General features: G+C 50.4%; 39 protein-coding genes, 1 pseudogene and 1 CRISPR repeat array (1 of these 41 running past the window's edge). Of the genes and pseudogenes, 39 read left to right on the forward strand and 1 reads right to left on the reverse strand.

Annotated features, from left to right (window positions below):
- The 11 genes and pseudogenes from EYB31_RS06595 to EYB31_RS06650 form a co-directional block, all read left to right on the forward strand.
- On the forward strand, positions 1-366 hold a 366-nt coding region (locus EYB31_RS06595; RefSeq protein ID WP_165452264.1), incomplete at its 5' end, for an integrase core domain-containing protein.
- Between the two features lie 936 nt (positions 367-1,302).
- Positions 1,303-1,635, forward strand: a complete 333-nt coding sequence (locus EYB31_RS06605; RefSeq protein ID WP_165452265.1) for a DUF6398 domain-containing protein — start codon at positions 1,303-1,305, stop codon at positions 1,633-1,635.
- Positions 1,636-1,685: 50 nt separating this feature from the next.
- Positions 1,686-3,872 carry a CRISPR-associated helicase Cas3' gene (gene cas3, locus EYB31_RS06610; RefSeq protein ID WP_131012509.1) on the forward strand — a complete coding sequence of 729 codons (2,187 nt, stop codon included), beginning with the start codon at positions 1,686-1,688 and terminating at the stop codon, positions 3,870-3,872.
- 5 nt (positions 3,873-3,877) lie between these two features.
- The gene (cas5c, locus tag EYB31_RS06615) at positions 3,878-4,567 is read left to right on the forward strand and encodes a type I-C CRISPR-associated protein Cas5c (RefSeq protein ID WP_131012510.1); all 690 of its coding nucleotides are present in this window, start codon (positions 3,878-3,880) and stop codon (positions 4,565-4,567) included.
- Entirely contained in the window at positions 4,564-6,411 is a 1,848-nt protein-coding gene (gene cas8c, locus EYB31_RS06620) for a type I-C CRISPR-associated protein Cas8c/Csd1 (protein ID WP_131012511.1), read from the forward strand. The genes cas5c and cas8c overlap by 4 nt, the downstream gene beginning before the upstream one ends.
- Positions 6,408-7,265 carry a type I-C CRISPR-associated protein Cas7/Csd2 gene (gene cas7c, locus EYB31_RS06625; protein WP_131012512.1) on the forward strand — a complete coding sequence of 286 codons (858 nt, stop codon included), beginning with the start codon at positions 6,408-6,410 and terminating at the stop codon, positions 7,263-7,265. Before cas8c ends, cas7c begins: the two co-directional genes overlap by 4 nt.
- Before the next feature lie 87 nt (positions 7,266-7,352).
- Positions 7,353-8,243, forward strand: a pseudogene (gene cas1c / locus EYB31_RS06630) (type I-C CRISPR-associated endonuclease Cas1c); the annotation flags it as partial.
- A gap of 12 nt (positions 8,244-8,255) precedes the next feature.
- Positions 8,256-8,546 (forward strand): CRISPR-associated endonuclease Cas2, encoded by a 291-nt coding sequence (cas2, locus tag EYB31_RS06635; RefSeq protein ID WP_131012514.1) that lies wholly within the window; start codon positions 8,256-8,258, stop codon positions 8,544-8,546.
- 181 nt (positions 8,547-8,727) lie between these two features.
- Positions 8,728-9,693: a CRISPR direct-repeat array (repeat unit 32 nt; unit sequence GTCGCATCCCTCGCGGGTGCGTGGATTGAAAT).
- A 91-nt stretch (positions 9,694-9,784) separates the two neighbouring features.
- On the forward strand, positions 9,785-10,048 hold the full coding sequence (locus EYB31_RS06640; protein ID WP_240762148.1) for a hypothetical protein: 264 nt from the start codon (positions 9,785-9,787) through the stop codon (positions 10,046-10,048).
- Entirely contained in the window at positions 10,029-10,340 is a 312-nt protein-coding gene (locus EYB31_RS06645) for a pepsin/retropepsin-like aspartic protease family protein (RefSeq protein WP_131012515.1), read from the forward strand. The genes EYB31_RS06640 and EYB31_RS06645 overlap by 20 nt, the downstream gene beginning before the upstream one ends.
- A 368-nt stretch (positions 10,341-10,708) precedes the next feature.
- A complete protein-coding gene (locus EYB31_RS06650; protein ID WP_131012516.1) occupies positions 10,709-12,691 on the forward strand; it encodes a sensor histidine kinase in 1,983 nt (660 codons plus the stop codon).
- A 174-nt stretch (positions 12,692-12,865) separates the two neighbouring features.
- Here the strand turns inward: EYB31_RS06650 and EYB31_RS06655 are convergent, their stop codons facing one another.
- Positions 12,866-13,564 carry a response regulator transcription factor gene (locus tag EYB31_RS06655; RefSeq protein WP_131012517.1) on the reverse strand — a complete coding sequence of 233 codons (699 nt, stop codon included), beginning with the start codon at positions 13,562-13,564 and terminating at the stop codon, positions 12,866-12,868.
- A 465-nt stretch (positions 13,565-14,029) separates the two neighbouring features.
- Between EYB31_RS06655 and EYB31_RS06660 the strand changes: the two genes are divergently transcribed.
- From EYB31_RS06660 to EYB31_RS06795, 28 genes are all read left to right on the forward strand, one after another.
- Positions 14,030-15,538 (forward strand): hypothetical protein, encoded by a 1,509-nt coding sequence (locus EYB31_RS06660; RefSeq protein ID WP_131012518.1) that lies wholly within the window; start codon positions 14,030-14,032, stop codon positions 15,536-15,538.
- Between the two features lie 172 nt (positions 15,539-15,710).
- Positions 15,711-17,834, forward strand: coding sequence for an AraC family transcriptional regulator (locus tag EYB31_RS06665; RefSeq protein WP_240762216.1), 2,124 nt, complete (start codon positions 15,711-15,713; stop codon positions 17,832-17,834).
- Between the two features lie 28 nt (positions 17,835-17,862).
- Positions 17,863-18,822 (forward strand): aldo/keto reductase, encoded by a 960-nt coding sequence (locus tag EYB31_RS06670; RefSeq protein WP_131012520.1) that lies wholly within the window; start codon positions 17,863-17,865, stop codon positions 18,820-18,822.
- 1 nt (position 18,823) lies between these two features.
- Positions 18,824-19,828, forward strand: coding sequence for a FecCD family ABC transporter permease (locus EYB31_RS06675; RefSeq protein WP_131012521.1), 1,005 nt, complete (start codon positions 18,824-18,826; stop codon positions 19,826-19,828).
- Positions 19,821-20,630, forward strand: coding sequence for an ABC transporter ATP-binding protein (locus tag EYB31_RS06680; RefSeq protein ID WP_165452267.1), 810 nt, complete (start codon positions 19,821-19,823; stop codon positions 20,628-20,630). The genes EYB31_RS06675 and EYB31_RS06680 overlap by 8 nt, the downstream gene beginning before the upstream one ends.
- Before the next feature lie 355 nt (positions 20,631-20,985).
- Complete coding sequence (locus EYB31_RS06685) at positions 20,986-23,622, forward strand: ATP-binding protein (RefSeq protein ID WP_131012523.1); 2,637 nt, start codon at positions 20,986-20,988, stop codon at positions 23,620-23,622.
- Between the two features lie 87 nt (positions 23,623-23,709).
- The gene (locus tag EYB31_RS06690; protein WP_131012524.1) at positions 23,710-25,284 is read left to right on the forward strand and encodes an extracellular solute-binding protein; all 1,575 of its coding nucleotides are present in this window, start codon (positions 23,710-23,712) and stop codon (positions 25,282-25,284) included.
- Between the two features lie 54 nt (positions 25,285-25,338).
- Entirely contained in the window at positions 25,339-27,705 is a 2,367-nt protein-coding gene (locus tag EYB31_RS06695; RefSeq protein WP_131012525.1) for a helix-turn-helix domain-containing protein, read from the forward strand.
- Between the two features lie 297 nt (positions 27,706-28,002).
- The gene (locus EYB31_RS06700) at positions 28,003-28,908 is read left to right on the forward strand and encodes an ABC transporter permease (RefSeq protein WP_131012526.1); all 906 of its coding nucleotides are present in this window, start codon (positions 28,003-28,005) and stop codon (positions 28,906-28,908) included.
- A gap of 21 nt (positions 28,909-28,929) precedes the next feature.
- Entirely contained in the window at positions 28,930-29,814 is an 885-nt protein-coding gene (locus EYB31_RS06705) for a carbohydrate ABC transporter permease (protein ID WP_131012527.1), read from the forward strand.
- A 34-nt stretch (positions 29,815-29,848) separates the two neighbouring features.
- A complete protein-coding gene (locus EYB31_RS06710; RefSeq protein ID WP_131012528.1) occupies positions 29,849-31,507 on the forward strand; it encodes an extracellular solute-binding protein in 1,659 nt (552 codons plus the stop codon).
- A gap of 8 nt (positions 31,508-31,515) precedes the next feature.
- Positions 31,516-32,625 carry a sialidase family protein gene (locus tag EYB31_RS06715; RefSeq protein WP_240762150.1) on the forward strand — a complete coding sequence of 370 codons (1,110 nt, stop codon included), beginning with the start codon at positions 31,516-31,518 and terminating at the stop codon, positions 32,623-32,625.
- 13 nt (positions 32,626-32,638) lie between these two features.
- Positions 32,639-35,752 (forward strand): glycosyl hydrolase, encoded by a 3,114-nt coding sequence (locus EYB31_RS06720; protein ID WP_131012529.1) that lies wholly within the window; start codon positions 32,639-32,641, stop codon positions 35,750-35,752.
- A 330-nt stretch (positions 35,753-36,082) separates the two neighbouring features.
- Positions 36,083-37,051, forward strand: a complete 969-nt coding sequence (locus EYB31_RS06725; RefSeq protein ID WP_131012530.1) for a D-2-hydroxyacid dehydrogenase — start codon at positions 36,083-36,085, stop codon at positions 37,049-37,051.
- 47 nt (positions 37,052-37,098) lie between these two features.
- Positions 37,099-39,186 carry a hypothetical protein gene (locus EYB31_RS06730; protein WP_131012531.1) on the forward strand — a complete coding sequence of 696 codons (2,088 nt, stop codon included), beginning with the start codon at positions 37,099-37,101 and terminating at the stop codon, positions 39,184-39,186.
- A 176-nt stretch (positions 39,187-39,362) separates the two neighbouring features.
- Positions 39,363-40,877, forward strand: coding sequence for a response regulator (locus EYB31_RS06735; protein WP_165452268.1), 1,515 nt, complete (start codon positions 39,363-39,365; stop codon positions 40,875-40,877).
- Between the two features lie 19 nt (positions 40,878-40,896).
- Entirely contained in the window at positions 40,897-42,654 is a 1,758-nt protein-coding gene (locus tag EYB31_RS06740) for a sensor histidine kinase (protein ID WP_131012533.1), read from the forward strand.
- A 114-nt stretch (positions 42,655-42,768) separates the two neighbouring features.
- Entirely contained in the window at positions 42,769-44,118 is a 1,350-nt protein-coding gene (locus EYB31_RS06745; RefSeq protein WP_131012534.1) for an ABC transporter substrate-binding protein, read from the forward strand.
- A gap of 83 nt (positions 44,119-44,201) precedes the next feature.
- Positions 44,202-45,110 (forward strand): carbohydrate ABC transporter permease, encoded by a 909-nt coding sequence (locus tag EYB31_RS06750; protein ID WP_206105439.1) that lies wholly within the window; start codon positions 44,202-44,204, stop codon positions 45,108-45,110.
- On the forward strand, positions 45,107-45,925 hold the full coding sequence (locus EYB31_RS06755) for a carbohydrate ABC transporter permease (protein ID WP_131012535.1): 819 nt from the start codon (positions 45,107-45,109) through the stop codon (positions 45,923-45,925). Before EYB31_RS06750 ends, EYB31_RS06755 begins: the two co-directional genes overlap by 4 nt.
- Positions 45,926-45,959: 34 nt before the next feature.
- Entirely contained in the window at positions 45,960-48,479 is a 2,520-nt protein-coding gene (locus EYB31_RS06760) for a beta-mannosidase (protein WP_131012536.1), read from the forward strand.
- A gap of 1 nt (position 48,480) precedes the next feature.
- On the forward strand, positions 48,481-49,362 hold the full coding sequence (locus tag EYB31_RS06765) for an SMP-30/gluconolactonase/LRE family protein (protein WP_206105440.1): 882 nt from the start codon (positions 48,481-48,483) through the stop codon (positions 49,360-49,362).
- Between the two features lie 9 nt (positions 49,363-49,371).
- Entirely contained in the window at positions 49,372-50,559 is a 1,188-nt protein-coding gene (locus tag EYB31_RS06770; RefSeq protein WP_131012537.1) for an enolase C-terminal domain-like protein, read from the forward strand.
- A 23-nt stretch (positions 50,560-50,582) separates the two neighbouring features.
- Positions 50,583-51,611 (forward strand): aldo/keto reductase, encoded by a 1,029-nt coding sequence (locus EYB31_RS06775; protein WP_131012538.1) that lies wholly within the window; start codon positions 50,583-50,585, stop codon positions 51,609-51,611.
- A 56-nt stretch (positions 51,612-51,667) separates the two neighbouring features.
- Positions 51,668-52,675: an aldo/keto reductase gene (locus EYB31_RS06780; protein ID WP_131012539.1), complete on the forward strand. Its 1,008-nt coding sequence runs from the start codon at positions 51,668-51,670 to the stop codon at positions 52,673-52,675.
- A 109-nt stretch (positions 52,676-52,784) separates the two neighbouring features.
- On the forward strand, positions 52,785-53,786 hold the full coding sequence (locus EYB31_RS06785; RefSeq protein ID WP_131012540.1) for a DUF4432 family protein: 1,002 nt from the start codon (positions 52,785-52,787) through the stop codon (positions 53,784-53,786).
- 282 nt (positions 53,787-54,068) lie between these two features.
- On the forward strand, positions 54,069-55,616 hold the full coding sequence (locus tag EYB31_RS06790; RefSeq protein WP_131012541.1) for a type 2 periplasmic-binding domain-containing protein: 1,548 nt from the start codon (positions 54,069-54,071) through the stop codon (positions 55,614-55,616).
- 169 nt (positions 55,617-55,785) lie between these two features.
- On the forward strand, positions 55,786-57,671 hold the 5' portion of the coding sequence (locus EYB31_RS06795) for a helix-turn-helix domain-containing protein (RefSeq protein ID WP_165452269.1). It continues 409 nt past the right edge of the window; 1,886 of the gene's 2,295 nt are visible here — the first part of the coding sequence; the start codon lies at positions 55,786-55,788; its stop codon lies off the right edge, out of view.

The raw sequence follows: 57,671 nt of genomic DNA on the forward strand, positions 1-57,671 counted from the left end.
CGTCCGCGGGTAAGCAACGACAACCCGTATGCGGAGTCTGTTTTCCGTACGTGCAAGTACCGCCCTAACTATCCAGCTAAGGGCTTCTCAGACCTGGCTGAAGCGCGAGAATGGGTGCTGAATTTTGTTCGCTGGTACAACGACACGCATCGTCATAGCGGCTTAAACTTCATTACACCAAGCCAACGCCACCAGGGACTAGCCGATGAAGTGTTCAATAGACGGAAGGAAGTCTACGCGGCTGCAAAAGCCAAGCATCCGAATCGATGGTCGGGCGAAATTCGCGACTGGAACCTGGAAGAAAAAGTATGGCTCAACCCGGAAAAGGTTGCGCTTATTCAGGCTGGGGAAAAATCTTTGTCTTGACATTTCATAGTTTATAGAGTTAACGACAACTAGCTTGACAAACGCCGAATACGGCGTGTTCGTTTATTGAAATTACTATGATTTGAAATTCGATAAAAGTACTTGGAAATCCTTCTGGAAAATCAAATCACTTTGGAATGTAGCTCGTATGTATACGTACGCTGCAACGTTCAGAGCTGACTCAATTGCAAAAACGCCGGTTGTCTGTAGGAAAGAGCAGTTGCCGGCGTATCTCGCGCTATTAGCTGTTTTAAATACGCTATTGTTATGGTGCCTAATCGATTGTTTCATCGTAATTAAAGGCCGCCCTCCGAAGTGACATCAGAGGGCGGCCTAGTGACTAACATAAACTAAAAAATTTCATTGTTTCTATCCACGCAGCCACGATGGGAAGCGACATTGTAACAATATACATTGTAGAATATTATCAAACTTTTTTAATGCTAGCAACATTTATAATTTTAATGTGGCTCTACACCAAAGTCAGCCCTTGTCGGCAATCCGGATGGCTTCCGGAGTGCACTCTGCAAACCAAATATGATAATAAGGGGCTAAGTCCATCACCACTGCTTTTCGGACGAAGGGCCAAAAACTCCGGCTGTTGCCTTGCGTAGACGAGCGTGGGCAGACCTCAATATGAATCGATTGCTCATTGATTTCCAATACTTCCAACATGAAAAATTCTGGTAAATTAATGAAAGTATGGTATAATAGTAGTGCATCTATCGTTCCCTCTATGGATTGGTCGCACCACCATTTTACGGAATGTGCAGGTGGTTTTCTATTTGTCTCAACTCAGCATAACAATCCGTTGTTTACAAACGCTATGTTTAATTTGGGAAATTTAATGTTCAATGATATTTTATATTTATGTTAAATAAATGATTGACTCGCAGAAATAGTTGGATTAATGTGGATTTAGGAATAATTATAATAATGTGGGTGATGTTGGAAGTGTGCGTGAAACTGGTTCATGTAAGGCTTTTTTCGTTACTTGTCCCCTTTTTTCGTTCTTACGATTACTTGCCAGAAGAAAAAGTTGTTCGTATCCTCAACGTAATGACAAATCATCCGGACAATCCGCTTGAATCAGGAAGAATCAAAGTTTGGGCGGCGGCTGTTGCTCATGTGGCGATGAACTACGATGATCAGTATCGGCGCCGAGCTTTGTACCAATCTGATTTTATCAGTGAACATTTTGGTATCTCACCGATAACTCTTAACAAAAAATCCAGTTATGTAAGCAAATTAATGAATGAGACCCAATGATATGTAAGCGCTAACAAAAAACTATCCATTCTTGTTCAAGGGGGGATTATGTGAAATACGCCCATTCCCAGCGCGATCCGCTGACAGGCCAGCTTCTTCCAAAGGAGAAGTGGCACACGCTGCCAAAGCATCTTCATGACACGGCTGAGAATGCAACTAAACATGCAGAGTATTTTCAAAACGGGAGTATAGGAGAAATTCTTGGCTACATCCATGATTACGGCAAAAACTCGCCGGAATTCCAGCAACGTTTGGAAGGCTCCAATAAACGTGTCGATCATAAAACTGCCGGCGCTTTGCTTGTAAATCAGCATTATCCATACCCTTATGGATTGGCTATGGCTTATGCCATATACGGACATCACGGAGGACTGCCTAATCATATTTCACGGGGGCCTCTTATTGGTCTAGAGGAAGTGCTGCGGAAAAACAAATTTTCCATTATCGATAAAGAGCAGCCTGTTCTTCCGCGACTTGTCGTGTCTACTGCTATACAGCAACTTGAAAAAGGCTCTAATCCAGGCATCACCTCGTCTCTGTGGATTCGTATGTTGTACTCATCTTTAATTGACGCGGATTATTTGGACGCGGAGCGATATTTTCAGCCCGACAAAGCAGCTCTGCGCAATCAATTTCCATCTATTGAACAATTGCAAACATTATTTCAGCCTACCATACAAGAGTTGTTAAGCAAGCCGCTGCATAATCATGTATTTGAGGCGCGGCGTAACGTACTGCTTAGCTGTTTGCGTGCAGCGGAAGGGCCCAGAGGTTTTTATACACTTACTGCTCCGACCGGAAGCGGTAAAACATTTGCTTCACTTGCATTTGCACTCGAACACGCGGTTCAACATCACATGCGGCGGGTGATTGTGGCGCTGCCCTTCACGTCCATAATTGAACAGACGGCCGACGTCTACAGAGGGGTTTTGGGGCAAAATTCAATTCTTGAGCATCACAGTAATGTTGTATTTCATCAGGATAAGGAAACGGAGTTCGACCCAAGACAGCTTGCCAGCGAGAACTGGGAAGCCAGCCTGATTGTTACTACCAATGTGCAATTGTTTGAAAGTCTTTTTTCCGCAAAACCGTCAAAAGCACGTAAGCTTCATCAGCTTGCAGGCAGTGTCATCATTTTGGATGAAGCCCAAGCGCTGCCCAGCGGACTGCTGCTTCCTTCGCTGGCCGCTCTTCAATGTCTTTGCGCCGATTATGGCGTAACCGTATTGTTTTGCACAGCAACACAACCTGCGCTTAAGCCGGAATGGTTTGATCGTATCCAGCCGCCGACAGAAATCATCGACGATCCGAAGTCGCTATACCGTAATTTGAAACGTGTCGATGTTTCGAATATCGGCAAAAAAAGTGCCGGAGATTTGGCTGCACTGCTTGCTTCGCACCAAAGGGCCTTATGTATTGTGAATTCGCGGAAACAAGCACAACGTTTGTACAAACTACTGCCCGAAAAAGAGGGCATCATTCATTTAAGCGCTTTGATGTGCGCGGAGCATCGTTCCAAGATGATAAAAATGATTAAAGATATGCCAAAGGATGCAAGATGTATCGTCATCGCGACGACTCTTGTTGAAGCGGGAGTTGATTTTGATTTTCCGATTGTTTACCGTGAAATGGCCGGTATAGAGTCGATCTGTCAGGCGGCGGGCAGGTGCAACCGCGAGGGCAATTTGGAGATCGGCTATATGTATCTTTTTGAATTTTCCGATACCTCTGCGCGTACAAGCTGGTTTTCCGACAAAGCTGATTTGGCCAAGCTCGTATTGAGAAAATTCCCTGATCCTTTGGAGCCAGATGCGATTCATTACTATTTTAAACAATTTTTCGGGTTTGAGCGCAAAAAACTTGATCAATATAACATTTTAGGCAATTTAAATGCGGGTGCGGATCAATACTCGTTTCAATTTGCTGAAGTGTCCCGTTTGTTCAAATTTATTAAAGAAGATACGGTTTCCGTTGTCATTCCTTATGATCGCGACGCCGTCCATCTGTTAGAAGAAGCGCAGCGGTCATTGTATCCGGGCAGCTTCAGCCGCAAGCTCCAACGTTACACCGTATCGTTATATCCCCAGGAGCTTGAGCAGCTTAAACATACAGGGAGACTAGGGAATATCGAGAACTCCCTATTTTATCTGACTTCATTGAAGGGAGGAATAAGCGGCGAGATCAGCGATCTTTATAGCGAACAACTTGGATTAATCATTCAAGCGGAGGAGGAGTAGACGTTATGGGGTACGGCATTACTTTGCAAGTAAGCGGCGATTATGCTTTGTTCACGAGACCCGAGATGAAAGGTGAAAGAGTTAGTTATGACGTAATGACGCCATCGGCTGCCCGAGGAATACTGGAAGCAATCTTGTGGAAACCCGCCATCAAGTGGATTGTCGATCGGATCACCGTGCTTAACCGGATTGACTTTGAATCTATCCGACGGAATGAAGTGGGTTCCAAAATACCTCCACGCAACGTTACCGCCGCTATGGGCGGGGCTCATGTCGATCTGCACCAATATCCTTCGGAAGATAGGCAGCAGCGGGCATCCCTTGTGTTACGAAATGTCGCTTATTTGATCGATGCACATTTTGAAATGAATCCGAGCAAAGTCGGGGAGACGGATACGCCCGAGAAGTTCTACAATATGTTTCTCAGACGCGCGAGGCAAGGACAGTGTTTCCATAATCCATATTTGGGCTGCCGCGAATTTGCGGCCCGGTTTCAATTGATCGACCATACTGAGCAGCGTCTAGCCAGCCATTATGCCGATATTGAGGAAATGGATTTAGGATGGATGCTGTGGGATATCGAATATGGGGAAGAGCGGGGGAAAGGGAAAACGATGTATTCGTTTCAGCCCAAGTTTTATCGTACTATGATGCGCAATGGAGTCATTGAAGTTTCACGTGAGGTGGGACTATGATTCTGCAATCGCTTGTTGCCTATTACGATCGGATGGCAGAAGAGTATCCTTTGGACGTGGCTCAACCGGGTTATGCGGTCACGCCGATCTCCAAATGTATTGTCATTGACGAAGAAGGCGAGGTTCTGATTGTCCTTAACCGGATGATAGCAAGGGAGGTTACAGGCAAGAATGGGAAAAAGGAAACCAAATTTTTTCCCGAACGAATGATCACCCCGCAGCAGCCCAAACGTTCGGGAAGCAGGCCGGAAGCGGCATTTTTATGTGAAAATGCTAATTTTCTGTTCGGTATATACGGCGATCAGGCTGGAGCTGATTATCGTTTTGAAGCCAGCGGCAAGCTGCACGAGCAAGTGCTGCATGATGTGGACGACAAAGGGGCGCGGGCTATATTAGCCTTTTTTAGAAAACGCAAGCCCGGTTCTCTCGACTACGGTAATGTAGATATGAGTAGTCTGAACGATGGAGGAAATATCGTATTTAAACTGGAAGAGGATACGGATCAATATATACATGAACGTGATGCCATTAAGGATGCTTGGGAGAAGTTTTTGAGCGGCAAATCCGAGGGGGCGTCTATCGGACAATGTCTGGTAACTGGGAAGATTGGACCCATCGCTCGCATCCATGGCAATCTGGAAGGGTTTGGACAGGACAAGCCAACCCTTGTCGGTTTTAATCAGAGCAGTTTTGTCTCCTATGGCAAAGAAAAAGGGGATAATGCGCCAGTTTCCGTAACGGCGGCATTTAAATACGTAACTGCGTTAAATATGCTGATTAGCGACAGGGATCATTGTGCGAATATTCATGGCGATAAGCTGCTGTTCTGGGCGGAAAAAAGAGCCCCTCTGGAGGAACAAGCCGTAGCTGCAATGATTCGTGGTCAAAGACCTGAAGCCGACAGCAAACTCGACGCTGTTACAGGACGGAAAATGGCTTCCGTCATGGAGCATTTGTACAAAGGTACACGGCCGGAAGAGCTTGAACTGGATATCAATGTACGTATCTTTGTACTTGGAATAACCGCCAATAAAACAAGGACGGTAATTCGCTTTTTTTATGTGAATACGTTTGGACAGATCATTGAGCGTTTCCAGCAGCATCATCGCGACATTTATATAGAGGGCCCGGGATGGGAGCCCGAACATCCGTCATTTGACAAAATTTTGATTGAAACTGCGGTTCGCAGAGAAAGCCGTAACGTTCCCGCGCCTCACCAGGTTGCGCTTGTTCGCAGTGTGATGAACAGTACAACGTATCCGAACAGCTTGTTTATCGCTATGCTGACCCGCGTTCGTGCAGAGGCCTCAGCGGACATGAAATTAGCGATTAACCGGACACGCATCGGATTTATTAAAGGTTATTTGAACCGAATAGCTCGTCAATCCCAACAAAAGGAGGAGTTTGGAGTGACTTTGAATTACGGTGAAACTTCTATTGCATATAAACTTGGTTGTATATTGGCGATTCTGAACAAGGCACAATCGGATGCTCTGGAGAAAGTAAACGCTTCGATTGTGGACAAATTTTTAAGCGCGGCCTTAGCCAGCCCACAACAGGTCTTCCCAACCTTGCTGAACAATTCGGAGAACCATTTCTCCAAAAGCAAAAAATATTTCACAAGAAAATTGTTACTGGAGGTCATGGAACATATTCCGCCTGAAGGTTTTCCCAAAACATTAAATGCGGAAGGACAAGGACAGTTTCTTGTCGGGTTCTACCATCAACAGCAGATGTTTTTTAAAGGCAAGGATAAACAGGGAGCAGAAGATCAACCGACGGAAGAAGCGGTTTTGGAACACGAAGATGCACATTCATTTACTTTGGGAGGTTCTAATCCATGAGCGAAGTATTAAAAAACCGATACGAATTTGTGCTCTATTATGATGTAGAAAACGGTAACCCGAACGGTGACCCGGACGCTGGAAATATGCCCCGCATTGATCCGCAAACAGGGCATGGCATCGTCAGCGATGTGTGCTTGAAGCGCAAGGTGCGGAACTTTGCGCAGTATGCCAGGGAAGGCGAAGACGGGTTCGATATTTACGTTAGCGAGGGCGCCGTCCTGAACAATAAACAGAAGGAAGCCTACGAGGCTGTCGGCATCACCACGAAGGACAACCGGGACGATAAGTTGACCGCGCAAGCTTATATTTGCAAACGGTTTTTCGATGTGAGGGCATTTGGTGCAGTGATGGATACGGGAGATTTCAAGTGCGGGCAGGTGCGGGGACCGATTCAGCTTTGCTTCTCCAAAAGCGTTGATCCCATTTTTCAGCAGGAGGTTACCATTACCCGGATGGCTTCAACTACAGAAAAAGAAAAAGCTTCTGAAAACCGCACCATGGGAAGAAAATATATCATACCGTATGGGTTGTATCGGGTCGAAGGGTTCGTCTCGGCCAAGTTTGCCCAAAAAACCGGATTTACCGAAAACGATCTCTCCTTCTTTTTCGAGGCAGTTAAGCTGATGTTCGATCATGACCGTTCTGCATCGCGGGGAAAAATGTCGGCACGGAAGTTGTTTGTATTTAAGCATAATTCCGAGCTGGGCAGCGCGCCAGCTGCAACTCTTTTCGATCTCATTGACGCCAAGCTGCGCGACGAGTCCCAGCCTCCAAGATCGTACAGCCAGTATGAGATTACTGTTCATAAAGATGCGGTTCCAGCAGGAGTGGAATTGATGGAGATGCTGTAGCATTGTTTGTAGTTGTCCATCAGATTTTTTTCTTGTATTTCGCACCAAGATCAATGCCGCATCCCTCGTGGATGCGTGGATTGAATTGGCTACACCGGTGCGAGTCCGGCGCTGATGGGATATTGCGCAGAGCGCAATATCTCATTGGTCTTTTATACCCAAAGCGGCAGGTTTCTGGCAAGAATCATCGGGGAAAGCAAAGGCAATGTCGTTTTGCGGAAGAAGCAATACCGTGTCTCTGATGACGAGGTTATGTCTGCAAAGCTGGCCCGTAATTTTATAAGCGGGAAAATTTACAATCATAAATGGATAATTGAAAGAATGACGCGGGAATATCCTTTGCGGATTGATGTGACCCGGTTCAAAGACGTTTCGCAGCAGTTGTCCGCGCTCCTCATTGACGTAAGGGAATGTGAGGACCTGGAGCGGTTACGGGGGCTGGAAGGTCAAGCGGCCAGCAGTTACAATAAACTGCTCGACCCGATGATTTTTCAGCAAAAAGAAGATTTTTACTTTCATTCCCGTTCCCGCAGACCGCCGCTTGATAATGTAAACGCCATGTTGTCATTTGCTTATTCGTTGCTTGCTAACGATGTGGCGTCTGCTTTGGAGGGTGTCGGTTTGGACGCTTATGTCGGGTTTCTGCATCGTGATCGGCCGGGACGAGTTTCTTTGGCGCTGGATATGATGGAGGAACTGCGGGGTGTCTATGCGGATCGATTTGTATTGTCGCTGATCAATAAGAAGATTATGGGCAAGGAAGATTTTTTGAAAAAAGAAAACGGGGCCGTCTTCATGAAAGATGAAGCGAGAAAAAAGTTTTTGGCCGCTTGGCAAGAGCGGAAACAAGAAAAGCTGACGCATCCTTACCTTGGCGAGAAAATTTCATGGGGGCTGGTCCCGCATGCTCAGGCTTTATTGTTGGCGCGACACTTGCGTAATGATCTCGATGAATACCCACCTTTTATGTGGAAGTAGGTGAATGAATGGATGCTGGTATTGATCACGTATGATGTCAGTACGGTTAGCAGTGCAGGGCAAAGAAGATTGCGGCAGGTATCCAAAGTATGTCAAAATTACGGACAACGCGTTCAAAATTCCGTGTTCGAATGCATTGTAGACGCTGCTCAATTGGCTGTGTTGAAGTTAAAGTTGCTGGAGCTTATTGATGAAGACCAGGATAGCCTGAGATTCTATCAATTAGGCAACAACTACAAAAACAAAGTGGAACATGTCGGTGTGAAGCCATCGCTTGATATGGAAGGTCCATTAATATTATAGTGCGAATATGTGGTGCGAATGTGAAGCTCACATGATTTTCCCGGGACATTCGCACCGAGAATAGTAGCATGAATATCCGTTTTTGTGTTTAATTATTTTTGGAAATATGTGAATCTATTGTTTTTATTTTGATTTTGGTTGGAAATACGAAGTTCCATGCATATTTCAGGTGAAAATCGCAGTCGCATCCCTCGCGGGTGCGTGGATTGAAATGTCGCTCTGGTCGCGTCTTTCTTAAACTTATCCAGTCGCATCCCTCGCGGGTGCGTGGATTGAAATAATTTTTTGTGGCGATTGTCGCCGGTTTCTTTCGGGTCGCATCCCTCGCGGGTGCGTGGATTGAAATTCGATTTTCAGAGCGCCAAATTCGCATTAACTCAGTCGCATCCCTCGCGGGTGCGTGGATTGAAATTCCGTCCTGTTATCTGATCTTGCTTTGAAAGGAGCGTCGCATCCCTCGCGGGTGCGTGGATTGAAATGCAAAAGTAGTGTCGTAATTCTGCCATCCATTCAGGTCGCATCCCTCGCGGGTGCGTGGATTGAAATCTCCAGTGCATCAGCAGCTGGACCTCCTATTCCACGTCGCATCCCTCGCGGGTGCGTGGATTGAAATCACTTGCCAGCATCAATGAGGATACCGGTACTAGGTCGCATCCCTCGCGGGTGCGTGGATTGAAATTCTGTCAACCGTGTCAACTTTCCAAAAATAGAAAGTCGCATCCCTCGCGGGTGCGTGGATTGAAATTTTCGGACAATCAAATAATGCCAAATTATGTAAAGTCGCATCCCTCGCGGGTGCGTGGATTGAAATAACCAGATAGAAGCGTGAAGCTGTAGAGCCAATTCTTGTCGCATCCCTCGCGGGTGCGTGGATTGAAATGCGTATTGCGGCATCTTATTAAGCAACTCTTGCCCGAGTCGCATCCCTCGCGGGTGCGTGGATTGAAATATAAAAAGTCCGGTCTTAACATTTCCAGAGGTATGTCGCATCCCTCGCGGGTGCGTGGATTGAAATCCCGCCGCATCAATAGCCGTAATCTTAAATGTGTGTCGCATCCCTCGCGGGTGCGTGGATTGAAATATCGGAATGAGCGGCATTACAGCACCACCCAACCGTCGCATCCCTCGCGGGTGCGTGGATTGAAATTCCAGCTATCAACTGATAAAAAGAGCAAAATAGCATGCTTAAAACCGAGGTAGTATGATGTATTCATAAAATTGAATTGTCAGAGGTGTGGATGGTGAAATGGGAAGAAGTTCGAAAATTGTACCCTGACCGTTTTGTAAAACTCCAAATCTTAAAATCCCACATTGAAAATCAGACCAGGTATGTAGAGGATATGGCCGTTATTCAGGCTTTTGACGATGAAAAAGAGGCCACCCGGGAATTGGTCCGGTCGAAGGATGACATCCTCGTTTATCATACGGGCAAAGAAAAAATCGAAGTTCAAATCAAACAAATATTTGGATTCAGAGGACAATATGATCAACATCGTATATAAAGATGGTCTTTTAATCACGTCGATAGAGATTTTATTCCGGGGAAACTCCATCGTGATTGAAAATGTTGTTATTGATACAGGAGCCTCTGAGACGATTCTATCTCCTGATGTGGTCGAAGAAATCGGCATTTTTGCCGAACTGGACGATTATATTCATTCTTTTTATGGCGTCGGCGGAAGTCTGCATAACTTTTTTTCTAAACCTTCACAAAACCGCGACAACCCTGGATGCTGCACGCAAGTGCCTTCAGCGGTTGTCGCTTCTTTTTTTCACCTATTAAAAAATCTATGAGCCGCGGGTTGTTCATCTGTACGAAGTCGATTGCCGGCAAGTTGGCCATGGCGCGCATGCCTTGGACGAATATGTAGAGACGGACAGCATCGCCTTGCGTACTGCACTGCTGGCTCATTTGCTTGCGGAAGTGACAGCGTGATGACGTCAATGAAGCGTTGATATTGTTGCAAGAGGCTTTGATTTGATTTATGGCGCTCCCATGCAGGAATAAAGGCGAAGGCTGTCGAAATACAACAACATGCTGATCGTTCGGAGAATTCGTTATTTCACGATTACGAAAATCGATGATGAAAAGAGTCTGCTTATGAGGCTCTTTTTTCTTATGCCAATAAACGGATCACGACACAACAGAGGGGAACAATGAGATGCGCATCATTTGGGTTCTGTTCATTTTGTTTACTGCCGCGTTTACGGCAGCTCCCGCTGTCTATGCGGCTGGTACTGCCGGAGGAGCCAACATTGCCATACCCGCGGGCAACGAGCAAAGTGTTTCGATCAATCAGGACATGGACGTCTTGGAGGATCCGGATGGACAGTGGACTTTGACGGATGTGCAGTCACCCGCCGTTCAGCAGCTGTTTCGGCCGGCCAGGGGCAAATCCTCTTTTGGCTACACGTCATCGGCTTATTGGGTACGATTCACCTTAAGCAATGAGTCGTCCAACGAGCATTGGGAACTCCGGGTTATCAACTCCATCATGGATAAAATCACTGTATATCCACAGCTGCCGTTAATCACGGAGCATCGCAATTATCCCTCGTATCAGATGCATTTGGCGCGCGGAGAAGCAACGACGGTTTACATGCGTTTTGAAACGTACGGTTCGATGCTGATTCCGCTTCAGCTCACGCCAGTACCGGCTTTGTACAACACGATGTACGGAGAGTTGTTATTTTACGGCATTTATTACGGTACGCTGATGGTGATTGCGGTATTTCAATTTGTGCTTTATCTATATACCCGCAGCCGCTCTTATTTGTTTTATTTGTTTAATGTGCTGTCCTTTTGCGTCGTTTTGTTGATCTGGAACGGATTTACGCTGTCTTGGTTCGGAACGGCACGTTTGACGGGAGAGGGGCTTGTATCGGCTTCATGGATGAGCCCTTCCGCGGTGTACGATTTCTTCTATGTGCTGGGCCGCTGGTTCGGATCCTTGTTTATGACCTATATCTTACTGCCGCGAGAAAATTCCAGGCTGGCCGATTGGATCTGCCGTTTGATGAACGTGTCTTGTCCGGTCGTTTGCTGCTGCATCGTGTTGTTTTATCCGCTAGGTATGGGCAATTTCGTGTTTTGGTTTAAATACATGACTTTATTTCTGGCGGTAGTGGTCCTTATCTTATGTGCTTGTAAAGGCAGCCGAATCGCGTTGTATTTGATCATTCCGAAAATCCCCGTCGTTCTGACGACCGTCCTGCCCAAAGCGCTGCTGCTGTACGGTTCGCTCCCTACCACCGGGTTTACGCGAATTTCTTCACAGTTCGGCTTAATCGGAGATTTTGTATTTATGGCGATTCTGATGTATGCCCTTATGAACCAAATGCGCATTAAGGAGGAAACGGCGCAGCGGCAGTTGGTCAAGACGTTGTCGGATTGGAACGTTAGTTTGAAGAAGACGGTGGAAGAACAGACGCAGAGCTTGAAACGGGCGAATGACGAACTGCTTGTATCGGAATCATTCCGCACGGAAATGCTGCAAAATATTTCGCACGATGTGCGCAGTCCGCTTTCTTACGTGCAAAGCGGTGTGCAGGCGCTGCTCCATAAATTCGAAACAAGGCCGGAGCAGCAGGAGCGAATTTTACGAAATGTGTACGACAAGGTGCTTGATGTTAACCGGTTCATTGATGACCTGTTGGACTTAAGCCGCAAAGAAAACGCCGCAGCCAGCGCCGATTGGCAATTGGTTATTTTTGACGAGTGGTACGAGGAAATCGCCAAAGAGCTGGCCGCGGATATCGAATTCGCCGGACGGCGGTGCGAGCTCATGATGCCTTCCGCTTCGGATGCCGACGTACGGATGGATCCGCATTTAATCAAACGGGTGCTGTCCAATCTTGTACATAATGCGTGCAAATTTACCTCGGCTGACGGCGTGATTACTTTGCAGGCAGCGGTGAATGACGGTTCCGTCCGCATGATGGTGGGAGATAACGGTTCCGGGATTGGGCAAGACCAGCTGCCGCACGTTTTCCGGCGTTATTATAGAGAAGGCGAAGCTCAAGGTAGCGGGCTTGGTCTGGCGATAGCCAAAGAAATCGTTGAGCGGCATGGGGGCGAGATTGGGGTGGAAAGCGAGCCGGGGAAGGGCAGCAAGTTTTATTTCACGCTGCCGGTCGTCCGTTGAGCGAAATTACCGGAGGGCGAGACGGATACGCTTGCAGTCTATACGCGTAAAAAAGCAGCTGATACGGGGAGTGTTTCCTTCCTGTCGGCTGCTTTTGCTTTTTAAGACGAAGCGGGCAAGTAATCCTGTCGGATATAAAGCGAGTTTCAAACAAAATGGATGGGGCTCATCTTATTATCGGGCGTAGTCGAACTTGTACCCGAACCCTCTTACGGTTTGAATGTAACGCGGGTTGGCCGGATCGATTTCCAGTTTCTTGCGCAAATTGTGAATATGCACCTTGATCAAATCGGAAGAATACCCGTTATTTAAATCATCCCATATTAACTCATGCAGCTGTCTGGGGTGGTACACGCGCTGCGGGTTTTGCGCCAGTGTGATGAGCAGATGAAGCTCCTTGGCCAGCAAAGTGACGGGTTCGCCGTTTGCTATGACCGTCTTGCGGTCCAAATCGATCTCCAGCCCCGGAAACGTCAGCTTGTTGCCGGCTTGTTTGGTTGCCGTCAGCAGCGCCCCCCAGCGCATATGCGACTTTACTCTTGCCACCAGCTCCAATTGATCAAACGGTTTTGTCAAATAATCGTCGCCGCCCGCCTGCAGGGAAATTAATTTATCGCTTTGCAGTTTATTGCCCGTTAGAAATAAAATAGGCAGCGGATAGATGCTGCGGATGTTGCGGCATAATGTGATGCCGTCCGTATCCGGCATTTGAATGTCCAGAACAATTAAATCCGGCTGGTTGTTATGAAGTTGGGCCATGCATTGTTCTCCATTAAAGGCCTGTATGACATGAAAGCCCTCCGCCGTCAGAAACAGATGCAGCATCTCTTGAAATGGAACATCGTCATCCACTGTTAAAATTGTTGCCGCCATGACTTACTTCCCCTCTTATCGTACGCAAACAAATGATCTTTCTATTTATGTATTTTAACAATTTTTCGGCAAAAGAACAGCTATATTTGGCTGCAAGGCGAGGTTGCGCAGCGATTATGAACAGCAGCGGATCGTCAGTCCGTGCCGATCAGAAAAATTTTTTTTGGATTTTACCACAATTTAACCTTGGGCGTTCATACTGAACTTGCCATACATAAGGCTGCTTATTGAGATTAGGAAAGTGGTTCGTAGCCAATCCCCCATTGCACGGATCGTTGTCTCCTGCCCTATACTTACTCGATAAGCATCATTATGCCATGGAGGCCATCTTCTTAAGCCTCGTGAGCGCATATGGCCGATTGAGAGCATTTGTCTTAAGAAAAAACCTAACGTCAGTTAGGTTTTTTCTCAGTGGGATGATCCGCAGTTGTATTGGGTTAAAACGGCAGGAGGGAATATCCATATATGAGCACATGGGTGTCGCAATCGGAGCTTTGGCCATGGCAGAAGGATCATGACGAAGAACATGGCATCCATACGGAGACTGGCGAAGGAGCGCCATTCTTAATGACAAGCAATCCGGTTATTGCTTCTTCTTACGCGGAAATGATATTTGAATTTATGCGCGATAGAGCTCAGTTGTGCGAACATAGCAAGCAGCCGGTATATATTGTGGAGCTTGGCGCCGGAACGGGGCGGTTCTCCTTTCAACTGCTGCGGCATCTGATCTATCTATGCGAACGCAGAGCGTTTCCCGCTTCGGGTTTCCGTTATATTATGACCGCCAACTCCGCTGAAAGCATCGATTTTTGGTTATCCCATCGGCAATTGGAGCCGTATACGGAGGGTGGCATGCTGGACTTCGCTTTATTTGACGCGGTGACGGATACCCGCCTTTCATTGTTTATTCAGGGAGAAACCATCGATACGGGTCAATTGGATCATCCGGTTGTGGTTGTGGCTAATTTTTTTTTCGAGGGCATGCCCCAAGACCATCTTTATTTCAACGAGGATAAGTTGTTTACCTGTTCGGTGCCGGCGGATGTGCCGGAAACTTGCAACGGCGATAAGGCTATTGGCTCGCGAAATCCGCTTCTGACCTACGAGCCGATACATGCCGGAGCATATTACGAGAAAGAGCCGTATATGAACGAGCTTCTGGAGTTGTATAAGCAATCGCTGCACAATACGCACCTGCTTTTTCCATATACGGCGATCCGCTGTCTGGAACGGCTTCGCGGACTGTCGCGGGAAAAAGGGATGCTGTTGTTATCGGCGGATAAGGCGCTGACAACGGCTTCCGAGCTCGAGCGTTACGGAACCCCGGCCATGTTTGCCGTGCAAGAAAAGCAATGTCCGCTCACCCTGAATTATCATGCAATCGAAGCTTATTATTTGCGGTTCGGCACCGCTTGCCATTTCACGGCATTTTCGGAAAATAGCTTGTTTATGGCCACTCTGCTGGCGGTTCCTTGGCCGGGAGCGTACCGCAATACGGAATTGGCGTACGGGCGCTGCTTGCAGCATGTTCATCCCGGCGATTTCTACAAGCTGATGCTTCAATATAAAAGCCGTTGTCCCGGTATGGGGGTTAGGGAAATTATCGCCTGGATTCGCTTAAGCGGATATGACGACCACTTTCTGCGAGCTGCCGCCGCTAGGCTTTTGGACATCACGGAAGAAGCCGACGAACATGAAAAGACGGAATGTTGTGCAGTCATCGACCGCGTATGGGACGGATATTATGTGGACAGTCCATGCGACGACTTGGCGTTTACATGCGGAGAATTGTGCTTCAAAATGGGCAAGTATGCGCTGGCCGCCGGCTGGTTCGAAAAATCGCGGGCGTTTGCCTCCGACGCTTCGTCCCTTGCTGTCGAATATAACATCGCTTTGTGTTATTTCAAACTTCAGGATGAGCGTGTGGCATCCTCTTATGTTCAGAAGGTGCTTGACGTCCCTCCGCGCCAGTAGCATGCAGCGTAAAAAATAAAGTGCCGATAAACAGGGCCGTTCCTAGGGGATCGGCCCTTAAATTAATGTTTACACACGCAACATGATCGTTTTACACATGCGGATAGTTCCTTTTCTTGATCTCAGGCTTTATAATGAGAATTATTATCAATGCCTGGGGCGTGTCGTTGTGATGAATATTCAGGATCAGATTATGTTATGGAACTATGCGGTGATCAAGGTCATGGATGTACGCCGCTTGAAGATGACGGACGGTGAAGAGCTGCATGGCTACCGGCTGCCTGCCAGCGCATTTTTGCAGCCTACGCGGGGGAGCGCCATGGTTTGTTTGGACGGAACGGCTTATCCGATGAAACCGCTGCATGTCCTGCATGGAGGCAAAGGTACATATTTGGATATTGTCCGGACGGAGGACGATTTCGAGTATTATCTCGTATTCTACAGTGCGGCGATTTCGCTGCCTAGCCGGCAAGAGTTGCAGCAGCTTCTGGAGCGCGGCAATCCATTTGAAATGCAATATGGATTCGAGCCGTATTCGCCGGTTCCGCTGCTGCTCAAGCTCGAACAAATGGACAAGGAATGGCGGCAATCGGGCATGCTGGAACGGTTTCATGTCAAAGCGCTGTTTTATCAATTTGTTTACGATGTGCTGCGGCAGCTGCATTCACAAGATGTGCCGATCAAAAAAGCGGACCTCGTATCGCAAGCTCTCCGTTACATGGACGAGCATTATGCGGATCCGATATCCCTGGAGTCGCTGGCTGAGCTGTTCGGCTGCAGTCCACGGCACCTGGTGCGGTTATTCCAGGAACGGCTTGGGCAAAATCCGCTGGATTATTTGCTTGAGGTGCGGATGGAGATTGCCAAACGCTTGATCCTCACGACGGACGCGACCGTTCAGGAAATTGCGCACGGACTTAGCTACCAGGACCGCTATTATTTCAGCCGTTTATTTAAGAAACATGTGGGCATCTCCCCAAATCATTACAAAGCGCAGGTGGCGCAGCCCGTTCGTCCGAATCGTACATTAGCCGTGTCCGAATCGTCCATTGGCAAGCGCCGGCTCGGGCGTTATATTGTTAATGGTGTTGAGAATCATTATCAATATAGACGTAAAGGGGCACTACAAATGAACACATTTAGGAAAAAAACTCCCATGGCCGTCAATCTGCTGCTGATTGTTGCTTTGCTGCTGTCTGCATGCGCAAGTACGCCAAATTCGAACGGCGCGGGCGGAAGCTCGCAGGTGTCGCAGAATAACACGCAGAGCAGCCAAACCGCTGCGCCCGCCGTAAGCCGAAAAATTGTCGATGATCGCGGGGAAACGATTGTTTTTAACAAACCGGCCAAAACGATTCTGACCTTTCCGAAGCCGCTCGCCGAAACGGCGATTGCAATTGCCGGTGGCGTGGATCGTTTGGTCGGGATTCATCCCGCGTCGAAAACGTTAATTTCGCAAAGGGTGCTGAGCAAATATTATCCGCAAATCAACCAAATTAACTCTTCGTTTACCGTAGAGGGCGGATTTGTGCCGAATATCGAAGAGATTCTGAACATTAAGCCGGATGTCGTATTCCAATGGAATATGGGCAAGCCGGAATATTACGAATCCATGGTGAAAGCGGGGATTCAAGTCGTAACGATCGGATGGGGACCATGGGATAAAGAAATGGCGACAATCCGTATGTTGGGTACGGCGCTTGGCAATGAAGACCGCGCCGAGCAGTTGGTGAAAAACCAGGATGCGGCCAGAGCCGAAATTGAACAGCTCGTGAAGGACGTTCCGCAGGACAAACGTGTCAAAATGCTGCTGATCAGCGCGATGGAAGGCAATAAAATTTCCGTTCACGGCGACAGCAACTTTTATCATGAAATTCCCGGTGTGAAAAATGCCGCTTACCAAGAAGGGGTATCCAAAAACACGATGCAGGTGAGCGTCGAGCAAATATTGGCCTGGAACCCGGATATGATCGTGATCCATGAAGGCGCGGTCGGCGTCAACCCGTCAGCAATTTACGAGCACCCGCAGCTTAAAGAGCTGACGGCGGCGAAAAACAAAAAAGTATACAAGCTCCCCGAATTCGCTTTAATGTCGCATATGGCATCGCTCACCTGGTATTGGTACGGGGCGCTGGCTTATCCGGATAAGTTCTCGACGGTGAATATGAGAAACGTAATTAAAGACGGCTACAAATTCTCTTACAACATCGCCCTGAAGGACGAAGAGGTCGATCAGGTGCTCAGAGTGGATGCCAATAAGGATAGTGCGCTGTACGTAAGCAAGTTCAAAAATTAAACTGATCCGAAGGAGAACTACAACCACGATGGAATATAGAGAATTAGCAAACACAGGCATTCAAATATCCCGAATCGGCTTCGGGGCGCAGCGCTTCGAGCACCCGCACGACCGAGACGCGTGTGTGGAAACCGTGCTGCATGCTTATAACAACGGCATTAATTTCTTCGATACGGCGATGCTGTATTGTGCCGACCAGTCCGAGTTTATACTGGGTGATGCCATACAGGAAATGAAGAAAGGCGAACTGCCTTTTCATATCTCATCGAAGTGTTATTACGGGGATTCCGGCAATTTCAGAGAGAAGCTGGAAACAAGTCTTCAGAGATTAGGCTTGCAGCAAATCGATTTCTTCACCAACTTATGGGGCGTCAAAAGTTACGGGGATTGGCTGGAATGTGTAAGGTTCGGGGCTGTCGATCAGATGGTGAGAGCACGGGAAGAAGGGCTGATCAAGCACGTTTCCATTACGACCCACATGCCTAGCGAGGATTTGCGGAAGGTGCTCAGCGAATACGGATTCGATATCAACATCGTTGGTTATAATGTGCTGAACGCCCCGTGGAGAACCGAAGGGATGCGCGCTTCCCACGGGCTCGGCGTAGGCAATATCGCGATGAATCCGCTGGGCACGGGTATTATTCCGCAATATGAGCACGTGTTTAACGCCATCTGTATCCGTGATCATCAGAGCATCGTTGAAGGAGCGATCCATTATATGCTGTCCAGTCCGTATGTGGACAGCGTGCTTGTCGGTTTGCGCAACAAAAGCGACGTGCAGGACGCGCTGGATTCCTTCGCCAGCTTTAAGCCGTATACCGAGGAAGAACGCCAGCTGGTGCATACAAGGCTGAAGCGGCGAATCGCCGAGCTGGATTACGATACACGCCATAAAATCGCGATGGACATATGCCAGAAAATGTATATTAACCGCGAAGAAGTCGCCGCTTTAATGGACGTTTACGTCCTGTCCATCTGGCGAAATTAGTATGGCGAATAAACATGCCGTTTTTTTCGCCGTCACCGCCGCCTTGTTTCTTGTCGCTGTCACTGCGTCTTTGTGCATGGGCAGATATACGATGACGCCGGGTGAGTTGTTTCAATCGATCTTTTCTCCAGCCAGCTTACAGCCGGGCAATGCGGGGGCAACCGTCATTTGGAGCATTCGGCTGCCCCGAGTGATTGTCGCCGCCGTAATCGGCGCCGGATTGGCCGTAGCCGGAGCAAGCCTGCAAGCGATGTTCTCCAATCCGCTGGTCAGCGAGCATTTGCTGGGGGTTTCTTCCGGCGCTGGCTTTGGCGCGGCGCTTGGTATTTATTTGTTCAGCCAAACCGTGCTTATTCAGGGGATGGCTGTTATATTCGGATTGCTCTCGATGGTCATCGCTTATTATATCAGCAAGAAGGACGGCCAGGTCAACATATTAAAGCTTGTTTTGGCGGGCATGATCACCAGCTCGGTATTTGCCGCGCTGACTTCATTGATTCAATATATCGCCGATCCGGAAAAACAGCTGCCAAGCATCTTGTTTTGGCTGATGGGCAGCTTGGCCGGCGCAACGATGAAAGATGTGACGAGTACGATTCCTTTAATCGTGCTTGGCATCGCGTTGATCTGGAAATTGCGCTGGCAGCTGAACATCATCTCGCTCAAAGAGGAAGAAGCCGTTTCCTTGGGAATAAACTTGAAGCGGATCCGCATCGCCGTTATTTTGGCGACAACGGTCATTACCGCGCTAGCTGTAGCGACTTGCGGCATGATCAGCTTTGTCGGTTTGATCGTTCCTCATTTTGCGAGAATGGTTGTGGGGCCAAACAACAAGATTTTAATCCCGGCCAGCATTGCCTTGGGGGCGGTGTTTATGGTGGCCGTGGATACGACGGCAAGAACGCTGACGTCCGCCGAAATTCCGCTGTCCGTGCTGACCGCCTTGATCGGGGCGCCGATCTTCGGATATATGCTGTACAAGACGGGAGGCGCATGGAGTGATTGAGGTTGCCGATGCGGCTTTTTATTACGATGAAACTCAGCCATTATTCCGGGACGTAACCTTAAACGTAAAGAAAGGGGAAACCTTGGCGGTGCTTGGCGTTAACGGCGCCGGCAAAACGACGTTTATCAAATGTTTGATGGGTTTCTTGAAATTGAAATCGGGGTATGTGCGGATCGACGGGGCAAGAGCCGATGCGCAAGGACCCTCCGCTTTCTGGAAGCGGGTCAGCTATGTGCCTCAAGCCAAATACGCGACGTTTGGATTCAGCGTGACGGATATGGTGGTCATGGGATTGTCGCCTTATATTGCGCTTGGCAGCGCGCCGAAAAAAGAAGATTACAATAAGGCCCGCGAGATGCTGGGCAGCCTGGGCTTATCGGCAATCGCGGACAAGCCGTGCACCAAGATCAGCGGCGGTCAACTGCAGATGGTGTTGATCGCCAGGGCTTTGATCAAGAAACCGCAAGTGCTGATTATGGACGAGCCGGAATCGAATCTGGATATGAAAAATCAGATGAAGGTGCTGGAAATCATCAAATGGCTGAACCGGCAGCATCTGAGCATTATTATCAATACCCATTTTCCCGCCCATGCTTTACGAGTGGCTTCGCAATCATTAATCATCGGGAACAACGAGCACATCGCCGGCCCGACGGAGCACATTGTTAATGAAGCGAATCTGGAAAAGTTTTTTGGCGTACAGTCGGAAATTATCCGCTCCGGCCATAAGGATGGCGGTGCTTGGGGTGTTGTGCCCTTCGAGTTGGCCGATCCGCTGAAGCTGGAGGATTTAAAGCTGTAAGTACCGTCATCCGGCCGAACATGAGGTTCACAATACGGAAAAAGGAAATGAGAAGTGGGAGAGGCATTCCCTAGCTTACTTGTTTTACGGATGTTTCAAGCACGTATTAAACAAGAATAAACAAACAAAAAGGACGCTTTCAAGCCCACTTATTTAGTGGTTTTGAAAGCGTCTTGTGCATGGAGCTGGAATGTCAGATTGCAGATATTTTTATCCGATCTTTATTAAACTTACATTGGGCAAACTCACAAAGTATTGTATAATTGACTCGTATTTACCTTATGAAAACAGGATTTAGCAAACTTACGTTTCTTCACCAATGCGGTAATCTGTTATAGAGAAAATAGGGGGAATTATGAAAACAAATTCGGTCAGCAGGCAGATCATTTGGAGAACGGGAGCGGTCATGCTTTTGGTTGACCTGGTTACGGCCATTGTCATATCGGCTTTAATGGGAAGCAATATGAATAAAATTCAGGAACATAGCAATTTTGTAACCAGCCAAATGGTAATGAGCTCGATGAAAGAGGTTCAAAGCAGAAACAAAACGATCGAGGAAGTGCTGGATGCGAATTTGTATACGGCTGCCAAAGGCATTACCGAGGAGCTAAGAGGAAAGCAGCTGGATAATGTTGACCGGACGTTATTGGAGAGTATCGTGAAGAAATGGGATTTGCACGGACTTTCTTTATTTGTCAAAGACGGTTCTTTTTTTCGTATCGTCCAATCTTCGGAACCGGAAGAGATGGACCAGAACACGAAGGACTGGGGAGATTTGTGGAATCATAGCTTTCAAGAGCTGATGGACCGGGTGCCGGTTACGACCAAAGAAGGGTTCACAAGACCGAATTATTGGGTCGGACCCGCGAGCAAAGCGGATTGGAATGCGGAATATTATTTGTACGGCTATTATTATGACGGAACAACTCCATTTATGGTGAATCCTTATGTTACAGCGAACAACTTGTTCGATCAGACGCTGGGGGGAACAAACCGGCTGGTGAACAGCATTCTTGACGATAACAGCCAGATTAAAAATGTCACTGTCGTCAACATCGAACCTTTCTTGGCCGACAAACCCGCTAAAGTGATCAGGCCGGATACGGACGCGGCGGTCATTGTGGGTGATAATAAGTTTCCAACCGCCGATGACAAAGCGGCTCTGACCCAGTTGACCAAGACAGGTAAAGAACAGACGTATGAGTTAAAAGAGTTTGGCGCCAACTTGGAAAAACGCTACATTCCGCTGCCCGACAAGCGGGCGTTAATGCTCGTTATCGACACCTCCGCGCAAAAGAAGCTGCAGACCACCTTTACGCTGATCTTTTTTGCTGTCATTTGCATTGCGTTGTGCTTGAATATTTTGATGATCCGCACTATTTTCAAAAGAAGGTTAAAGCCGGTGCAGGAAATCGGCGATTACATCAATCAAGTATCCCGCGGCAATTTTGACGCTCGCTTAGAAGTTCAGGACAAGAACGAATTAGGCTGGATTGCCGGGCAGATCAAAGTGATGGCGGGCAAAATCAAGTTGTCTGTCGATGAGCTGGAAAGCAAAGTGCAGGAGCGGACGAGTGCGATTCAAAATCTGCTGAATCATGCCGGCCAAGGATTTTTGTCCTTTGGCCCCGGGTTGGCGGTAGATTCGGATTACAGCCTGGAATGCCGCAGAATTTTCGGTAAAACGATCGATAAGCTGACGTTTCCGGAATTGCTTTACGACGATGAAGCCGAACGGCAGGAGCTTACCGAAATATTAACGGCATTTTTTGCAGAAACGGACGAAGCGAAACGTGAGCTGATCTTAACGCTGCTGCCTGCCGAAATGCGGCTTGGCGCTTTGGATATTCATCTGGCTTACCGCGTCATTGACCGCTTGCAGTTAATGACGATTATTACCGATGTGACGGAGCAAAAAGCGCTGGCCGAAGAAGTCGAGCGGGAGCAGCGCATGTTAAAGATGGTCGTTAAGGTGGTCACTCAATACGATGATTTTAAACAGTTGACCGAGCAATACGAGGAATTCTCCAATCAGCGATTGCCGGAAATATTGCAACACGACGATGCTTCCGAAAAAAAGTTCGGCGAAATATGCCGGGCGATTCATACATTCAAAGGGAACTTTGGCATTTACCATATGAAGGGACTCGTCAACAAGCTGCATGAGCTGGAGACGCGTCTGCTGGACGACCGTGATGATGCCGAAAGCGGAGCGTTAGAAGCCTATTTGCTGCAGCTGCCGTATAACAGCTGGCTTGAAGAGGAATTGAAAGATTTGCATTCCATTTTAGGCGAAAGTTATTTGGATGAACGAAACAAAATGGTGATCGTCCCGGAACGTTTGGCTCAGCTGAAACAAAAAATATACAAGCAGTTTCCACCGGAGCAAGCGAACATCATCATAAGCGACTTGGAACGGCTGGCCGATAAACCGTTTAAGGATTTGTTGAAAATTTACCCCGATTATGTAGCGGATCTGGCGGTACGCAACGGCAAAGCGATTGCCCCGTTAACGATCGAAGGCGGGGAAATGCTGGTCAATCATGCTATGTATCATTCGTTCGCCAAATCGATCGTTCATATATTCCGCAACATGATCGATCACGGACTTGAATACCCTTATGAGCGGATCAAACTGGGCAAGGACAATCACGGCCAAATTACGCTGCGAATTGTGGATCGCATGCCCAACCTGGTCATAGAGATCGGCGATGACGGCAGAGGAATATCGCCGTCTCTCATTGCCGCAACAGCGGTGGAGCAAGGACTGCTCAGCCAAGAGACGGCCGCTCGCTCGTCGGACAGCGAACTTATCGATTACATTTTCCACAATCACTTTTCCACGAAGAGAGCGGCGGACGAGCTTTCCGGCAGAGGAGTTGGCCTCGCCGCCGTCAAAGAAGAGACACAACGGCTGCATGGATCGGTTGAAGTTCAATCTCAAGCAGGTAAAGGCACGTTGTTTCGCTTTATACTCCCTATGCCGACTTAAGCCGGATCTCGCGGAAAGGTCCGAAGGATCTAATCTTCTGAAGCAAACACATCTTGTTTATCCTTATTTTGTGCAGGAGAGTTGTATATGACGAAAAAGCGGTTTTTGCTTGCTGCCGCCGCCGGTCTGGTGGTCGTATCGGGCTGCTCCTCCGCCGGGCTGAAGGCTGGCTCTGCAAACGACAGTAAACAGCGGACGGTCAAGGTGATGTTCGCCGAATCGCCGAGCCAGAAGGTGAATAACGGTTCGCCGATACAGAATGAAATTGCCAGGCTTATGAATATCAGGCTGGAATATGAGCCGATTGCCGCGAGCAACTACGGAGAGAAGAAGAAAATATTGCTGGCTACGGGTCATCTGCCGGATATCGTGCAGATCGAAAAGCAAGATGTGAACGATTTTGCCTCGTCAGGGGTCTTTTTGCCGCTGATGGATTATATGAACCGGGGATTGATGCCGAATTTCAAAAAGCAATGGGATGCTTTGCCCGATCTGAAGCGCTTAACAGTCGACGGGGAACTCTACGGATTTCCGGCGATCGCCCGCAATGAAGCGAAAAACGGCTTTGGTCCGGTCATACGTACGGATTTGCTGGAAAAACACCATATTCCGCTACCCCGCTCGTTTGATGAACTGCTCACCGCACTGGGCAAGCTGAAGCAGCTGTACCCGGATTCGGTTCCATGGCCGATCCGTAAAGGGACAAGCCAACTGCTGGCGGCTGCGGCTTATATGATGGGCAGCGGTTACAACGTAAGCGGAGGCATGTATTTCGATAAGGACGTGGAAGGCGGCAAATTTGTGTACGGTCCGGCGACGCCGGCGTTTAAGCAAGTGCTGGCGTATTTTCAGAAGGCTTACAGCATGGGGGTGCTGGATCCGGATTACCCGGTAACGACCCAGCAGCAGTGGACGGAGAAGCTGACCGGGGGCAAGTCGTTCTTTTTTCTGGACAACAGCGGGTTTGGCCTTAATTTTACGAGAGATTTGCGCAAATCCGTACCCGAAGGTACGTTTCAGGTTATGCCGATCCCCGCGTACAAGCCGGGCAGCGCGCGGGCGCAGCTGTACCCGACGACGTTCTCCGGCAAAATGTTCGCCGTCAGCTCCAAAGCCAAAGACCCCGAGGCGCTGGTTAAGCTGATCGACTGGATGTATTCGGAGCAGGGCTCCAACCTGATGAACTTCGGCGTAGAGGGAGTGCATTATACGCTGGATGACAAAGGGCAGCCGCAGCTCAAAAAGTCGTATGTCGACCGGTTTGTAAGGGCCCAGCCGACGCCTTATTATGCGCTTTATTCCGATTTGGGCTGCTGCCAGCTCAGCTTTACTCCGTGGTATTCGAACACGATGTCGCAATTCCAGATAGAAAAAATGACCGGCAACTGGGATGCGCTGAACGAGCAATATTGGCAGATCGTTGCATCCGATCCGGCTTACGGGGAACAGGTGATGGAACCGCCGCTGACCAAGCAGGAGGCTGCACGGGTTCAGGAGATTAACAACCGGCTTAATTTCATATTGAACCCGGAATATGACAAGTTTATGATGGGGCTCAAGCCGATCGGCGAATACGATGCGGTAATCGCCAGTGTGCGGGAGCAGGGCGCGGGCGAGCTGGAAAGTATATACAACAGCGCAATGTCCAGAATGATTCGGTAGTATGGTGACAAGTGCGGGTCAAGCTACAGCAGGAGGGAACGGAGGCCTTATACGATGGGCAAGAGCTCAATTTTCGGAAACAAAGAAAACCGGCTGTTCTTGAAAATTTTGTCCTATTTCTTATCTTTGTTGGTTCCGATTGTTATCATCGGAATATCGACCAATATGTACTCTGTACATATTATGAAAAAAGACTTTAACGAGCGGATTACAACCAATTTGCAAAATGCCGTTAATTCGGTAGACACCAATATGGAAGCCGCGCAAGAGACAAGCCTCGATTTTTTTAACGACGACATGGTCCGCATGCTGTTTATGCCGAAAGCTCAGCAGAGCCTGGAGATTAAAACGGAGATATGGCGGCTGCCCAAAATTATTCAGCGCAACGAAAATGTCGTCAGTCATTTTACCGATCGGATGTTCGCATATATCGACGATCAGGAAGTGTATGTGAGCGGCGGCGTCAACCGGTTCGATTCCTTCTTCGGCAGCATGTATCGTTATGACAAATACGACACGGCTTATTGGGCCAAAAAGCTGACTTCCGACAAATACATCGAGCTGCTGCCCGTCGCGACCATCAAGCAGGAGGGCATCCACGAAAAGCAGGTGATCCCGATAGTCATTAAGGACCGCGTGCAAAATCATACGGCCATCATGGTGCTGAACATCGCCGTTGACGCGATTGAGAAAACGCTGAAAGGCAATACGGTGTTTGACTCCACCGGATTTGCCGTCATCGACGGGTACGGCGAAGCGCTTTACGATCCGGCCGGTTATTTGCAGGATGCGGTTTTCACTCAGCAGCTCAAGCTTCAAGAGGAAGGCGCCGCGGCTACGGACGAGCTGAAGCTGAACGGGACCAAATACGAGGTGTCGCGGGCGCAATCGAGCTTATACGGCTGGAAATATTATTCGTTTACGCCGGCAAGCGAGTTTAACAAACATACGTTCAGTATCCTGCAGATGACGCTGCTGCTTTGTCTCGTGCTGATGGTGATGGGCGTTGCTTTTTCATTTATATTCAGCTTCCGTATTTACAGCCCGATCCGCAATATCCGCAATATCGTTGCGGACAAAAGCGACATGTGGAGCGGCGACAACGTAGCGGCCAAGCCGGCCAACGAGTTTGAGCAGATTCAGCAAGGCATCCGGCGGCTGACCGACCACCATATGGAATATAAAATGAAATACGATAAGCATACCAACGAATACGTGCAGTCCTCCTTCCTGTTTTTGCTGAAGGGCCATACGTTAAACCAAGAGGAGATTTTAAGAGAAACGCTGAAGGCGGAATTTGGTTTTGATCGGGCGGGTTTTGTATGCTGCACCGTATTTTTTGATCTGAAAGAGGCGTTTTACCGCGATATTCAGGATACGGACCGGATGTACGTGATGAACGGGATCAAAAAAATCGTTTGGACGCTGCTTGGCGAGCAAGCTCCTTCTTACGTGCTGGAATACCGGCATAATCTGTTTGTCGGTATTGTCAACTTGGAGCGGCCGGAGGAAACGGAGCTGCTGTATCAGGCGTTCCAGAAGCTACTTGGCTTGTTCCAGTTCGACATTCATATGTATTACGATATGACGATTGGCATAGGCACGTTTTATACCGGAGTTAACGAGATCGGCGCTTCTTACAACGAAGCGATGACTGCTGTCGAAAAGCGGAACAAAGAGGAGCGCTTCCAGATTGTCGATTCCAAGCAGCTGCTGATCGAAAACCGCTTTGTTTACTCTTTTTCCGAGGAGCAAAAAATATTAAATCACTTGAAACTGGGAGACGCAGCCGGGCTGCAGGCCATCATCGACGATATTGTGGCGGCCAACTTGCAGCGCAGTATCTCGTACGAATATTTGCTGCTGCTGTTCAAAGAGCTGTATATGACCGGGACCCGCTTTTTGGCCGAAAGGGGCGTCGATGCGCGGCACTTGGAATTCGGCGACTCACTTAGCCTGTTGGCGGATACAAGCCGTGTCAATTCGTTCATCGGGACTAAGGAGCTGCTGGCGGAAACGCAAGCCTTTTACCGTAAAATCATCGAAACAACCAGGCCGGACAACGCCCCGAAAGCGGGCAGCTTAGTATCGACGATCGAAAAATACATTCAGGAAAATTACACGCGCGACTTGGGGCTTGAACAAATCGCCGCCGAGATGGGTGTTTCCGATAAATACGTGTCGCGGGTATTTAAGGATAAGACCGGCGTCAATTTAACGGATTACATCAATCAATTGCGATTGGAGAAAGCAAAGGAACTGCTGGCGCAAACCGATATGCGGGTGAACGATATAGCCGAACAAATCGGGATTCACAGCCGGACGACGTTTTTGCGCGTATTCAAAAAAATGGAGGGCGTCTCGCCCAACGACTACCGCTCCATCCATCGAAAAATGGGACAGCCCCCGCCAACGGCATAAGCGACGCCTTCATCAACCATAGACCAGCTGGTCTATGGTTTTTTTGCGTGGTTTGTGCGACAAATGCACGGTGTGCGAAATGTGAATCATCGCCCGTAGTGTGCGAAATCTGCATCAAACGTCGGGTATTGGAGCTTTTCAGACGATTGTCCGTCTGCGTATACTTGCAGCATCGGTAAGCGGTTAAGGGTGTGATAACCCGTCGCTTTCAACTGTCACAAGCAAGGCATATTTAGGGAGGAGATCACAATCGCACATCAAGAGGTCGGACGGACGGTTTCCGTCGGGCGGAGCAAGATGAACCATCCGGCTATCCGCGGCATCAAAAGAAGCAAATATTTATACATCATTTTGTTTCTTCCGTTTATGTATTATTTGCTCTTTCATTATTGGCCCATGTACGGAATCATCATCGCGTTTAAAGATTACAACATCGTCAAAGGTATCACGGGCAGTCCTTGGGTCGGGTTCCAGCATTTTGAGAAGTTTCTGAAAGACCCGTATTTCTGGAAGCTGATCCGCAATACGCTGCTCATTAACGTGTACGGGTTATTCTGGGCGTTCCCGGCTCCGATCATACTCGCGTTAATGCTGAACGAGCTGAGGCACGAACGGTTCAAAAAGATTGTGCAAAGCGTCAGCTACCTGCCGCACTTTATCTCTACGGTTGTGGTCGCCGGCATGATCGTCAACTTCCTGTCGTCGGACGGGCTGATCAATCAGGTCGTACAGTGGTTCGGCCATGAGCCGATCAAATTCCTGATGCTGCCCGAATGGTTCCGAACCGTATTTATCTCTTCGGATATATGGCAGGGTGTAGGCTGGGGTTCGATCATTTATTTGGCCGCGCTTACCGGCGTTGATGTCGAACTGTATGACGCCGCCAAAATAGACGGCGCCAACCGCTGGCAGCAATTGCTCAGCATTACGCTGCCGAGCATCGCCCCGACGATCTCGATTATGCTGATCCTGAATTTGGGCCGGCTGATGTCGGTAGGTTTCGAGAAAATTATATTGCTGTACAACGGTTCTACGTATGAAACGGCGGACGTCATATCGACCTTCGTATACCGCCGGGGTCTGCTTGGGGCGGATTTCAGCTATGCCACAGCGGTAGAGCTGTTCCAAGCGCTGGTTGGCCTGGTGCTGCTGTACACCGCTAACAAAACGTCAAAAAAAATCAGTCAAACCAGTTTATGGTAGAGGCAAGGTGGTGAAAAACGAATGAACACACATAAAACACTGGGCTCCAGGCTGTTCGACGGCATCAACATATTGCTGCTGGTGGTGCTTGTATTTATAACGGTGTATCCGATCTACTACATTTTTATCGTCTCGATTAGCGACGGCAGCGCGATCAACCGCGGGCTTGTCAAATTTTTTCCGCACGACATGACGCTTGCCGCTTATATGATCATTTTGAAAAATAAAGATATTTGGCACTCGTACGCCAACACGCTGCTGTATACGTCGCTGGGCACAACGATCAATGTCATTTTATCGGCGATGTGCGCGTTTTCCTTGTCGCGCAAAGATTTGTACGGCCGCAACGTGTTCATCTTTATGATTGTGTTTACGATGTTCCTGAGCGGCGGCTTGATTCCTACGTATCTGGTTGTGCAAAAGCTGGGGCTGATTAATACGGTCTGGGCGATCGTGCTGCCCTCGGCGATCAATACATTCAACATGATCATTATGAAAACATTTTTTGAAGGCATTCCGATTTCCCTGCAGGAGTCGGCGTTTCTCGACGGCGCTAACGATATTCAAATATTGACGCGTATCATTCTGCCGCTGTCCATGCCGATCATCGCCACGATGATTTTGTTCTACGCAGTGCAGCATTGGAACAGCTTTTTCCCGGCGCTGCTGTATCTGAACAACAAGGACATGTATCCGGTTCAGGTGCTGCTGCGAAACATCGTCATTGCCGGCGAATTCGCCGACCAGCAGGGGGAAATCGGCAACGTAGGCTCCGGGTTTCGGGTCGTAGCGGCCAACTATAAGTATGCGGTAATTATTATCACCATCATTCCGATTCTCGTGGTTTACCCCTACCTGCAAAAATATTTTGCCAAAGGGGTTATGATAGGCGCGCTGAAAGGCTAGGCGTCACGCATTTATTATTTGGGGAGGCAAAGATATGTCATCAAAATGGTCAAAACGGCTTACAGTTTCGGTAACGGGGGTACTGCTGGCAGGGAGTTTGGCCGCTTGCTCGAGCGGCCAGGAAGCGTCTACAACCGGTGGCAGCGGAACGGCGCAAGGCGGAGCGTCCGGCGCGCCGGCTAACAGCCAAGCGGCGTCGGGCACGAAAATTTCCGATAAGGAGCGGACGGTAAGAGTTGTTTTTGCGGAAAATCCGAACCAGCCGATCAAAAACAATTCCATCATCCAGCAGGAAATTTTGAAGCAAACAAACATGAAGCTGGAATATGAAGCGATTCCGACCAGCAATTACACGGATAAGAAAAAAACGCTGATCGCCACAAACAATCTTCCCGATATTATCCAGCTGGATAAGCAGGATTTAAACGACTTCGGCTCCACCGGCGTATTCCTGCCGCTGCTGGATTACATGAAAAAAGGGCTTATGCCGAATTTCAAAAAGTTCTGGGACGCTAACCCGGATATGGTGAAGATGACGGTGGACGGAGAGCTGTACGCGTTCCCGGCAATTGCCCGCAACGAAGCGAAAAACGGCTTCGGGCCGGTCATCCGTACCGACTTGCTGAAGAAACATCAGCTCGCGGAACCGAAAACGTTCGACGAATTGCTGACCGTGCTGGCCAAACTTAAAGAACTTTACCCGGATTCGAAGCCTTGGTCGATCCGCAACGGCACGCAGCAACTGCTGGCAACTAGCGCTTATATGCTTGGAAGCGGATTCAACAAAGGGAATCCGATGTATTTCGATAAAGATGTCGAAGGCGGGAAATACGTGTTTGGCCCGGCGTCGCCTGCATTTAAAAACGTGCTGTCTTATTTTAACAAAGCGTACAAGATGGGTGTATTGGATACGGATTACGCGACTTCCACCCAGCAGCAATGGACTGAAAAGCTGACGAGCGGCAAATCGTTTTTCTTCCTCGACAACAGCGGATTCGGCCTAAACAATACGCGTGATTTGCGCAAATCGCAGCAGGATGCAACCTTCCAGGTGCTGCCGATTCCGGAGTATGCTCCAGGTAAAGCGCGCGCCAATTTCTATGCGACGGTGTTCACCGGCAAAACGTTTGCGATCAGCGCCAAAGCCAAAGATCCGGAGCAGCTGATCAAGCTGCTGGACTGGATGTATTCGGAGCCGGCCTCCAACCTGATGAACTTTGGTATCGAAGGCACCAACTACACATTGGATGAGAAAGGCCAGCCGAAATTCAAAGAAGATTACGTAGCCAAGTTCAAAACGTCGACACCGACGCCGTATTACGCGCTTTATTCGGACCTCGGCTGCTGTCAGCTCAGCTTCACGCCGTATTACACCAACACGATGACGCAGTTCCAAGTGGAGAAAATGACCGGCAACTGGGACGCGCTAAACGACGAATACTGGAAAATCGTCGGCAGCGACAAGGCGTACGTGGAGCCGGTGATGGATCCTCCGCTGAACAAGCAGGAAGCGGCGCGCGTACGGGAGCTAAACGTGACGTTAAACACGATGCTTGACCAGGAATACGACAAGTTTATTATGGGCGTCAAAAAAATCGACGAATACGACGCCGTCATCAAAAAAGCGCGCGAAATGGGCGCAACCGAGCTGGAGAAAATATATAACGACGCTTTAGCCAGATTGAAGAAATAATGGGATAGATGGTGCGGTATTCCGCTGCGGCTCACGTAAGCGAGATGCCGCACCATGTCATTCAAATCACCGAAGAGAGGGACAATGCAATGAAACTGAAGGAATCTACCAGAGAATATTTATTTGAAGACGAGCGCCCGTTTAACAACTGCCATGCTTCCACCATCGTCGCATTGCCAAACGGGGATCTGCTTGTCGCTTATTTTGCAGGATCGAAGGAAGGTAATGCGGATGTGGCGATATGGTGCTCCAAACGTGTGAACGGCCAGTGGTCGAAGCCTTATCTGGTCGCCGACGAAGAGGGGCTTGTTCATTGGAATCCCGTATTATTCCGTAAGGACAACGGGCAAATCGTACTCCATTACAAAGTGGGGACACCGATTCCCGTATGGTATACGCGAGTCACGGTATCCGACGATGAGGGCGCAACCTGGAGCTCACCCGTCGATCTTGTTCCAGGGGATGCGGGCGGCAGAGGACCGGTGAAAAACAAGCTGATTCAGCTGCAGGATGGAACTTGGGTAGCTCCGGCCTCTCTCGAAGGTGAGGTTTGGGACTCCTTTGCCGACTTGTCTTACGATCAAGGGGAAACTTGGACGCCTAGCGCCACTATTCCGGTGCACCGCGGACCGGAGGCGGCCGAAGCCAAATACCGGCTGCACGGCAAAGGCATTATTCAGCCGACGGTGTGGGAATCGCAGCCGGGGCATGTGCATATGCTGATGCGCAGCACAGGCGGATTTATTTACCGCAGTGATTCGGCCGATTCCGGAAAAACGTGGTGTCCGGCTTACCGGACGAATTTGCCGAACAATAACAGCGGCATCGATCTTGCCAGAATGGACGACGGTACGCTGGTGTTGGCTTACAATCCGATCGGCATGTATCGCGGTCCCCGCATGCCGCTGCTACTCAGCGCTTCGCAGGACAACGGCGAAACATGGGAAGAGCTGAAGGCGCTGGAAGGCGAATATATCTCTTATACGCTGCCGCTGGAATACGGCGAATATTCTTATCCCGCCGTTATTGCCGACGGCGACCGCATTTATGTAACTTACACCTGGAGACGGGAAAGAATCGTATGTTGGAGTATGGAACTGGAAAAAATGATGGTTTGAGGTGAAATTCGACATGTCCAAGGCAGAGCAGTTAAGAAAACAGTTCGACAATCCGTCTTCCGCTTACCGTTCCCTTCCTTTTTGGTCGTGGAACGATAAGTTGGATCTTCAGGAATTGGCGCGCCAAGTGGAAGATATGAAAGAACAAGGGATGGGCGGATTTTTCATGCACTCCCGCGAAGGGCTGGAGACGCCTTATCTCGGGCCCGAATGGATGGACGCCGTGAAGGTGTCCGTCGAACGGGCGGAGCAGCTTGGACTCAAGGCATGGCTCTACGACGAGGACCGCTGGCCGTCCGGTTCGGCAGGAGGCGGTGTGCCGGCACAAGGAGATGAATACCGCTCCAAAGGTTTGACGATGGAAGTATCGGCGGACGGTTGTGTTGTCCGCGAAGATCCTAGCGTCGTTGCGGTGTACAGGGCGGTCATTAACGGTATGGAGATGAGCCGCTGCGAGCGTCTGGATATGCAAGCATCGCCGCTGGAGCTGGCACAAGACGAAGTGCTGCTTATCATGAGGGTTGAGGTTTCGCAGCCTGCTGAATGGTTTAACGACGAAACGCCGCCGGACAGCCTGAATGCGGACACGGTGCGCCGCTTTATCGACGCCACGTACGAAGTATACAAGCAGCGGCATGGCGATCAGTTCGGCCGTGCGATCGCCGGGATTTTTACCGACGAACCCAGCGTGCATGACCGGCATTGCAAATTTACCGCAGGCCGCGGCTGGGTTCCGTGGACGTATTCGTTTCCCGCCTATTTTCTGGAGAAGCGGGGATACGATGTGTTGGATGTGATCCCATACGTATATTTCAACGGGGATCTGTCGACGTCGGCGCGCCACGATTATTGGCGCACCGTGTCGGATCAATTTTGCGAGTCTTATACGAAGCAGCTTGGAGACTGGTGCGAAGCGAATAAGCTCGCTTTTACCGGGCATTATTTATGGGAGAGCGCTTTGGGCGTAGCGACCCGCGTCGGCGGATCGATCATGCCGCATTACCGATACCAGCATGTGCCGGGTATTGATATGCTCTGTGAGCAGACCGACGAATATATGACGGTAAAACAATGCACGAGCGTAGCGAATCAGTACGGCAGACCTTATGTGCTGACAGAGACTTACGGCTGCGCCGGGTGGGAATTTACATTTGAAGGGCAGAAGTGGATCGGTGACTGGCAGTATGTGCTCGGCGTCAATCTCCGCTCGCAGCATTTGATGCAATATTCGATTAAAGGCTGCCGGAAGCGGGATTATCCGCCTTTCTTTAATTACCAAGCGAGCTGGTGGAAATATAACCGGATCGTCGAAGATTATTTTGCGAGAATCGGCGCGGTGATGACCGAAGGCCGTCCGGTCAGAGATATTCTGGTGCTGCATCCGGCGTCGACCGCTTGGTCCATGCTGGGCACAAGTCCTTATGGCTTTACTGCGCGCGGGAAAGACAGGGATATCGCGGCCGTCGACCAATACGGCTATGAATTTAACGATTTGCTGCGGGTGCTGCTTGGCGTCCATTACGATTTTGATTTGGGCGATGAGACGATTATGGCGGAAACGGGTTCCGTTCGCGACGGAAAGCTGTGGATTAATTTGGCCGCATACAAGCTGGTTGTGCTGCCGCCCATACGCACGATGCTGCAGAGCACTCACGATTTGCTCTTAGGTTTCCTGAATGCCGGAGGAAAAGTCATTGCAATCGCTCCGATAGCTGCAATGATCGAGGGCAAGGAGAGCGGCGGCGCTGCGCAGTTATACGACCATCCGGGGATGATCGTAGTGGGCAGCAGGGAGGAGCTTATCCGCAGCATTGAGGCCACCCAGCAGCGTGCAGTCAGCATTCGCACGCCGTTTGCAGCGGAGGATCAACAACTGCTGTATTTGTTCAAAGAGGCGGAAAACCACTATTCATTATTTGTCGTGAACAACGACCGCAAGCAAACACATGAGGTCAGTCTCTCTATCGCGTGTCAAGGACTCGTTGAGGAATGGGACGCTTTGACGGGAGACATTACGACGGTGGAGGCACAAAGCAGAAACGGGCGGCTGCAGTTTCAGGCGAAATTCGGTCCGGCCGGTTCCAAATTGTATGTGATTCATAAAGGGAGTGCAGCGGATCATGCGTTTGCGGCAGCCAAGCCGCAGCAAGCGCTGGCTGTGATTACCGGCGATGAGCTGGAGCACGCCTTCCCGCCGTTGTTCCGGTTTACGAGAACGAACCCGAATGTGCTTACGCTCGATACATGCCAGTACCGGATAGGGGAAGCGGATTGGTCCGCAGAGCTGGAAATATGGCGCGCGCAGCAGCAAGTTCGTGAAACGCTGGGCATGAGGCAAGTTTTTTATAACGGCATTACGCAGCGATACAAGTGGATTCACGACGAGCACCCGAACAACGGAACACCTGTCAGCTTGAAGCTGAAATTCCATGTGACGGAAGTGCCGGCAGCAGGCATACGTCTTGTCATCGAAGGCGCTCAGCAATTCCTAATCCGGCTGAATGGCCATCCGCTTTCAAATAAGGCGGAAGGATGGTATGTTGACCGTTCGATGGACTGTGTGCCGCTCAGCGGCGTGCTGACCGGCGAAAACGAATTGGAGCTGGTGTGCGCCTATACGTTGGCGATGGAAATTGAAGATTGTTTCCTCATAGGCGATTTTGGCGTCGATTTGCAGCGCAGTATCGTAAAGGAGCCGGAGACGCTGCGATTCGGCGATTGGTGCATGCAAGGGTATTTCCACTACAATGGCAGTATCGTTTATCATGCGGACTATCACTATCAGCCTGAAGCGGGAAAAAAGCTGCTGCTACAGCTTGGCGATTATTCCGCCGTAACGATCGAGGTGCGGGTTAACGGAGAGACGGCAGGCCATGTTCCTTGGAAAGCGGCCGATGGGGTGAATCTGACACCATGGCTGAAAGAAGGGGCCAACCGGCTGGACATTGAAGTGATGGGCAGCCCGCGCAATATGTTCGGCCCGTTCCACAATGCGGAAGGGCATACGCCTACAACGGACTGGAGCTCATTCCGGACGACAGATCAATCATATACGCCGGAATATCTGCTCCAGCCATACGGCCTGTTCGGGCAAATGAAGCTGGTTAGCAGAAAAAGACAGAGTTGACTTCAAGTCGGCCACTGAAAAAGCAGCGAAGTGAGCGAAATTATTGTGGAGAAGCGCCAGCGTTCGCTTTTGTCTTCGAATTTCACCCGCCTTAAGCGGGTTTAATCCAAGAAATTCGCAGACAATTGGCGATCGGAGGAATAATTCGCTCATGCAGCGTTCAATTTTTCAGTGGCTCCGGCTTCATGTCGGCTCTGTTTTTTTGCTTTGATCCGCTATCTGATCGGCTCACTTACCTTCATGTAACTAAAGCACCTCTACTAAACTTCTTCCGCAACCAGGCTTTTTCCCCTATGATGGAGGAGAATATGCGGAGAAGGAGGGCTGCGGATGCAGCAAACAAAAGTTATCTTATGCCGTACGGGCGACTATAATCCGGGCCGGGAGCTTGTACAAGCTTTGGAGCGGGAGTTTCCGGAAGTCCACTTTATTGATCTGCCCAAAGGGGAGTTTGAGCAGCGCAAGGAAGAAGTCAAAGATGCGCAAGTATTTGTCGGTTGGCCGGACGAAAATCAGTTAAACGCGCTGCCGGAGCTTCGCTGGATTCAGCTGCCCAGCGCAGGAGCCAATGGATATACGCAGCGGTCGGCTTTGGCCGAGCACGTAATAGTGACGAATTCAAGCGGCGTATTTGGCGTGGCCGGCGCAGAACATGCCATTGCGCTGATGCTCGCTTTCACAAGGCAGCTGCATGTCCATTATGACCAGCAGCGGCGGAAAATATGGAAGCGCAATCCTTATTGCCTGGAGGTCCAGGATTCGACGGTTGGTATCATCGGGCTGGGGGATATCGGCGGAGGCATAGCGCAGCGGGCCAAAGGTCTCGGCGCGAGAGTCATCGCGGTAAAGCGTACGGTGACGGCGTGTCCGCCTTTTGTCGATAGACTGTACGCTTTGGAAGATGTCGACAGCCTGCTGGCCGAGGCTGATTTTTTAGTGCTGGCGCTGCCATTGACGGCGGAGACGCAAGGTTTTCTGAACGCCGAGCGGATCGGCCGGATCAAAAAAGGCGCCGTGCTCATTAACGTCGGCAGGGGACCAACCGTCGATGAAAGCGCTTTGATCCGCGCGCTGCAAAATGGCGATATATCCGGTGCCGGGCTTGATGTGACCGATGTAGAGCCGCTGCCGCAGATCAGCCCGCTTTGGGAGCTGCCGAATGTGCTGATCACTTCTCATTCCGTCGGCGTTACCCCGCGTAAGGAAGAGCGCCGGGTCAGCATCTTGCGGCAAAATCTGCGCCGCTTTTTGTCCGGGGAAGAGATGATGAATCGGGTGGACCGAACGGCGGGATATTAAGCGCCGACAACGACAATATGACAGCAGTCTAAAGAAAGGTGGCAGACATGACCATACCAATCTCCTATTCGGAACATTCGACGCAAATCGGATTGGCCGTTCAAAAGTTAAAACAAGCGTTAAACGATCATACTGCAGGAGGTACGCCGGCTGAAGCTGCCGGAATCGTTATCGTAGCAGGCAACGCCGAGCTGGCATCACATAGTCTCACCTTGGACGGCTCCGTTGAACCGGAGGGTTATGAAATTCGCCGCTCGGATGAAGGCGGGACGCAAGTGCTGTATATTCTCGCCGCCGATGAAACCGGTGCGATGTACGGCGCTTTTGAGGTGGCTGAGCAGCTGCGGAGAGGGCGAGCTTTCACTGAGATTGCGGAAGGCGTCATCAATGCCAGATTCCCGTTCCGCGCCTTGAAGTTTAACCTGCCTTGGTCCAGCTACCGGATGAACGAATGTTTTGATCTGCAGCGGGAAACGGTAAAAGATTTGGCCTTTTGGCGTAAGTTTCTGGACATGATGGCGGAAAACCGCTACAACGCGCTGACGTTGTGGAATCTTCACCCGTTCCCGTATATGTTCAGAACGGCGGGTTTCCCTAAGGCGACTCCATTTACGGATGAAGAGTTGGCCGAGTGGAAAACGTATTGGACCGCTTTGTTCCGGATGGCGAAGGAGCGGGGGATCGAAACGTATTTGGTCGATTGGAACATTTTTGTATCGGAGTCGTTCCGCGAGCATTACGATGCCAATGCGATCAGCGACGAGTCCTTTTTCCACTACGGCGATTCGTATTCGACCGAGCAAATTAAGCAATATACCCGCGAATGCGTCACCCAATTGATCCGCGAATATCCGGATTTGACCGGGCTGGGCATTTCTTTGGGCGAGCGGATGAACGATATGACACCGCAGGACCGGCAGCAATGGATCGAAGACGTGTATTACGAAGGACTGAAGCAGGCGGGAAGGACGGTCAAATTCATTCACCGTGCGCCGTTTTCCGTCGATCCGCTAATTACGCGGACGTCCATCGAAACAAACGGCTTTTTGCCGGAGCCGGTGTGGGTGGAAGTGAAGTTCAACTGGTCCCATGCGTATTCTTCGCCGAAGCTGCTAATGACGCACGGAGGATCAAACGGCATGGAAGGCTACTGGAATCCGGCGCCGCAAAACTACAAGATCACCTGGATGGTGCGCAATGAGGACTTTTTCACGCTTCGCTGGGCCCAGCCCGATTTTATCCGCGCCCATATCGCCGAGAACGGTCAAGATTACGTAGGCGGTTATTATGTCGGTTCGGAATGTTTTATCCCCGGTGCAGATTACTCGCATATTCCGGACAGCCCGCATATTCATTGGACGTACGCATTTGAGAAGCACTGGCTGTATTACATGTTGTGGGGAAGACTGCTGTATGATCCGTCGACGCCGGACGCCGTTTTTGCCGATGCGCTCACCCGGAGGTTCGGACCCTCTGCGGGACAGCCGCTGCTAGAAGCTTACTCCCACGTATGCAAAATGCCGATGGCGCTAGGGTCGTTTTATTCGTTTACATGGGACTTTACGTTGTATGCGGAAGGGTTTCTGGCTACCGACCAGTCCGAATACAACGGGGGTAAAGCGTTTATTTCGCTGGAGGATCTGCTGAACGGCAAGACGTTGGACCCGTCTTTCTTGTCGCTTCGCCACTATGTCGAGCGGCTGCTGAGCGAGCAACCGGTCCAAGATTACGTCACGCCGCTGCAGCTGGCCGATCAGTTGGAGGCGGATGCAAGCCGCGGTTTGGCGGCATTGTCCGTGGTCTCGGGGGAGTCACCTGCGTTATGCTGCGAGAAAGCGGATATCGAGGCATGGGCGTACCTATCGCTTTATTTTGCGGCTAAGCTGCGCGCCGGAGTGAACTGCGAGCTGTTTGCCAGAACCGGAGACGAAGCGGAGCGGAGCAAAGCGCTGACGTGGTTGTCCGAGCCGCATGCCGCCAAGCATTGGGACGATTTGATCCGGGTAACCAAAGCCCATTATAAGGAGCAGCCGCTGATGCATCTGGGCAAAACACCGTTTACATGGGAGCTGTTTCGTCAACAAGTGTGGGAAGATATCGCTTTTGTCGAAGCGCTGCAGGCTCCAGGAAAATGACTACGCATAAAAGCGTTCATCCAGCATTGACCATCTGATGAAGTTAATGCTAATATTGTTGTAACTATATCATTGAACAAGGTTCATTATAATGAACTTATGAAAAACAATGAAACCGGTAGCTTCCATGCAACCGGTTTTCTATTTTCCATTCTGGGGATGCGCAGGTGATGGAGATGATGAAAGTAATTTTGGTGGAAGACGAAGATATTGTCAGGGAAGACATCCGGCGGCTAATCGATTGGGAGCGTCAAGGATTCGTCATTGCGGCGGAAGCGAGAAACGGCGGCGAAGGGCTGGCCTTGTTCCATGAGATCAACCCGGATATTGTGATTACGGATATCAAGATGCCGGTTATGGGCGGATTGGACATGGTTAAGGAGATGATCAAAAAGCAGCCCGACACCAAGTTTATTTTGCTGACGGCCTACGGGGACTTCGATTTTGCCCGGGAAGCGATTAAGCTGGGTATCGGCAGTTATGTGTTGAAGCATGAACTGGACGGCTCGCTGCTGCTTGAAGAGTTGAATAAACTGAAACAACGGCTTCATGAGGAGAAAAGTACGGGACATCTTGCGCGGATGGGTTTGCTTCGAATGCGACTGAAGCGTAACCCCGGCTTGGAATCGGCCGAGGACATCGGGCAGCCGGGTCACATTTTTCGCTGGGAAGGGAAAACGGGGGTGTTTGTGTTTGGCTTGGACGATGAGGCGGGAATGGACAAACGCGAACTGATGGAGTGCATTCATACCCGTGTCCTTGCGGATACCGCAGGAGAGCTGGTGGATCTCAGCGATCATATGTATGTGATGTTTATTCGGGTTTCCGAGCAGTCCAGCGAACGGAAAACGTACGAGATGACTAATGAATTCGCTTCGCGTATGCAAAGCCAAATCGCCAAAACATTCGGCCGGACGGCCACCGTTGCGATAGGGCCGGTGTTTCATCACTTCCGCGAGCTGGAGGCAAGTTTTCAAAAAACAAAGGAGCTGTTCTCTTTGCGGGTGTTCAGCAAGGAAGGAAGTATCTTAACGGCAATACAGCTGCCGCAAGCCGTCACCATACCGCCTGCTTTTGTCACCGGAGCATTAAGCGAACTGCGTGAACGCTTGGCGCATCGTCAATATGACCAAGCTAAGGCTCAATTGCAGCAGCTCTTCACGCGGGACCTCGTTTTGGCGCAAAATGTTTCGATGCTGCGTAATGTCGTTATGGAGCTGATTCGAATGTTTCATGAGCGCGACATATCGAATCTGAATCCGGCCGTCATAGAATCGCTGGAACAGCTGCCAGACGTTCACCAATCGCTGAACGTTTACCGTTTGGCAGAGCGGTTCAAGCGACTTGTGGAATTGCTCGAGGAGCAACTTAATGCCAAATACAGCAAAAAAATAAGAGAGCTGCTGCAGTATATCCATGAAAATTATCAAGGCGATATTACGTTGAATCAGGCTGCGGACCGGCTTGGCTTCAGCATCATTTATACGAGCCAGCTGTTTAAGAAGGAGGTGGGGGTGCCGTTTGTCGCCTACATAACCCGGTACCGGATCGAGAAAGCGAAAGCGCTTCTGGAAACCGGCAAATATAAGGTGTACGAGGTCAGCGAAATGGTCGGCTACCAAACCGTTCCTTATTTCTGCAAAACGTTTAAGCGATTGACCGGCAAAAATCCGGGCGACTTGAATTACTGAAAGGAGGAAGGCGGGAACGATGTCCAGAGCGCTGAGACCGGTCAGAATCAAAGCCAAAATTACGGCTGTCGCTTTTTTTGCCATATTGCTGTCTGTCGGATTAAGCAGCTTTTCGATTTATTTGTATGTCAATCCGATTTTGAGCAGGCAAATCGTCCGGGACAATCAAGCGATCGTACTGAAAATATCCCAGCAAACCGCTTATTTGATGGAGGATGTAGTCAATTATGCCAAAGGTATTGTCATCAACGATCAGGTTCAGACAACGCTGAAAAAAATGAAAGGCATGTCGGGATACGATTATTACGATTACAACTTGCGGCTGGAAACAATTTTAAAAGAGTACAGCATGTTGAGGGATAACGTCATTATCGATATGTTTGTCGTGGACAGCCGCAATAAAGCGCTGGAAATCAACGAATTGTACGGCAGCACGTTATATGAGGATTGGTACGACGAATTTCGGTACAATGCCGGGGTTAACGGTTTTTCCAAGCAGCACGTCGTATCGAACCGGGCCAACACCTCCCAGTTTAACGTCGTCACTTACGTGATGAATATTTATGATAAACAAAATCCGGACACGTATTTGGGCAAGCTGCTCATCCATTTGAAATACGATGTCGTTGTTCAGCCGATGCTAATTGATCCGTCTATAGGCATCCGCATTGTCAGCTTCGATAAACACAATCATCTGGTGTATCCGGACAATTGGACGGAAGCAAAAGACTTCAGACGGCCCGCGAACAATAGCGGCAGCCCGGCGGACGATGTCATGTTAAATGAAGGCCGGTATTACATCAGGGAACCCATTCCCCCCGCTCATTGGGAGCTGATCGGTGTCGTATCGACGGATAAAATCAACGCCAGCATGAAGTACATCAACTACGTGTTGTTTTCGATTACGCTCATTTGTTTTTTGATCATGTCGATGCTGATTTACCCGGTCGTATCCAACGTGACCAAACCGCTGGTGAAGCTGATTCGCGGGATGAGGCAGGTGTCCAAGGGGGAACTCGATACCCGGATTGTCGTAAAAAGCGGCGATGAAATCGAGGAAGTATCGCAGGTCTTTAACAAAATGGTCGGCGATATCAAGTCGCTGCTTGAAGAATCGGTGCGGATGGAACAGCAGAAACGCGAGCTGGAGCTGAAAGCGTTTATGTACCAGATCAACCCGCATTTTATTTACAATACGCTCAATTGCGTCATCTATTTGGCGCGAAGAATCGACGCCGCCGACATTGCTGCGTTAACGAAGGCGTTTATCTCGTTTCTGCAAAGGACGATTAAAAACCGTCCCGAAATGGTCTCCTCCATCGAAGAGGAAATCCAGTATATCGACGATTATACGATGATCCTCAAATACAGGTACGACGACCGCGTGGAAGTGCTATGGGAGGTCGAGGAAACGTGCAAGGCGTATGCGATTCCCCGCATGATTTTGTATCCGTTGGTGGAAAACAGCATCTTTCACGGCATTCTTCCATCGTCGCAGAAGGGCTGGATCCGCATTCGCATCACGGAGCAGACGGGCAAGCTGAACGTCAGCGTGACCGATAACGGCGTGGGGATTGAGGCGCAGAAGCTGGAGAAGCTGCAGCGGGACATGGCATCGCCGTCCATCAACGAGGATCTCGACCATATCGGCATCCATAACGTCAACAATCGGCTGAAGCTGCTGTTTGGCCAAACCGCCGTGCTGCAGATCGACAGCAAGGAACAGGAGGGCACCAGCATCTTTTTCCACATTCCCCGGGAAACGAAGATTTCCTAAAGCAACGATAAAAAGTATAACATTTCATAATTTTGCTACATATATTATGAAATTCGTCCTTGCTATATTTAGATTGTTACATTGCCGCATGATCAGAAAAAAGGAGGACGAATCATGAAGAAGATGTTGTTCAAAAGATTGCCGGCTATTCTTCTCACGGCGCTGTTAAGCTCGGGGCTTGCTGCCTGCAGCAGCGATAACCAGCCGGCCGCCAAAACGGAAGGCGGCAGTCAAGCCGCTACGGCGCAAGGGGGAACCGCAGCCAAAAAGAAAGACATTAACATTTGGATGTGGGACAAGTCGGAATCGCGCATGAAAATGATCGAAGAGTTTACGAAGCTGCATCCCGAATATAACGTGGTGCTGACTGCCGTAGAAAGCAAGGACATGACGCAGAAATTGCAGACAGCGCTTGCATCCGGTGCGGATCTGCCGGATATCGCTTGGCTGGAGCAAACGTATCGCGGCAAGCTGCTGTCGCTTGACATTTGGGAGGATATCTCGAAAGCGCCGTACAGCCTGGACAAATCCCAAGTGCTAGATTATTTGATTCCGCTGGAAACGACGGAATCGGGCGTCTATGTCGGACCGGAAGCGCCGTCCGTAGCGGGGATGGCTTACAAACGTCCGCTGACCAAGCAGTATTTCGGCACGGACGACCCACAGGAGCTGCAAAAAATATTTACCGATTGGGATACGTTTATCAAAAAAGGAATCGAAGTTAAGCAGAAATCAAATGGAAGCGTATACATGTTCCCGAGTCTTGGCGACGCCTTCCAATTTCTGAAAGGGCAAAGCAGCACGCCGTTTGTGCAGGGCAATACGCTGAACCTGAAGCAAGGCATGGGGCCGATTCTGGAGAAGCTGCTGGAAATGAAAAAAGCCGGCATTATCGATGTGCTCGATTACAACTCGCCTGCGGCCAACGCAACGTTTGCCGACAATACGCATATTTTCTACCCATGCGCCAACTGGTCCGTGGAGTTTACGGTGAAGCCCAACGATAAAAACGGCTCCGGCCGTTGGGGTTTTATGGTGCCTCCGGGCGGTCCGTTCCCATGGGGCGGAACGGTGCAAGGCGTGCCGAAAAAAGCGAAAAACAAAGAAGGCGCGGTCGAGTTCATCAAGTTTTTCTTCCTGACGGAACGAGGTTCGGAGCTGGCGCGCGACGTCAAAGGGAACTTCTCCCCGTTTAAGCCGATTTATAATAAGTCCGATTTTTACTCGGCGAAAGACGCCTTTTTTGGCGGTCAAGACGTGCTGAAGGCAATTGCCCAAGACATCTTCCCGAAAATCAAATCGGTCCGTTTGCCCAGCAAATACGATCAAGATATCGACGATACGATCAATATTGCGATCAAAACGATCAACGGCTCAAGCGACGGCAACGTAAGCGTCGACCAATTGATCAAGAAGATGGAAGACGATCTGAAGAACAAGCAGCCTGATCTGAAAACAAGCTGATTTTAGAGCAACGCGGAAACAGGGAAGTTTGAACTCCGGCAACGGCGAGCCCCCTGTTTCTTTCACATTAACGGGGTTTGAAGGTGAGACTATTGCAGCGGGTTGGGAAAAAAGCGACTCCTTATTTGATGATTTCTCCGTATTTTTTGCTGTATGCGGCATTTGGTTTGTTTCCGATTTTGTTTTCGCTGTATATCAGCTTTACGAAGTGGGACGGCATCGGCACGATGTCCTGGATCGGGCTGAAAAATTACGTTCGCGTGTTTACGGGCGACAAGTTGTTTTATGAGTCGTTGTACAACACGATGCTGATTATCGTCGTTACGATTCCGCTGGAAATTATATTGGGACTCTTACTGGCGACGTTTTTGAAAGATTTTTTCAAGAGATCGAGAAATGTGCTGCAGTTGATCAACTTTCTGCCGTATATTACGACGCCGGTTGCGGTCGGCATCATCTTTCAAATATTGTTTGACTGGAAAAACGGCTCCGTCAACGCCTTGTTAATAAAGATAGGCTTCGAGTCGGTCTATTGGCTGGGAATTCCTTGGGCGGCCCGTGTTGTCGTCATTGTGATGCAGACGTGGACGGTGTTCGGTTACAAGATGGTGTTGTTTTTGTCGGGATTGTCGACCATCCCGGATGAGCTGTACGAATCGGCCAAAATTGACGGAGCTAGGTGGAAAGACGCGTTCTGGCATATTACGATTCCGATGCTGCGGCCGATTCTCGTATTTGTCGTAACGACAAGCATTATCACCGGCTTCCGATTGTTCGATGAACCTCAGTTGCTGTTCCAATCTGCGTCGCAGCCGATCGGCGGTCCGGATCATGCCGCACTTACCGTCGTGATGAGATATTACGATGTCGCGTTCCGCAATTTCGATTTTGGTTACGGGGCGGCCATCGCTTACAGCTTGTTTATCGTTATCTCGATTTTTTCGTTTCTGTCCATTCGCATCATGAACCGCGGGGAGAGTGAGTCATCATGAAGACGTATATCACCAAGCTGCCGGTGTATCTATTCGTGGCGGTGCTGTCTTTGTTCGCCCTCATCCCATTTTATACGATGATCATTATGGGCACTTACGTCAGCGAAGATTTATATACCGGGCTCAAGCTGCTGCCGGGACATTATTTCATCGAAAATTTCAAAACCGTCATGTCGCAAAATTTCCTGCATTTTTACGGCAACAGCCTGCTGGTGTCCGTCGTAAATACGACGTTGGCGGTGCTGGTCAGCGCGTTAACCGGGTTTGCTTTTGCCAAATATCAATTTAAAGGGAAAAAGCTGCTGTATTATTTCGTGATCGCCACGCTGATGATTCCGCCGCAGCTTGGGCTGATCGGGTTTGTTGTGGAGATGCGCTGGCTCGGGCTGGTCAATACGCTGTATCCGCTGATCCTCGGCGGTTTGGCCAACGCTTTTGGCGTATTTTGGATGACGCAATATATATCCAGCGCCGTGCCAAACGAAATTATCGAAAGCGGGCGGCTGGACGGCTGCTCCGAGATGGGTATTTTTATCAGAATCGTTTTTCCGGTCATCCGTCCTGCTTTTATTACGTTGTTTATGCTGTTTTTCCTATGGTCGTGGAACAATTATTTGACCCCGCTTGTCATTATCAACAAAGAAAAGCTGTACACGATCCCTCTGGCGATATCGCTGATCAGCAGCGAATACCGGACGGATTATGCGGCGCGTATTCTGGCGCTGACGTTGTCGACGCTGCCGATTTTGATCCTGTTCGCCGCCGGCTCCAAACATTTGATCCGCGGTTTGGTCGGAGGAAGTATTAAAGGATAATTGTGAAGTGTTGTGATTGGAGGAGTTTAGCACCATGAAGACGATTGTCGAATTAAACGAAACATGGGAAATTCGCAGCTTTGAACCGTTTGCCGCCTTAAACGGGGAACAGTTGGAGACAGGGGGCTGGATACCGACTCATGTACCGTCCCAAGTCCATGAAGTGCTGCTCCGGGAAGGTTTGATCGACGATCCGGCGGCTTACGGCAAAGGCAAGGAGTGTCTATGGGTCGCGGAACAAGATTGGATATACCGCACGGTCTTTAAGCACACGGAACCGGGGAAAAAAGCGTATCTCCATTTCAAGGGGCTGGATACGCTGGTCGATATTTTTTTGAACGGTACCCATCTGGCATATCATAACGATATGTATGTGCCGATCCGGCTGGAAGTGACCGAGCTGCTGCGGGAAAGCAACGAGCTGGTTCTGCATTTCCATTCCGTGCATGAATTTATTAAACATGCGGAGCTGCCTGAAGAGTGGCAGGGAAAAATGAGACCCAGCCGGTTGATCCGCAAAAGCGAACACGACTTTGTCGATTATTTGGGGCCCAAGCCGTATGTTACTCGGGTTGGCATTTACGATAAGGTGCTGCTGGAAGTGATCGACGGGATTGAAATAACCGAAGCCGATATTGCCGTCAAGCTGTCTGACGATTACCGTCAAGGACGGATTGGCTTTAAGGTGAGCGGCTTAGGTTTTACGGACGGAAGTGTGCTGAAAGTCCAAGTCAGAGATCCGGACGGGCAGCTTGTGGAGGAGCGGGAATTGCCTTTGCGGGGCGGCGTTGACGGCAGCCAGGACCGGACCTGGAGTGAAACGGCTGAATTGACCGTTACGCAGCCGGCTTTATGGTGGCCGAGAGGGCACGGATCACAGCCGCTCTACGAGGTATCCGCAGCTGTATGGAACGTCGGCGAAGCTAGAGACCGCGTGGTGAAACGTATCGGCTTTCGGCATGTCCGCATGGCGAAGCCGTTTGATTTTGAAATCAACGGCAGGCGCATTACGTTGTGGGGGGCTCAATCGGCGCAGATTCAAGGGATCACACACTGCTGGAACAACGAAAAGTCGAACAGGCTGCTTGATCTGCTGGAAAATGCCAATATGAACGCGCAGCGGATATGGGGCGGGGCGGACAGGTACGACGATGCGTTTTATGATGAAGCCGACCGCAGAGGCATCTTGCTCTGGCAGGAGTTTTTCCACGATTACGGGATGTTTCCCGACAGCCGGGAATACCGCGAGTTGTGCGTCAAGGAAGCGGAGTACCAGGTGAAACGGCTGAAGCATCGTCCTTCGCTGCTTTTCTGGTGCGGGGGCAACGAATGTTTTATGGGCGCGGAATACGAGCAGCCTGGAGTTCCTTATATCGGCGGCGCTATTTTTCTCGAGGACTATAAACGCGTTTGCGAAACGTTGGACCCGGACCGCTATTACCACATCAATTCGCCTTATGGCGGGGCTTATTGCAACGATCCGCTCGCAGGAGATACGCACAGCTATACGAATACATGGTACGTGCCGGGAGCCGACTATCCGATTATGATCGCGGAAGAAATCCGCACGTCGCCGCCGGCTGTGAAAAGCTTCCTGCGCTACATGGGCGAAGACAAGGCGTGGCCCGCCGATTACTCCGGCATGATCACAAGCCGTTCGCCGTATCCGTGGCCGGATACTTGGACGGAGCGCACGTCGGCGTTCGGGTGGAAAAAGATTCCGCCGATCGAGCTGTTTTACGATTCGGACAGCTTGGAATCCGCGGTGTACAAATTCGGCGCCGCCCACGCCTATTATTTGCGCAACATTATCGAAAACAACCGCAGAGGCAAACCGTCCTCCAATCCGGAAGGCGAACGAATATGCAAGGGCCATTTTGTATGCAGATGGAACGATTCGTGGCAGGTCATTTACGGCAGCATGATCGACTATTATTTGGAGCCGTACATGCCTTATTATGCGGTCAAACGAGCTTACGAGCCGGTGCTGCTTACATTTGACGTGCAAAACTTCATTTATTGCTGGGCCGTCAACGACAGCGCAGACGATGTGGCGGGAACGCTGCACGTTCGGCTGTTTCATCCCAGCGCCAACGCTTTCGTGAACGAAATCAAGCGGAAGGTGCGTGTCGGGGCCGGAGAGTCGAAGCTGGTGTGCGATCTTAACGAGTTCAAGCAGTTTTCGCGGGAATATATTCTGTTTGCGCAGCTCGTGAACGAGCACGGAGACGTTGTGAGCCGGACGAATGATTTTGTCGATATCGAGAAAAAGCTGCGTTTCCCCGAAGCCAAGCTGCATCTGACGATGAAGGGGAATGTGCTGACCGTCACAACCGACAAGTTCGCCCGATGCGTCCAACTGTCCGGCAGCGATCAAGGGGACGAGTTCGGCTGGCTGTTCGAGGACAATTATTTCGATCTGCTGCCGGGGGAAGTGAAGCGGGTACGTATATTGGGCAGCCACCGGAGCGGCACGATTACAGCCAAACCTTATTATTCCCCGCTGGCCAGCACGATTGAAATGGCTGGAAATCCGGATAAAGGAGGCAATTAAAGTGAAGCTGATACGTTATTCAGACACGATGTTTGACTTGGTTTCCGAAAACGCCGCTTTCGATCAGCTGGCCAGCGGATTTGGTTTTACGGAAGGGCCGGCTTGGTGCGCCCGCAGCGAACGGCTGTATTTTACGGATTTTACATGCCATCGCATTTATACATGGAACCGCTCGGAAGGCGTGAAGTTGTTCAGAGAGCCCAGCGGCAGAGCGATCGGATTGACGATGGACGCGGAAGGCCGATTGCTCGCCTGCGAATCGCAAAACCGGCGAATTTCCCGAACGGAAACGGACGGCTCGGTGACGGCGCTGGCCTCCCGTTTCAATGGAAACCGCCTAAGCAGCCCCAACGATGTGATCGTCAAAAGCGACGGTGCGGTTTATTTCACGGACCCTTACAGCACGGCGATGGGAGATACGAAGGAGCAGCCGTTTAACGGCGTATACCGCTGGAACCCGCAAACGGGCGAGGTTGACGTGGTTGTTGCGGAGTTTGAACGGCCCAACGGCCTGGCGTTTTCGCCGGATGAACGGCTGCTTTATATCAACGATACGAACAAGCAGCATATTAAGGTATATGAAGTGTTGCCGGACGGAGGCGTGAGCAATGGCCGGATGTTTGCCGAACTTGACACAAGCGCGGGTCCGGGCGCGGCGGACGGGATGAAATGCGACGCCAGAGGCAATGTGTACGTTACCGGCCCCGGGGGGATTTGGATTTACGCGCTGTCCGGCGAAACGTTGGGACGGATCGAAATGCCCGAAGTGGCGGCCAACTTGTGCTTTGGTACGCCAGCGGATTCGCCCGTCGGCACAACGTTGTTTATTACCGCATCCACTTCCGTCTACAGCTTGCAGTTGAACGTATGCGGCGCCGTATAGGAGAGTTCTATGATGAAAATTTCCGATGTAAAGGTATACCGCGTGAGCGGTTGGATGGAACTCGAAGAAGGCGAAAGCGAACGTTCGGCGGCGCCCCGGGATATGTACGCGGAATATGCGGCGCTGGCGCAGCCGGAACAAATCAATTCGGCTAACGGCAAAGTCCGCATTGTTCGCCATTATGTGAGCATCCATACGGACGAAGGTCTGGAAGGCATATACGGGCCGATCGTTTACGAGGAGCAAGCGGACATCATCGTGAAAAAAATAAAACCGCAGCTGCTCGGCCAAAATCCGCTCGACATCGAGCGATTGTGGGATCAGCTGCGTTACGACCGGCATGGCCGCAGCGGCTACTACATGATGGCGGTCAGCGCGGTTGATTGCGCGCTGTGGGATTTGCGCGGCAAGTTTTACAACACCCCCGTGTACCGTCTGCTTGGCGGGGCGACACGCGACAAAATTCCCGTATACGCCAGCATGCTCGGGCATTCGCTGCAATCGGGCGAAGCGGGCAAGCAGGCGAAAGCGGCGGCGCAGCAAGGGTATACGGCGCAGAAATGGTTTTTCCGCTATGGGCCGTCCAGCGGCGCCCAGGGCAAAGCGGACAACCTGCGTTTGGCGGAGGAGGTGCGGGAAGCGCTTGGTTTCAGTTACGAGCTGATGCTGGACTGCTGGATGAGCTGGGACGTACCTTACGCGCTGGATATGATGGAACGGCTGCGCGAGGTGCGGCCGCTTTGGCTGGAGGAGCCGCTGCTGCCTAACCAAATCGACGGTTACCGGGTGTTGAAGGAAAAAGCTCATCTCAACATCGCAGCCGGCGAACATCTGTATACGCGGAAAGAGTTTAAGCCTTTTTTCGACCAAGGGCTGCTGCAATTCGCCCAGCCGGACCCGGATTGGACGGGAGGCATTACGGAGCTGCGCAAAATCGCCGTGGTGGCGGAAACGTATGACGTCAAATTCGTTCCCCACGGCTGCACGGTCATCCCCAATTTGCACGTAATCGCTTCGCTGCCGCCTTTTGTTTGCCCTTATTTGGAATATTTGATCCGCTACCAGAAGCAGCAGCACCATTTTCACAAAAACAAAATGGTTCCTTCCGGCGGCTATTTGTCTTTGCCGAGTGAGCCGGGGCTGGGGATTGAGCTGGATGATACGGCGATCGAAGCGATGGAAGAACATCAAGTATAAGACGGACAAGGAGGCGAGGATATATGAAATACGGTTATTTGGGCCGGTCCGGCATGCGGGTCAGCCGGTTGTGCCTGGGCACTGCCGCTTTCGGCGGGTTAGTTTCCAAGCAAGGCGAATACGCCAGCATCAGCGAAAAGGAAGCTTTTCGCATCATGGATGCGGCGCTGGACGCCGGTATCAATTTTTTTGACACCGCCAATGTGTACGGAGGTGTGCGGCACCGCGGCATGGATATGGGACAACGCGGCATCACGGAAGAAATCATCGGCAGGTGGTTTGCCCAAGGCGGCAATCGGCGGGAGAAGGTAGTACTCGGCACGAAGGTCGGACGTGTATTTGAGCAGGACGACCTGGACGGTCCGAACAAAGCGCAAGGTTTGTCCTTGTACAAAATCCGCAGACATTTCGAAGCGTCGCTGCGCAGGCTGCAAACCGACCATATCGAGCTGTACCAGATGCATCACGTCGACCGCAGCGTAGGCTGGGATGAGTTGTGGGAAGCGCTTGAGAGTTTGGTGAGGCAAGGCAAAGCCGATTATATCGGCTCCTGCAATTTTGCCGGCACGGACCTGCAGAAGGCGCAGGCGGTCGCCAAAGACCGCCGCTTTATGGGGCTGATCTCCGAGCAGCAAGGGTACAATCTGCTGAACCGTTATCCGGAGACGGATGTGCTGCCGGCGGCTAAGGAGCTGGGCATCGGTGTTACGATCTGGAGCCCGCTGGCTCGCGGACTGCTGGCGCTTGACGTCACCCGCCCGATCACACGGACGTTAACCGACGATGCGCAGATGCTGCTTGATAATTACCGGGCGCAAATGGAGCAATTTTCGGCGTTGTGCCGGGACCTCGGGGAGAAAGAAGCCAATGTCGCGTTAGCGTGGCTGCTGGCCAATCCGGCGGTAGCTTCCCCGGTGATCGGTCCAAGCAGCGTGGAGGAGCTGGAGGATACGCTGCGGGCCGTCGACATCCATTTGGATGAGTCCGTTATGCGGCGTATTGACGAGATTTTCCCGCGCCCCCAGGAAGTGTCGATGTTTAAAAAAAGCTGAGCGAATGCTTGCGAAGTGAACTTTCCCGTGGAAAGTTCTTACAAGGAGGATAAGCGATGGAATACACCTATTTAGGACGCACCGGCATGCGGGTCAGCCGGCTTTGTCTCGGTACCGCAGCCTTCGGCGGGTATGTCGCCAAGCAAGGCGAATACGGCAGCTTAAGCGAAAAGGAAGCGTTTCGCATGATGGATGCGGCGCTGGACGCGGGTATCAATTTTTTTGATACGGCCAATGTGTACGGCGGTGTGGGGCATAGAGGAACGGCCGAAGAAATGATCGGCCGCTGGTTTGCACAAGGCGGCGGACGGCGCGAACGCGTGGTGCTCGGCACCAAGGTCGGGCGGGTGTTTGAGTTGGATGAGCTGGACGGCCCGAACAAAACCCAAGGCTTATCCTTGTACAAAATCCGCAGGCATGTCGAAGCGTCGCTGCGCCGACTGCAAACCGACCATATCGAGTTGTATCAAATGCACCATGTCGACCGGCATACGGGTTGGGACGAATTGTGGGAAGCATTCGAAGGCCTGGTGCGGCACGGCAAGGTCGATTATATCGGATCTTGCAATTTCGCCGGCGTCGATTTGCATAAAGCGCAAGCGGAAGCAAAGGAACGGCGGTTTATGGGGCTTGTCTCCGAGCAGCAGGGCTACAATTTGCTGAACCGTTTCCCCGAAACGGACGTGCTTCCCGCAGCCCGGGAACTGGGCATCGGCATTACGATCTGGAGCCCGCTGGCCCGCGGGTTGTTAGCGGTGGATATGACCCAGCCGCTTCCTCCCACTCTGACCGAAGACGCGCAGATGCTGCTGGAGAACCGGCGTGCGCAGATGGAGCAATTCTCCTTATTGTGTCGGGATCTCGGCGAGAAGGAAGCCAATGTCGCTTTGGCATGGCAGCTTGCCAACCCGGCGGTTGTGAGCCCGGTCATCGGTCCGAGCACGGTAGAAGAGCTGGAGGACTCGCTGCGCGCGGTCGAGATTCGGCTGGACGAGTCAACCATGAAGCGGCTCGACGACATTTTCCCGCCTCCGAAAGAAGTATCGATGTTTAAAAAAAGCTGACTCGTAGATGCCGGCCAAGAGATTCTATATAAATTGAACGGGGAAGGGGGAGATCCGCCGCATTGGCGAAGGGATCCCCTTTCTTCCAATCGGAAAGGAGCGATCACGATTGTCTGCCCATGACCATATGACGCCTTGCACGGTCCGGGAAACGACGGTTGCCGGCATTCAAGTCGTCGAACTGGACAACGGCTTGTTGTCTGTCAGCATACTGGTTGGAAAAGGCGCCGATATCTATGATATTATATACCAGCCTACGAATACCGATTTCCTTGTGAAGTCAAAGGAAGGGCTGCGTGTTTTCGAAGGGAGAAATCTTGCCGAGACGCGGCTGAAGATGTACTCTGAGCTTTATCCCGGGGGCTGGCAGGATTGTTTGCCTCACCGGGGCCGCTATGAGGATGTCGAGATTACGCAAGAGAACGGCGGCATTGCAGCGACAGTTCCGTGGCAATACGAGCTTTGCCGGGACGATGACGGTTATGCCGGTATCCGCTGTTTTGTCGATCTGCCGGAAATGCCGATCCATGTGGAGAAAACGTACATGCTGAAGTCCGGGGAGGCCAAGCTGTACATTGACGAGCGGCTGCAAAATAGAGGCGGGGCACCGATGCGGTTTACGTGGACGCAGCACGCCGCTTTTGGCGGCTCCTTTCTGGACGAGCAGGTGACCATCGAGGTGCCACCGGACTGCGTCGCTTTTCACGCTCGCAGTTATGATCGCGCGTTTAAATCGGACCTTCGCCGGTACGAGCAGCCGGTCGACCGGGTCACGCTGCCGGACGGAAGCAGCCGGAATTTGCTGCAAGTGCCGCCCAAGACGGCGAACGAGTCGTTTTTTATCGTGCTGAAACACGTTCGTGAACCATGGGTCAAGCTGATGAGCGGCAGACTGCGGATCGGAGCGTGCTTGCATTGGGATTTGCAGATATTTCCATTCATCCGTTACTGGTCGAATCATACAAAGGATTTATATACAGTTGGGCTGGAGCCTTCAAACGACGCTTTCGCCGGATTCGACGATTCCTTGGAGCACGGCACGTTTCAACAGCTGCTGCCGGGGGAGCGATGCGATACAAAGCTGGTGTTTGAAGTGTTGGATTTTCGCTAAAACGTAAGAGCAGTTATGGACAGCCGCTTATGCGTGAAAAGGGTAAATATGCTGCGTATTATGCATAACTATCCAATGCGTTTAAGTGGTATGTTAGTCTTATGCTCCGGCTAAATGTTGTCTTACGATGACAAATCTTGTTCAGAAGCCTAAAAATCGGCGGTTCAAAAACTGTCACTTCCATGCAGTCGCTGCGGCTGCAATAATCAATCTCGAAAACGCTGTCAGACGGACGAAATCCTATGGCTGCCATACCATATCAGGTGTTTTTGGGAGGTTATTATGAACGTAAACAGAAATCGCAACGTTGTCACGATGTCCATGCTGCTCGCAGTGTCCATGGGGCTTGCCGCAGGATGCGGCAGCGGGGGTAAAGATGCAAATTCCGGAGCGTCTGCAGGAAAAGATGCCGCCGCAGGTCCCGTACTGAAAGTCCAATTTATGGTTCCTTCATATGCCGATGTGCCGGATATGAACAACGAATATTGGTCGAAATTTCAGAAGGAAAGCAAGTCCCAGCTCGATGTCGAATGGATCCCGTCCGGCGACTACGACACGAAGTTTGATTTGGTGCTGGCCTCCGGCAACATTCCCGAGGTGATCGTCGCCAACAACATTACGCGCCCGACGCTGCAAAATGCCGTCAAGCAGGGGGCGTTTTGGGATTTGACGCCGTTTCTCGGCGATTTCAGCAAATACCCCAATTTGAAAAACAACAGCTATAAAGATGTTTGGAATTATATGAAGACGGACGGCAAAATTTACGGCGTACCGCGCAACCGTCCGCAAATCGATGTGAGCATCAAGATGAGAAAAGACTGGCTCGACAAATTCAAGCTTCCGATGCCGACGACGTTGGATGAATATACCGCAGCGTTAAAAACGATCGTCAACGGCGATCCCGACGGCAACGGCAAAAAAGATACCGTTGGCCTGATCGGCCAAGGTTTCCTGCTGGCTGACGGCGACGGCAGCTTCCTGGCGGCTTTCGGCGGGTTGGATCCGATTTACGACAAGGAAGGCGGCTTGATCAATAAGCAGCTCACTCCGAACTATACGAGCATGGTCGATTATTTCCGCGGGTTGTATACCGACGGCATCTTGTCCAAAGACTTCTCTTTAATCAAACAAACGCAAGCCGAGGAAATGTTTAATACCGGACGAGCCGCTTCATATGCCCGCAACATTTGGCGCGACTATTCCTTCGAGCAGGAAATCAAGAAGGTGCAGCCGGAAGCGCAGGTCATATCGCTGCCGCCGATGAAAGGTCCGGGCGGGCTGAGCATCCAATTGTCCACGCCGTTCTCGGGCGCGTTTTATATCTCGAAGAAAGTTCCAGAGCAGAAAGTGAAGCAAATTCTGGATTTCTTCGAAAGAACAACAACGATGGAGCAAACCGACTATAACTACTACGGTATCGAAGGCGTCCATTATCAGCTCGCCGACGGCCAGCAGCAGCTAACCGACCTCGGGAAAAAGCAAGTGACCGCAAACGGCACCGGGGCGATCTTCCCGCTTGCCTACAACAACAAGATGAAAGTGCTGAACCCGGCAGCGCCAAAAGCATATAACGACGCAAAGATGAAGTCGGTGGAGGAATACGCCAAGGTCGGCAAGTTCGATCCGTTCTCCATCATCAACTCAAACGCATGGATTGCCAGCTGGCCGAAATATTCCACGGAGTGGCAGTCGATGGTCATTAAAGCGATCGTAGGCCAAATTTCCATGGACGAATATAAAGCTTACGTCGACAAGATCAACAACAGTCCGGATTTCAAGAAAGCTTATCAGGAGTTTGCCGCCGATTACAAAGAAAAGTTCGGCAAATAAACGAATAACGAAGGGACGGCTGTGCGGTCTGGGTCATACCGGATCGGCTGACAGCCGTTCCTTTCCCGCTTTTCATCATCATTGCGTGCTGCGGCATACTGCCCGATGGAATTGTTTTCGCAAAAATGGGAGGGCTTATCGGTTTATGATTCATTGGAGTAAACTATTCTTGAAATACCTGGGTATCGGGCGATTGACCAATCCGCGTAAGTATTTGTTTAAGCTGATTTGGCTTGGCTGTATTTCTGCATGTATTCCCGTTATTCTGGTCAGCTTGGTCTATTACCAGCTCTCCATGAACCGGATGGAAACATATATTCAGAATGAAAGCGAATCGTCCATGACCATCATGAAGGATCGCGCCGAGCGGGTGTTGCAAGAAATCGAACAGGAATCGCTTCAATTAGCCAAGGACCCCATGGTGCAGGAAGAATTTACCGCGATGCCAAATGAAAACGGCCTTTTGAACATGGAGATCTTGAGGAAAATCGCACTGGTCAAAAATTCAAACAGTTTTATCAGCGAAATCGTATTGTACAATAGCGTGGATAAGCAAATATTATCCAATGAATTCGGCGCCGTCTCCAAACAGGATTATAAATATAAAGACAATATCGACCAGCTGCTAGGCAGCCCGCATCCGACGCAATGGACCCAGCTTAAAGGACGGGAAGGTTATGTGACCTTCGCCAGATTGCTGCCGCTGATTGGTACAGGCGGACCGGAGGGCGTTCTGAGCTTTGAAATCGAGACCTCTGCGCTGAGCAAGTTTCTGGAGACCGATACGGCCATTTTGACAGACGATCAGGAACTGACCATTGTCAAATTAAATAACCCTTTTGCCGAGAACAGCCGGCTTGACGCCGTTCATTTGCGAAAAAGCGCCGAGCTGAAAGGCTTGCAGATGATCAAATCGTCGGACCAAACGTCGGGGCGTTTTTGGGCGGAAGGCATTGACGGCAAAACGGCGCAATACCGGTACGTCAAAAATGTGTTTGGCAGAACGTATGTTTCCGTTATCCCGGAGCAGGCGATGACCGAGCAGTTTAATTGGATGCGCAAGGTGATGGTGGAAACGCTGCTTGTTTTTATCGGCGTCGGCATTTTTCTGACGTACGCCACTTCCAAAAAAGCTTACAATCCGATTGAACAGCTGCTTCGCCACAGCCGCGCGCTCCGTTCCGGCGGGATGGAGCATAAGCAGGACGAGCTGGATTTTATCAAAGATTCGCTCAATTACTTAAGCAACGAAACCGACAAGCTCGGATCCTATATCGAAAATATCGAACCTTCCTTGCGCGAGAAGTTTTTATTTCAGCTGTTAAGCGGCTACTATACAAGAAATTCTACGCTTCTGGAAGATTGCAAGACGCATGGCATTGAAGCCGGATTTACTCATGTGGTGTTGATCGTCGAGGCCGAAAACATCTATAAGGAAAAACGCTTCCGGCCGGAAGAGAAAGGCATTGTAGCATTTTCGCTGGCCAATGTCATGCAGGAGATGCTGCGCAATGACGCGCTTCAAGGTTATGCCGTTCCGTATCAAGGCCGGGGCGTCGCTATCCTGCAATATAAATCCGATACAAGCCACAAGGCGATGCTGGACCAGACATTGGCTTATGTCAGCGGTTTGTCCGATACGTTCCGGCAGTATTTGTCCTTCGAGATTAGCGTGGGCATCGGCCGCTTCTATGAGCACGTGGTTGACGTGCCGGTGTCGTATAAAGAAGCGGAGAACGCGCTGCAATACCGGATTTTTCGCGATTCGGAGCAAGCTTTGTTTATCGATGAGGTGGAGCATGTGAAGAAACAGACGCTGCTGCGTTTTCCCGCGGATGCCGAGTCGGCCGTGCTGGAAGCGCTGGAGCAGGACGATCTCCCGTCCGCCGTCCAGCATTTTGCCCAGTTTGCCGAGGTGCTGCAGCGGTCTCAGTCGTATGTGCTTATATATCAAGGCTACCATGTGCTGTTAGCGTCGCTGATTCGTTCATTAGAGAAGCAAGGCGTCAACGGAGCCGATTTGATGGAACACAATTTGTTCGGCCAATTAAAAAG

The sequence above is a fragment of the Paenibacillus thalictri genome (assembly GCF_004307995.1).
In the GTDB taxonomy this organism is placed as follows: Bacteria; Bacillota; Bacilli; order Paenibacillales; family NBRC-103111; genus Paenibacillus_AF; species Paenibacillus_AF thalictri.

What these genes read in the sequence shown, in the direction of transcription:
- EYB31_RS06605 (WP_165452265.1), top strand. Translation starts at nt 1,303, where the DNA reads ATGTGGGTGATGTTGGAAGTGTGCGTGAAACTGGTTCATGTAAGGCTT.
- cas5c (WP_131012510.1), top strand. Translation starts at nt 3,878, where the DNA reads ATGGGGTACGGCATTACTTTGCAAGTAAGCGGCGATTATGCTTTGTTC.
- cas8c (WP_131012511.1), top strand. Translation starts at nt 4,564, where the DNA reads ATGATTCTGCAATCGCTTGTTGCCTATTACGATCGGATGGCAGAAGAG.
- cas7c (WP_131012512.1), top strand. Translation starts at nt 6,408, where the DNA reads ATGAGCGAAGTATTAAAAAACCGATACGAATTTGTGCTCTATTATGAT.
- cas2 (WP_131012514.1), top strand. Translation starts at nt 8,256, where the DNA reads ATGCTGGTATTGATCACGTATGATGTCAGTACGGTTAGCAGTGCAGGG.
- EYB31_RS06640 (WP_240762148.1), top strand. Translation starts at nt 9,785, where the DNA reads ATGGTGAAATGGGAAGAAGTTCGAAAATTGTACCCTGACCGTTTTGTA.
- EYB31_RS06645 (WP_131012515.1), top strand. Translation starts at nt 10,029, where the DNA reads ATGATCAACATCGTATATAAAGATGGTCTTTTAATCACGTCGATAGAG.
- EYB31_RS06650 (WP_131012516.1), top strand. Translation starts at nt 10,709, where the DNA reads ATGCGCATCATTTGGGTTCTGTTCATTTTGTTTACTGCCGCGTTTACG.
- EYB31_RS06655 (WP_131012517.1), bottom strand. Translation starts at nt 13,564, where the DNA reads ATGGCGGCAACAATTTTAACAGTGGATGACGATGTTCCATTTCAAGAG.
- EYB31_RS06660 (WP_131012518.1), top strand. Translation starts at nt 14,030, where the DNA reads ATGAGCACATGGGTGTCGCAATCGGAGCTTTGGCCATGGCAGAAGGAT.
- EYB31_RS06665 (WP_240762216.1), top strand. Translation starts at nt 15,711, where the DNA reads ATGAATATTCAGGATCAGATTATGTTATGGAACTATGCGGTGATCAAG.
- EYB31_RS06670 (WP_131012520.1), top strand. Translation starts at nt 17,863, where the DNA reads ATGGAATATAGAGAATTAGCAAACACAGGCATTCAAATATCCCGAATC.
- EYB31_RS06675 (WP_131012521.1), top strand. Translation starts at nt 18,824, where the DNA reads ATGGCGAATAAACATGCCGTTTTTTTCGCCGTCACCGCCGCCTTGTTT.
- EYB31_RS06685 (WP_131012523.1), top strand. Translation starts at nt 20,986, where the DNA reads ATGAAAACAAATTCGGTCAGCAGGCAGATCATTTGGAGAACGGGAGCG.
- EYB31_RS06690 (WP_131012524.1), top strand. Translation starts at nt 23,710, where the DNA reads ATGACGAAAAAGCGGTTTTTGCTTGCTGCCGCCGCCGGTCTGGTGGTC.
- EYB31_RS06695 (WP_131012525.1), top strand. Translation starts at nt 25,339, where the DNA reads ATGGGCAAGAGCTCAATTTTCGGAAACAAAGAAAACCGGCTGTTCTTG.
- EYB31_RS06700 (WP_131012526.1), top strand. Translation starts at nt 28,003, where the DNA reads ATGAACCATCCGGCTATCCGCGGCATCAAAAGAAGCAAATATTTATAC.
- EYB31_RS06705 (WP_131012527.1), top strand. Translation starts at nt 28,930, where the DNA reads ATGAACACACATAAAACACTGGGCTCCAGGCTGTTCGACGGCATCAAC.
- EYB31_RS06710 (WP_131012528.1), top strand. Translation starts at nt 29,849, where the DNA reads ATGTCATCAAAATGGTCAAAACGGCTTACAGTTTCGGTAACGGGGGTA.
- EYB31_RS06715 (WP_240762150.1), top strand. Translation starts at nt 31,516, where the DNA reads ATGGTGCGGTATTCCGCTGCGGCTCACGTAAGCGAGATGCCGCACCAT.
- EYB31_RS06720 (WP_131012529.1), top strand. Translation starts at nt 32,639, where the DNA reads ATGTCCAAGGCAGAGCAGTTAAGAAAACAGTTCGACAATCCGTCTTCC.
- EYB31_RS06725 (WP_131012530.1), top strand. Translation starts at nt 36,083, where the DNA reads ATGCAGCAAACAAAAGTTATCTTATGCCGTACGGGCGACTATAATCCG.
- EYB31_RS06730 (WP_131012531.1), top strand. Translation starts at nt 37,099, where the DNA reads ATGACCATACCAATCTCCTATTCGGAACATTCGACGCAAATCGGATTG.
- EYB31_RS06735 (WP_165452268.1), top strand. Translation starts at nt 39,363, where the DNA reads ATGATGAAAGTAATTTTGGTGGAAGACGAAGATATTGTCAGGGAAGAC.
- EYB31_RS06740 (WP_131012533.1), top strand. Translation starts at nt 40,897, where the DNA reads ATGTCCAGAGCGCTGAGACCGGTCAGAATCAAAGCCAAAATTACGGCT.
- EYB31_RS06745 (WP_131012534.1), top strand. Translation starts at nt 42,769, where the DNA reads ATGAAGAAGATGTTGTTCAAAAGATTGCCGGCTATTCTTCTCACGGCG.
- EYB31_RS06755 (WP_131012535.1), top strand. Translation starts at nt 45,107, where the DNA reads ATGAAGACGTATATCACCAAGCTGCCGGTGTATCTATTCGTGGCGGTG.
- EYB31_RS06760 (WP_131012536.1), top strand. Translation starts at nt 45,960, where the DNA reads ATGAAGACGATTGTCGAATTAAACGAAACATGGGAAATTCGCAGCTTT.
- EYB31_RS06770 (WP_131012537.1), top strand. Translation starts at nt 49,372, where the DNA reads ATGATGAAAATTTCCGATGTAAAGGTATACCGCGTGAGCGGTTGGATG.
- EYB31_RS06775 (WP_131012538.1), top strand. Translation starts at nt 50,583, where the DNA reads ATGAAATACGGTTATTTGGGCCGGTCCGGCATGCGGGTCAGCCGGTTG.
- EYB31_RS06780 (WP_131012539.1), top strand. Translation starts at nt 51,668, where the DNA reads ATGGAATACACCTATTTAGGACGCACCGGCATGCGGGTCAGCCGGCTT.
- EYB31_RS06790 (WP_131012541.1), top strand. Translation starts at nt 54,069, where the DNA reads ATGAACGTAAACAGAAATCGCAACGTTGTCACGATGTCCATGCTGCTC.